At 29.9% G+C, this 57671-nt stretch carries 51 protein-coding genes (1 of these 51 running past the window's edge); 35 read left to right on the top strand and 16 right to left on the bottom strand.

Features of this window, described 5'->3' with window-relative positions:
- Positions 1-192, bottom strand: partial view of a hypothetical protein gene (locus Q0762_RS00255; RefSeq protein ID WP_298762411.1) — the start only. Its footprint begins 783 nt before the window's first position; only the first 192 of its 975 coding nucleotides appear in the window; its start codon is at positions 190-192; its stop codon lies beyond the left edge, outside the window.
- Positions 193-319: 127 nt separating this feature from the next.
- Here Q0762_RS00255 and Q0762_RS00250 point away from each other — a divergent pair, with 127 nt between their 5' ends.
- The gene (locus Q0762_RS00250; RefSeq protein ID WP_298762409.1) at positions 320-3073 is read left to right on the top strand and encodes a PD-(D/E)XK nuclease family protein; all 2754 of its coding nucleotides are present in this window, start codon (positions 320-322) and stop codon (positions 3071-3073) included.
- 8 nt (positions 3074-3081) lie between these two features.
- The gene (locus Q0762_RS00245; RefSeq protein ID WP_298762408.1) at positions 3082-3642 is read left to right on the top strand and encodes a hypothetical protein; all 561 of its coding nucleotides are present in this window, start codon (positions 3082-3084) and stop codon (positions 3640-3642) included.
- 27 nt (positions 3643-3669) lie between these two features.
- On the opposite strand, the gene Q0762_RS00240 is transcribed toward Q0762_RS00245, so the two are convergent.
- A complete protein-coding gene (locus Q0762_RS00240; RefSeq protein ID WP_298762406.1) occupies positions 3670-4461 on the bottom strand; it encodes a universal stress protein in 792 nt (263 codons plus the stop codon).
- A 152-nt stretch (positions 4462-4613) separates the two neighbouring features.
- Here Q0762_RS00240 and Q0762_RS00235 point away from each other — a divergent pair, with 152 nt between their 5' ends.
- From Q0762_RS00235 to Q0762_RS00225, 3 genes are all read left to right on the top strand, one after another.
- Positions 4614-5942: an MATE family efflux transporter gene (locus Q0762_RS00235; protein ID WP_298762405.1), complete on the top strand. Its 1329-nt coding sequence runs from the start codon at positions 4614-4616 to the stop codon at positions 5940-5942.
- A gap of 149 nt (positions 5943-6091) precedes the next feature.
- Positions 6092-6859 carry an enoyl-CoA hydratase/isomerase family protein gene (locus Q0762_RS00230; RefSeq protein ID WP_298762403.1) on the top strand — a complete coding sequence of 256 codons (768 nt, stop codon included), beginning with the start codon at positions 6092-6094 and terminating at the stop codon, positions 6857-6859.
- A 27-nt stretch (positions 6860-6886) separates the two neighbouring features.
- Positions 6887-7444, top strand: a complete 558-nt coding sequence (locus tag Q0762_RS00225) for an MOSC domain-containing protein (RefSeq protein ID WP_298762401.1) — start codon at positions 6887-6889, stop codon at positions 7442-7444.
- Between the two features lie 60 nt (positions 7445-7504).
- Here the strand turns inward: Q0762_RS00225 and Q0762_RS00220 are convergent, their stop codons facing one another.
- A complete protein-coding gene (locus Q0762_RS00220) occupies positions 7505-8563 on the bottom strand; it encodes an endonuclease/exonuclease/phosphatase family protein (protein ID WP_298762399.1) in 1059 nt (352 codons plus the stop codon).
- A 118-nt stretch (positions 8564-8681) separates the two neighbouring features.
- Here Q0762_RS00220 and Q0762_RS00215 point away from each other — a divergent pair, with 118 nt between their 5' ends.
- From Q0762_RS00215 to truB, 7 genes are all read left to right on the top strand, one after another.
- On the top strand, positions 8682-11441 hold the full coding sequence (locus tag Q0762_RS00215) for a TonB-dependent receptor (RefSeq protein ID WP_298762397.1): 2760 nt from the start codon (positions 8682-8684) through the stop codon (positions 11439-11441).
- Between the two features lie 4 nt (positions 11442-11445).
- Positions 11446-12885, top strand: a complete 1440-nt coding sequence (locus Q0762_RS00210) for a DUF5689 domain-containing protein (protein ID WP_298762395.1) — start codon at positions 11446-11448, stop codon at positions 12883-12885.
- Between the two features lie 130 nt (positions 12886-13015).
- A complete protein-coding gene (gene mce / locus Q0762_RS00205; protein ID WP_298762393.1) occupies positions 13016-13423 on the top strand; it encodes a methylmalonyl-CoA epimerase in 408 nt (135 codons plus the stop codon).
- A 189-nt stretch (positions 13424-13612) separates the two neighbouring features.
- Positions 13613-14491, top strand: coding sequence for a permease-like cell division protein FtsX (locus tag Q0762_RS00200; RefSeq protein WP_298762391.1), 879 nt, complete (start codon positions 13613-13615; stop codon positions 14489-14491).
- A 4-nt stretch (positions 14492-14495) separates the two neighbouring features.
- A complete protein-coding gene (locus Q0762_RS00195) occupies positions 14496-14738 on the top strand; it encodes a DUF3098 domain-containing protein (RefSeq protein WP_298762389.1) in 243 nt (80 codons plus the stop codon).
- Between the two features lie 5 nt (positions 14739-14743).
- Positions 14744-15538 (top strand): undecaprenyl-diphosphate phosphatase, encoded by a 795-nt coding sequence (locus Q0762_RS00190; protein WP_298762388.1) that lies wholly within the window; start codon positions 14744-14746, stop codon positions 15536-15538.
- A gap of 21 nt (positions 15539-15559) precedes the next feature.
- Positions 15560-16252, top strand: a complete 693-nt coding sequence (gene truB, locus Q0762_RS00185) for a tRNA pseudouridine(55) synthase TruB (RefSeq protein ID WP_298762386.1) — start codon at positions 15560-15562, stop codon at positions 16250-16252.
- A 2-nt stretch (positions 16253-16254) separates the two neighbouring features.
- Here the strand turns inward: truB and Q0762_RS00180 are convergent, their stop codons facing one another.
- From Q0762_RS00180 to Q0762_RS00165, 4 genes are all read right to left on the bottom strand, one after another.
- Positions 16255-17112, bottom strand: coding sequence for a DMT family transporter (locus tag Q0762_RS00180; RefSeq protein WP_298762385.1), 858 nt, complete (start codon positions 17110-17112; stop codon positions 16255-16257).
- 142 nt (positions 17113-17254) lie between these two features.
- Positions 17255-20626 (bottom strand): transcription-repair coupling factor, encoded by a 3372-nt coding sequence (gene mfd / locus Q0762_RS00175; protein ID WP_298762384.1) that lies wholly within the window; start codon positions 20624-20626, stop codon positions 17255-17257.
- Between the two features lie 113 nt (positions 20627-20739).
- The gene (locus Q0762_RS00170; protein WP_298762382.1) at positions 20740-21228 is read right to left on the bottom strand and encodes a DUF255 domain-containing protein; all 489 of its coding nucleotides are present in this window, start codon (positions 21226-21228) and stop codon (positions 20740-20742) included.
- Between the two features lie 10 nt (positions 21229-21238).
- Positions 21239-23596, bottom strand: coding sequence for a TonB-dependent siderophore receptor (locus tag Q0762_RS00165; protein ID WP_298762380.1), 2358 nt, complete (start codon positions 23594-23596; stop codon positions 21239-21241).
- Positions 23597-23744: 148 nt separating this feature from the next.
- Between Q0762_RS00165 and Q0762_RS00160 the strand changes: the two genes are divergently transcribed.
- The 12 genes from Q0762_RS00160 (at position 23745) to Q0762_RS00105 (ending at position 36817) form a co-directional block, all read left to right on the top strand.
- Entirely contained in the window at positions 23745-24401 is a 657-nt protein-coding gene (locus Q0762_RS00160; RefSeq protein WP_298762378.1) for a metal-dependent transcriptional regulator, read from the top strand.
- The gene (locus Q0762_RS00155) at positions 24398-25234 is read left to right on the top strand and encodes a ZIP family metal transporter (RefSeq protein ID WP_298762376.1); all 837 of its coding nucleotides are present in this window, start codon (positions 24398-24400) and stop codon (positions 25232-25234) included. Before Q0762_RS00160 ends, Q0762_RS00155 begins: the two co-directional genes overlap by 4 nt.
- Before the next feature lie 201 nt (positions 25235-25435).
- Positions 25436-28591: an exodeoxyribonuclease V subunit beta gene (locus Q0762_RS00150; RefSeq protein ID WP_298762374.1), complete on the top strand. Its 3156-nt coding sequence runs from the start codon at positions 25436-25438 to the stop codon at positions 28589-28591.
- Positions 28592-28844: 253 nt separating this feature from the next.
- Positions 28845-30206 (top strand): OmpA family protein, encoded by a 1362-nt coding sequence (locus Q0762_RS00145; protein ID WP_298762372.1) that lies wholly within the window; start codon positions 28845-28847, stop codon positions 30204-30206.
- A gap of 173 nt (positions 30207-30379) precedes the next feature.
- Positions 30380-31888: a F0F1 ATP synthase subunit beta gene (atpD, locus tag Q0762_RS00140; RefSeq protein WP_298762370.1), complete on the top strand. Its 1509-nt coding sequence runs from the start codon at positions 30380-30382 to the stop codon at positions 31886-31888.
- 78 nt (positions 31889-31966) lie between these two features.
- A complete protein-coding gene (locus Q0762_RS00135) occupies positions 31967-32245 on the top strand; it encodes a hypothetical protein (RefSeq protein WP_298762368.1) in 279 nt (92 codons plus the stop codon).
- Positions 32246-32580: 335 nt separating this feature from the next.
- Positions 32581-33192 (top strand): hypothetical protein, encoded by a 612-nt coding sequence (locus Q0762_RS00130; protein ID WP_298762366.1) that lies wholly within the window; start codon positions 32581-32583, stop codon positions 33190-33192.
- 4 nt (positions 33193-33196) lie between these two features.
- Entirely contained in the window at positions 33197-33826 is a 630-nt protein-coding gene (locus tag Q0762_RS00125; protein ID WP_298762364.1) for a hypothetical protein, read from the top strand.
- Complete coding sequence (locus Q0762_RS00120; RefSeq protein WP_298762363.1) at positions 33802-34551, top strand: ATP-binding protein; 750 nt, start codon at positions 33802-33804, stop codon at positions 34549-34551. The genes Q0762_RS00125 and Q0762_RS00120 overlap by 25 nt, the downstream gene beginning before the upstream one ends.
- Complete coding sequence (locus Q0762_RS00115) at positions 34548-35192, top strand: response regulator transcription factor (RefSeq protein ID WP_298762361.1); 645 nt, start codon at positions 34548-34550, stop codon at positions 35190-35192. Before Q0762_RS00120 ends, Q0762_RS00115 begins: the two co-directional genes overlap by 4 nt.
- Before the next feature lie 20 nt (positions 35193-35212).
- Positions 35213-35608, top strand: coding sequence for a 30S ribosome-binding factor RbfA (gene rbfA, locus Q0762_RS00110; protein WP_298762359.1), 396 nt, complete (start codon positions 35213-35215; stop codon positions 35606-35608).
- 6 nt (positions 35609-35614) lie between these two features.
- A complete protein-coding gene (locus Q0762_RS00105; RefSeq protein ID WP_298763157.1) occupies positions 35615-36817 on the top strand; it encodes an ABC transporter permease in 1203 nt (400 codons plus the stop codon).
- Between the two features lie 4 nt (positions 36818-36821).
- Here the strand turns inward: Q0762_RS00105 and dusB are convergent, their stop codons facing one another.
- The 4 genes from dusB to Q0762_RS00085 form a co-directional block, all read right to left on the bottom strand.
- Positions 36822-37823: a tRNA dihydrouridine synthase DusB gene (dusB, locus tag Q0762_RS00100; protein ID WP_298762357.1), complete on the bottom strand. Its 1002-nt coding sequence runs from the start codon at positions 37821-37823 to the stop codon at positions 36822-36824.
- 80 nt (positions 37824-37903) lie between these two features.
- The gene (locus Q0762_RS00095) at positions 37904-38665 is read right to left on the bottom strand and encodes a LytTR family DNA-binding domain-containing protein (protein WP_298762355.1); all 762 of its coding nucleotides are present in this window, start codon (positions 38663-38665) and stop codon (positions 37904-37906) included.
- Position 38666: 1 nt separating this feature from the next.
- The gene (locus Q0762_RS00090) at positions 38667-40559 is read right to left on the bottom strand and encodes a histidine kinase (protein WP_298762354.1); all 1893 of its coding nucleotides are present in this window, start codon (positions 40557-40559) and stop codon (positions 38667-38669) included.
- A 107-nt stretch (positions 40560-40666) separates the two neighbouring features.
- Positions 40667-40858: a DUF4345 family protein gene (locus Q0762_RS00085; protein ID WP_298762352.1), complete on the bottom strand. Its 192-nt coding sequence runs from the start codon at positions 40856-40858 to the stop codon at positions 40667-40669.
- A 171-nt stretch (positions 40859-41029) separates the two neighbouring features.
- On the opposite strand from Q0762_RS00085, the gene Q0762_RS00080 reads away from it, so the two are divergent.
- From Q0762_RS00080 to Q0762_RS00070, 3 genes are all read left to right on the top strand, one after another.
- Positions 41030-41305 carry an EF-hand domain-containing protein gene (locus Q0762_RS00080; RefSeq protein ID WP_298762350.1) on the top strand — a complete coding sequence of 92 codons (276 nt, stop codon included), beginning with the start codon at positions 41030-41032 and terminating at the stop codon, positions 41303-41305.
- A 122-nt stretch (positions 41306-41427) separates the two neighbouring features.
- The gene (gene lepA, locus Q0762_RS00075) at positions 41428-43224 is read left to right on the top strand and encodes a translation elongation factor 4 (RefSeq protein WP_298762348.1); all 1797 of its coding nucleotides are present in this window, start codon (positions 41428-41430) and stop codon (positions 43222-43224) included.
- 498 nt (positions 43225-43722) lie between these two features.
- On the top strand, positions 43723-44877 hold the full coding sequence (locus Q0762_RS00070; RefSeq protein WP_298762346.1) for an iron-containing alcohol dehydrogenase: 1155 nt from the start codon (positions 43723-43725) through the stop codon (positions 44875-44877).
- Between the two features lie 198 nt (positions 44878-45075).
- On the opposite strand, the gene Q0762_RS00065 is transcribed toward Q0762_RS00070, so the two are convergent.
- Together Q0762_RS00065 and Q0762_RS00060 are read right to left on the bottom strand one after the other, a co-directional pair.
- The gene (locus Q0762_RS00065; RefSeq protein ID WP_298762345.1) at positions 45076-45576 is read right to left on the bottom strand and encodes a hypothetical protein; all 501 of its coding nucleotides are present in this window, start codon (positions 45574-45576) and stop codon (positions 45076-45078) included.
- Between the two features lie 251 nt (positions 45577-45827).
- On the bottom strand, positions 45828-46517 hold the full coding sequence (locus Q0762_RS00060) for a zinc metallopeptidase (protein WP_298762343.1): 690 nt from the start codon (positions 46515-46517) through the stop codon (positions 45828-45830).
- A gap of 146 nt (positions 46518-46663) precedes the next feature.
- On the opposite strand from Q0762_RS00060, the gene Q0762_RS00055 reads away from it, so the two are divergent.
- The 6 genes from Q0762_RS00055 (at position 46664) to Q0762_RS00030 (ending at position 51005) form a co-directional block, all read left to right on the top strand.
- Positions 46664-47701 carry an asparaginase gene (locus tag Q0762_RS00055; RefSeq protein WP_298762341.1) on the top strand — a complete coding sequence of 346 codons (1038 nt, stop codon included), beginning with the start codon at positions 46664-46666 and terminating at the stop codon, positions 47699-47701.
- A 179-nt stretch (positions 47702-47880) separates the two neighbouring features.
- Positions 47881-48606 carry a MotA/TolQ/ExbB proton channel family protein gene (locus Q0762_RS00050; protein WP_298762340.1) on the top strand — a complete coding sequence of 242 codons (726 nt, stop codon included), beginning with the start codon at positions 47881-47883 and terminating at the stop codon, positions 48604-48606.
- A gap of 7 nt (positions 48607-48613) precedes the next feature.
- Positions 48614-49084: a hypothetical protein gene (locus tag Q0762_RS00045; protein WP_298762338.1), complete on the top strand. Its 471-nt coding sequence runs from the start codon at positions 48614-48616 to the stop codon at positions 49082-49084.
- Between the two features lie 3 nt (positions 49085-49087).
- Positions 49088-49714, top strand: a complete 627-nt coding sequence (locus tag Q0762_RS00040) for a biopolymer transporter ExbD (RefSeq protein ID WP_298762337.1) — start codon at positions 49088-49090, stop codon at positions 49712-49714.
- A 19-nt stretch (positions 49715-49733) separates the two neighbouring features.
- On the top strand, positions 49734-50192 hold the full coding sequence (locus tag Q0762_RS00035) for a biopolymer transporter ExbD (protein ID WP_298762336.1): 459 nt from the start codon (positions 49734-49736) through the stop codon (positions 50190-50192).
- A 183-nt stretch (positions 50193-50375) separates the two neighbouring features.
- Positions 50376-51005, top strand: a complete 630-nt coding sequence (locus Q0762_RS00030; protein ID WP_298762335.1) for a porin family protein — start codon at positions 50376-50378, stop codon at positions 51003-51005.
- On the opposite strand, the gene Q0762_RS00025 is transcribed toward Q0762_RS00030, so the two are convergent.
- From Q0762_RS00025 to asnS, 3 genes are all read right to left on the bottom strand, one after another.
- The gene (locus Q0762_RS00025) at positions 51000-51353 is read right to left on the bottom strand and encodes a hypothetical protein (protein ID WP_298762333.1); all 354 of its coding nucleotides are present in this window, start codon (positions 51351-51353) and stop codon (positions 51000-51002) included. The two genes, Q0762_RS00030 and Q0762_RS00025, sit on opposite strands and share 6 nt — an antisense overlap.
- A 248-nt stretch (positions 51354-51601) precedes the next feature.
- Positions 51602-53059, bottom strand: a complete 1458-nt coding sequence (rpoN, locus tag Q0762_RS00020; RefSeq protein ID WP_298762331.1) for an RNA polymerase factor sigma-54 — start codon at positions 53057-53059, stop codon at positions 51602-51604.
- Positions 53060-53083: 24 nt separating this feature from the next.
- Positions 53084-54517: an asparagine--tRNA ligase gene (gene asnS, locus Q0762_RS00015; RefSeq protein WP_298762330.1), complete on the bottom strand. Its 1434-nt coding sequence runs from the start codon at positions 54515-54517 to the stop codon at positions 53084-53086.
- A gap of 342 nt (positions 54518-54859) precedes the next feature.
- On the opposite strand from asnS, the gene Q0762_RS00010 reads away from it, so the two are divergent.
- Positions 54860-55123, top strand: coding sequence for a helix-turn-helix transcriptional regulator (locus Q0762_RS00010; protein WP_298762328.1), 264 nt, complete (start codon positions 54860-54862; stop codon positions 55121-55123).
- A gap of 81 nt (positions 55124-55204) precedes the next feature.
- A partial coding sequence (locus tag Q0762_RS00005; protein ID WP_366940978.1) for a leucine-rich repeat domain-containing protein occupies positions 55205-57671 on the top strand: 2467 nt, incomplete at its 3' end.

Raw genomic sequence — 57671 nt, 5'->3', positions numbered from 1 at the left:
TAATCTTTCACTGCCAGCATTTAAAGTGTTTAAATTGTTATAATCATAATTAATACCTAGTTGAAGAGAACCTTTTCCTTCATTAGAAAGCCCTAAGTTATTAGATAAAGGAACACCACCAGAACAACAAGTTTGTGCATAAACCTGTTGCCCAAAAAGTAACACTAACATTATGATACTAGTAAACTTCATGAAAAATTTTACAATTAGTCCAAATAGTTTCTAAAAACTTACAACATGTTTCTATTTTTATTCTGAAAATAAATGACTCCTAAACTTTAGATTTTGTAATTTAGTTTTATAGCAAGCCACTAATTTTATGCAAACATTTATTTCAGAAACATTAGACGATATTTTAAAAACAACAAACTCTTTTGAAGATGTGGTATTTATTTTACCATCGCAAAGAGCTAAGGTGTTTTTAAAGCAAACATTAAAAGACAAAATAGCTGTAGGTTTTTTGCCAGAAACCTTAAATATAGAACAATTTATACAGCAAATTTCTGGAATTCAAAAAGCAGATAATATTCAGCTTTTATTTCATTTTTATACAATTTATAAAAGTTTAGAAAAAGAACCAGATGCCTTTGATGTTTTTGCGTCTTGGGCATTTACCGTGTTGCAAGATTTTAATGAAATAGACCAACATTTAATAGACACCAAAGATATTTTTATTTACCTAAGAGATATACAACGCTTAAAAAAATGGTCTGTAAAAGGTACTTTTAAAGAAACCGAATTAATGAAAGATCATTATTCGTTTTTAGAAAAATTACAGAATTTTTACGCACCTTTTTATCAATTTTTACTAGAAAATAAAATTGGCTACCAAGGTTTAATGTATAGAGAAGCTTGTGAAAAATGCAACACCTTCTTAAAAGAAAACAACAACAAAAAATATATTTTTATAGGATTTAATGCATTAAACAAAGCAGAAGAATTTTTGTTTCAAAAAGTTTTAGCGCAAGAAGGTTCAGAAATTTATTGGGATTTGGATGAAACTTTTTTCAAAGGAAATCATCAAGCAGGAACCTTTATAAGAAAATATAAAAAGGAGTGGAAATATTATGAGAAAAATGAACTAAAAGCGTTAAGCAATCATTTTTCTAAACCAAAAAATATACAAGTAATTGGTGCATCTAAAAATACCACACAAATAAAATATGCAGGAGAAATTTTAGAACAATTTACCGATTTTAAAAATACAGCCTTAGTAATGGCAGACGAAAGTTTATTACCCATTACTTTAAATTCTTTGCCAAAAAACATTAATGCAATAAACATTACTATGGGATATCCTCTAAAAGATATTCCTGTAACCAATTTATTGTTTGCTATTTTTCAATTATTTATTTCTCAAGAAAAATTACAAAAAACAACTGATGCATCTTTTTATCATAAAGACGTTATTCGTTTTTTAAAAACACCTTTAATCTACAAAATTTTATCAGCAGAAACACCACAAGCATTAGATAGTTTTACCGCCAAAATTGCAGCAGATAATCTTACGTTTATAGACACCCAACAAATTGTACAACTGCTTGCAACCATTGCAGCAGATAAAAAAGCTATTTTAACCAATATTTTTAATAGGTTTATCTCAATTGCAGATTTTTTAGATAGAATTTTAACATTAATAGACCTTTTAAAAGAAGGTACTACAGATTTAGAGAAAGAATATTTGTATCGTTATTTTACGGTATTTACACAACTTAAAAACCTACAAGCAACTTACAATTACTTTACAGATTTAAAAACACTATCGTTATTTTTTAGACAAATTATAAGTTCAGAAACACTATCTTTTCAAGGAGAACCTTTGCGTGGTTTGCAATTAATGGGTATGCTAGAAACCCGTGTTTTAGATTTTGAGAATATTATTTTAACCTCTACAAATGAAGGTATTTTACCAGCAAGTTCGCAACAAAATTCCTTTATACCTTTTGATGTAAAATTAGCTTTTGGTTTGCCAACCTATCGAGAAAAAGACGCTATTTTTTCATATCACTTTTTTAGATTATTACAACGTGCAAAGAACGTATTTATAATTTATAACACAGAACATGATGTTTTTGGAAGTGGAGAAAAAAGTAGGTTTGTTACGCAATTAGAAATGATAAAACCTGCCATTATTCAAAAAATAATAACTCCAAATATTGTATCTAATAAAATAGCATTAAAAGAAATTAAAAAAGATAAAAATACAGCTTTAAAATTGCAAGAATTGGCTAAAAAAGGAATTTCACCTTCTGCATTAACCAATTATTTACACAACCCAATTGCGTTTTACAAGCAAAAAATTTTAAAATTAAAAGAGTTTGATAATGTAGAAGAAACCGTAGCTTTTAATACTTTGGGTACTGTTGTGCACGAAACTTTAGACGAATTATATACTCCTTTTGTGGGTAAATTTCTAAATGCAGCAATACTTACAGAAATGGAGAATAAAGCAAACGATTTGGTTGTAAAACACTTTAAAATTCATTTTAAAAATGGAAATTTAACTACAGGTAAAAACCGTTTAATATTTGAAGTAGCTTTAAGATTTGTGGCTAACTTTTTAAAACAAGAAAAACAATTGGTTTCAAATAAAGCAAACCAATTAAAAATAATAGCAACAGAAGAAAATTTAGCAACAGAAATTGCAATAGAAGGTATAGAATTTCCTGTAAAAATTCACGGACAAGTAGATAGGGTAGATGAGTTGAATGGTGTTTTAAGAATTATAGACTATAAAACAGGTATGGTTACCAGTGGTAATTTGCGTGTGCCAGAATTTGAAAATTTAAGAGACGATAATCACTTAAAAGCCATACAAGTTTTGTTGTATGCTTATTTGTATACAAAAAGTAAAAATTATAAATTTAACCAACCTTTAGAAGCAGGCATTTATTCTTTTAAAAACTTAAAAAGCGGTTTTTTACCTGTAAATTTTGCGTTGCCAAGAAGAAAAGCAGAAACCAAGATTACATCAGAAAAATTAGAAGATTTTATTAATGAAATAAAAACCTACATTCTAGAAATTTACAACCCAGAAATTAATTTTAAAGAACCAGCAGATTTAAGTTATTAAAATGTTTTATGATGAAAGAATACAGCGAATTTTTTAATTTGGTATCTAAAAACGATTCAGTAACTAGAACTAAGATTTTAAACTATTTTAAAAACTATAATTTTAAGATAGCCACAGAAGAAAACCAAAAAATTATTTTTGAGAATAAAAGTACTTGGTTAAACAGTTATAAGATGAATTTTTTAAGTCTACCATCAAAAATTACAGTCCATTTTTTAGAACAGCAAAAAGTACAAATACATTACCAAGTTATAGATGCAGGTTTTGGTGCCTTAACACCTATAGCTTTTACCAAGCAATATCAAGATTTTATAAGAAATTTAGACAACTATATTCATAAAAACGAATCTTTTCAGCTAAAAAATGCAACCTTAATAAAATCAGCTAAAATAAAGTGGCTAAAAAACACCAGCTTACTTTTAATTGCTTTGGCTTTAGGCTTTGTGTTGGCAAGTATATTAAAAAAGCAATTGGTAAATAGTTGGGTTATAAGCTTGGTAATTATGGGTACTGTTTTAATTTCAGAAAAAGCGTTAAATGCATATCATGTAAGTAAAAACAAAGTCTAATAAACTAAAAATAATCCCAATAAAAAATTATTTTCCTCTTAAAACTAACAAAGGCACATTGGTATAAAACTCTTCTTTTAAGATGGTGTTTTTCTCCCATAACTTTTTAAAGAAACCTCTTTTTCTTCTTAATACACATAGCATATCTGGGTTATGCGTTTTAAAATGTTCTAAAACACCTTGAAAAGTAGTTGCGTTTTCAGTAACAGTTAAGGTGCTTTTCATAACTTCTAAATCTTGGTGCAATACCAAATCTTCGTCTGTATAATTTGGTGTTTTTACTAGTAAAACATTTAGTTTTGCCTTGTATTTTTTTACCACATATTGCAAAGGTTTTAAAGCTGTTTTACTTCTAATATCACCAGATTTTGTAGCCATTAAAATGGTGGTAACAGGTTTGTAAATATAACCATCAGGAATTGCTAAAACAGTAATATCGCTCTTTTTAACAATGCTTCCAGCCGTATTTCCTAAAAAAAGCTCCTCTTTAATAGCATTACTTTTTGCCCCAACAATAACCAAATCAATACCCAATTCTGCATCAATATTCTGTATACTATCAATAACGCCACCTTTTGCTGCAATTAACTTAATATCAACATTATTAGTATTACAAGCCTTTACCATTGTCTTTAAATACAAATTTGTTTCGCGTGCAATAATGTTGCTAACATTTACCATTGTACCCGCTTTAGATTGTGCATTGTATGCTCTAAAAACAAATATTTTAGCATTGTTATCTGCAGCAAAATCAATTGCATATTGTAAGGTAGATTGTGCACTTTCTGTAGATCCAATAGGTACTAAAATATGTTTCATAACGGTAAAATTTAAGATTGCAAAGTTACATAATTTTTTTGGGCGTTACCACAAGGGTCAGGCTTTTCGTTACAAGTCCTCGTTCGTACCTCACTGTGGGCTTTTCACTGCAATCCTTAACGCAAATGTAGTTACCTTTACAAAATTAAGTTATGGCAATAAAAATTACATTTAAATCTATAAATAAGTTAGCAATACCCGCTTTAATTGCAGGTATTGCAGAGCCTGTTTTGTCTATTACAGATACTGCAATAATTGGTAATATAGAAAGCAATGCAACAGAAAGTTTAGCAGCTGTAGGTATTGTAGGTGCATTTATAAGCATGTTAATCTGGGTTTTTGGTCAAATTAGAAGTGCTATTTCTTCTATAATTTCTCAGTATGTAGGTGCAAATAAATTAAACGAAGTAAAAGAATTACCAGCCCAAGCCATAGCAATTGTAGTACTTTGTAGTGTTTTAATTTTAGCAATTACTTATCCGTTTTCTAAACAAATTTTTCAGTTTTATAACGCATCTGGATTAATTTTAGACTATTGTATGCGTTATTTTAGCATACGTATTTTTGGTTTTCCATTTGCGCTTTTTGTATTTGCCATTTTTGGTACGTTTAGAGGTTTACAAAACACATTTTATCCAATGATAATTGCCATTATTGGTGCTTTTGTAAATATTATTTTCGATTTTATTTTTGTTTATGGTATAGAAGGTTACCTACCTGCAATGCATATAGAAGGTGCTGCCTATGCAAGCGTTTTAGCGCAAATAGTTATGGCAGTTATTGCCGTAATTTTATTGCTAAAAAAAACAGATATTTCTTTAAAATTATCTTTATCCTTTCATCCAGAAATAAAAAGACTTTTAGGAATGATGGGAAATCTTTTTATAAGAACCATAGCCTTAAATGTAGCTTTGTATTTTGCAACTTCTTACGCCACAGGTTATGGGCCAGAATATATTGCAGCATACACCATTTCTTTAAATATTTGGCTTTTGGGTGCTTTTATGATAGATGGTTACTCCAGTGCAGGTAATATTTTGGCAGGTAAATTTTTAGGTGCTAAAGATTATAAATCATTATTAGATTTAAGTAATAAATTATTTAAATATGGCATAACTGTAGGCGCTGTTATGGGGTTAATAGGTTTATTGTTGTATAATTTTATAGGAACTATTTTTACAAAAGAAGCCATTGTTTTAGAACAGTTTTATACCGTTTTTTGGATTGTACTAATTACACAACCTATAAATGCAATCAGTTTTATTTTTGATGGTATGTTTAAAGGCATGGGGGAAATGAAATATTTAAGAAACCTTTTAATTTTATCAACAGGTTTGGTCTTTATTCCCATACTTTTAATCTTTGATTATTTAGAATTTAAACTAGTTGCTATCTGGATAGCCTTTACTTTTTGGATTATTGCAAGAGGTTTGCCATTGGTATTAAAATTTAGACGTAAATTTTTACCGTTGGTTAAATAGGTTATCTATTTGCTATTTTCAAATAAGGCTTTTAATAATTTTAATTTCAATCAAAAGAAGTTAATGAAAATTAGCCTTTTAATACGCTTCATAAATTTTCAAAAGGAATTATTAAGAATAAACCCTATTTTTACAAAAACAATCATTTTATGACCACCACAAGACAAAACGGAAGTTTATATACACATATAGAAAACAGAATAGCTACAATAGAATTTGGGCATCCTGCAAGCAATTCTTTTCCTAGTGAATTGCTAGAAAGGTTAAGCAAAGAATTAATTGCTGTTGGTGCTAAAGAAGAAGTTGGTGTAATTATTTTAAAATCTGAAGGTGAAAAAGCTTTTTGTGCAGGCGCTTCTTTTGATGAATTGGTAGCCATTTCTAACCTAAAAGATGGCAAACAGTTTTTCTCTGGTTTTGCAAACGTAATTAATGCTATTAGAACTTGTGGAAAATTGGTTATTGGCAGAGTGCAAGGAAAAACAGTTGGCGGTGGCGTTGGTTTGGCATGCGCTTGTGATTATGTTTTGGCAACGGAACAAGCCGCTATTAAATTATCTGAATTTACCATTGGTATTGGTCCTTTTGTAATTGAACCTGCCGTTTCTAGAAAAATGGGAATTGCTGCCACAGCAGAACTTACGCTAGATGCTACCAATTGGAAAAACGCATATTGGGCAAAAGAAAAAGGTTTGTATGCAAAGGTTTTTGAAAACACAAAAGAGTTAGATGAAGAAGTAGCAATTTTATCAGAAAAATTAGCGTCTTACAATCCTGCGGCTTTATTAGAAATGAAAAAAGCATTATGGAGAAATACAGAAAATTGGGATACGCTTTTGGCAGAAAGAGCAGCCGTTTCTGGCGCGTTAGTTTTATCTGATTTTACCAAAACTGCATTAGCAAAGTTTAAAAAATAATAACGTTAGCAGTTTTATAAGAATAGCATGAAAATTATTTCGACAAATATTGGCGCGCGTAAAGAAGTAACTTTTAAAAATAAAACGTTTTTTACGGGCATTTACAAATCTCCTGTAGAAGGTTCAATATTTTTAAATAGTAAAGCGGTTAAAGGTGATGAAATTTCTGACAAAAAATATCATGGAGGAATTTTACAGGCAGTTTATGCTTATTCTTTAGAACACTATGCATTTTGGAAAGAAAAGTACCCAAATGTAAATTTTAATTTTGGCATGTTTGGAGAAAACCTAACTGTTAAAGATTTAGATGAAAGAAATATACATACTGGAGATACCTTTAAAGTTGGCGAAACCATTTTAGAAGCTACCATTCAAAGAGATCCTTGTTATAAATTAGGCGCACGTTTTAATGATATGAAAATTGTAAAACAATTTTGGAACACTACTTTTTGCGGTGTTTATTTTAAAGTTTTACAAACCGGAAATGTAAAAGTTGGCGATGAATTTATTCAAATAAAATCTTGCACAGAAAACCCAACTATTGCAGATTTGTATTTGACCAAGAAAATTAAAAAAGGATTTTAAATTTTTTATAAGGTTTTAAATTTCAATCAATTTTTTTGTAAAAGATTAAAGTTGATTTATTTAAAATTGTGCTTTAATTAGGTATAAATACACAGGGAAGTGATCTGAATAACCACCTGTAAAACCACCATTAGAAAAACTTCTAAACGGGTAACCTTTAAATTTTCCTTTTTTCTGACTTAAAAAGCGCTTGTTAAAAATATGAGCTTGGTACATTTTGTAAGTAGAAAAATCTTTTTTTTCTTGATTTAATAACGGCGCAGAAATTAAAATCATATCAAAAAGATTTAAATTATCTCTGTAAGCTAAGGTGTTAAATCCTCTTCTGTATAAATCTTCGTAAGGATTGTAAATATCATTTTCACCAACATTTCTTTTTCTTTTTTTTGTTTTTAAAACTTTTTTAAAACTTGTGTTTATGGGGTCATCATTAAAATCGCCCATGCTTAAAATTTTAGCATTTGCTTCATTTTCCCTTATTCTTTCTATGATTTTTAAATTTTGATAAGCAGCTTTTTCACGTAAAGGTCTGCTTTTGGCTTCACCACCTCTTCTAGAAGGCCAATGGTTTACTATAATATGAATGAATTCATCATCTAAATAACCAGAAACTAGCAGTTGATCTCGCGTATAAATTTTTGTATTGTTTCTATAAATATTAGGGTTAAATGTTTGATGATATGTAGGCTTAAAATACTTTTTTTGATAAAGCAGTGCTACATCAATTCCTCTTTTGTCAGGAGAATCGTAATGCACAATACCGTAATTTTTACTGGCCAAATGTTCAGATTTTATCAAATCTTCTAAAACATTTATATTTTCAACTTCAGCAACGCCAATAATTGCAGGACTAGTTTTTGCTTTTTCTAAGCCAATTTGAGAAATGGTGTAAGCCATATTTTCAATTTTACGCCAATATACGTTAGATCTATTGGTTTTTAATTCCATCATTGGGCTTGCTTCATCGTTTATAGAAACATCATTTATGGTATCAAATAAGTTTTCTAAATTGTAAAAAGCAATAGTTCTAATGGTGTATTTTTTACTGTTTTTTTGAGAAAATAACGTGTTGTTTATCCCAAAGAGCAATACAAATAATATAATTGTTTTTCTTATCATATTTTATTTTTTTTATTGTAAAAATATCAAACAAAAATAATAATCTCTAATAAAATAGGTTTTTTGTTAAAAAATGTATAAATTTAAGTGCTAAATTGAATGAAAAATAAAGAGAATTATGATAAAAGTTATTTTATCTACAATTTTTGTGTTGCTGTTTTTTGCCACTACAAACGCACAAAAAATTGTAAAAGGTGTGGTTTTAGACAATACTACAGAAAAACCATTACGCAATGTAACTGTAAACATTAAAAACTCAAAAAATACAACCCAAACTTTAGCGGATGGTAGTTTTGCTGTAAATTATTTTAACAGTAAAAATTTGTTGATTGAAATTAAAAAAGAAGGGTATGAAACCCAAACTTTCCCAATTTTAACTTCCGGAAAATTAATCGATTTAGGTATTGTTTTATTGTCTAAAATCACAACAGAAGAACAAGATTTAAGTTTAATAACATTAACAGATGATGAGTTAAATGATGATGCAAATGCGGCAGATAATATTGCAGGACTTTTACAAGCAACTAAAGATATTTTTTTAAGAACAGCCGCTTTTGAATTTAGTTCTTCGTTTTTTAGAGTAAGAGGTTTAGATTCTGGTAATGGTAAAGTGTTAATTAATGGTGTAGAAATGAATAAACTCTTTGATGGAAGAGCGCAATGGAGCAATTGGGGTGGTTTAAATGATGTGTTAAGAAATCAGGAATTTAGCAATGGTTTGGCGCCTTCTAATTATACTTTTGGCGGCATTTTAGGTGCAACAAATATAAATACAAGAGCATCAGAACAAAGAGCGGGCACAAGAATATCGTATGCATCTTCTAACAGAAGTTATGTGCATAGAGTTATGGCTACTCATGCTACAGGAATTTTAAAAGGTGGTTGGGCATTTAGTTTTTCTGGAAGTAGAAGAGCTGGTTTAGAAGGTTTTAATGAAGGTACTTCCTATAACGCCTATTCCCTTTTTACAGCCATAGATAAAAAAGTTAACAACAAACATAGCATAACTTTTACAGGTATTTTTGCACCAAATAGAAGAGGAAAATCATCACCAAATACGCAAGAGGTTTTTGATATTAAAGGAATTGCTTACAATGATTATTGGGGCTTTTTAAACGGAAAAAAAGTAAATTCTAGAATTAAAGAAGTTGCAGAACCTATTGTAATGTTTAATCATTTTTGGGATTTTTCTAACAAAACAAGTTTACAAACCAATGTATCTTATCAAATGGGTAAAATTGGCAATAGCCGTATCGATTTTAATGAGGGTGCAAATCCTAGTCCTACTTATTATCAATATTTACCAAGTTTTAATTTAAGAAACAACAATTTTGAAGGTGCTTATAGAGCGCTGCAAGATTTTCAAAATGATGGGCAATTAAACTGGAATGCTATCTTTGACGCAAACATTACCAAAGCATCAGAAGGTAAAAATGCTGCTTATGTTTTGTATGAAGATAGAAATGACGACCAACAATTTACTGCAAATTCAATTTTTACTTCAGAAATTAATAATAATATTACCGTAAACGGCAAATTATCATACAGAAAACTAAACTCTCATAATTTTGCAGAAGTTATAGATTTGTTGGGTGGTATAGGTTATTTAGATATCAATCCTTTTGCAGACAATACTGCTATTATAGATAAAAGACAAAATAACTTACAAAATCCCAATAGAACAGTTGGTGTTGGCAATACTTTTAAATACAATTTTAAATTAACTTCTAAGGTGCTTAATAGTTTTGCACAGGCACAGTTTAAGTACCATAAAGTAGACTTCTATACAGCAGTTAGTTTTACCCAAACTCTTAGTCAAAGAGAAGGTTTATACCAAAATGGAAGATTTGTAGATACTTCTTTAGGAAAATCTGAAGAAGTAAATTTCACTAATTATGGTGTAAAAGGAGGTGTAACCTATAAAGTGAATGGGCGTAATTTAATAGATGTTAATGCAGGCTATATTACGCAAGCACCAACCATTAGAAATACGTTTTCTAATTCTAGAGAAAACAATACGGTTGTAGATAATTTGCAAAGCGAAAAGATTAAAACTGCAGATTTAAGCTATATTTTTAGAAGCCCTATGGTTACCTCTAGATTAACAGCATATTACACCAATACTACAGATGCTACAGAAATTTCTTTTTATTTTGCAGATGGCGTTGGTGGAGATAATACAGCTTTTGTGCAAGAAGTTTTATCAGGAATAGAAAAAAATAATTTGGGAATAGAATTAGGGGTAGAGGCGCAAATTACATCCACTATAAAACTAAAAGGAGCAGCTTCAATTGGGCAATTTACTTATGGCAACAATCCAAATTTGTACTTAACTTCTGATGTTGCCAATAATGGTGGTTTTGATAGTAATTTTAGGTCTAAAGATTATGTAGCACAATTAGAAAATTACAAATTAGCTGCTGGCCCGCAAAATGCTTATTCTTTTGGTTTTGAATATAGAGACCCTAATTATTGGTGGGTAGGTGCTACAACAAATTTCTTTGCGAATACTTATGTAGATGTTGCGCCTCTTACCAGATCTTCTAATTTCTATGAAGATGCGGACGGTTTACCATTTAATGATTATGATGCTACTTTAGCCAGAGAATTATTACAACAAGAACGTTTTAATAATTATATGGTGGTAAATATAGTTGGTGGTAAATCTTGGCGAATTAAAGGAAAGTACATTAGTGTATTTGCAACTGTAAATAATTTATTAGGAACAGCATATATATCTGGTGGTTTTGAACAAGGTAGAAACGCAAATTTTAGACAATTAAGAGACGATAAAGCATTAGAAAAACCAGTTTTTGGAAACAGGTATTGGTATGGTAGAGGTGCAACCTACTTTTTAAATGTAAATTTAAGTTTATAAAAAAATGAAAAGATTAAAGAAAAAAACAAGAATAACATTGAGCTTAAGATTAGTATTTATTGCGCTAATTTCTTTCACAGCTTGTGTAGAAGATGGAGATTTTACAGTTCCTGAGAATTTAGGTGAAGCAGAAAATCAAAAATTAACGGTTTTATTAGACAGTATAGATAAAGGTTTCATAGAATTAAAATCAATTAAAGATTTAAAGAAATTATACATTTCTGGAAGTAACCCAAGGCAAATAGTATCTAATATTGTAATAAAAGGGTATGTTGTTTCAGATGATGAAAGTGGTAATTATTTTAGAGAATTTTACATGCAAGACACCCCAGAAAACCCAACATCTGGTATTAAAATTGTTTTAAATTTAAATAATATTCATGCAAAATACAATTTTGGTAGAGCAATTTATATTCGTTTAAAGGGTTTGTATCTTGGCGAAACTAATGCTGGAGATGGTGTTACAACAATAGGCGGTAAACCTAAATTTTTTGATGCCAGAGAAATAGATAATATTACTAGAAATCAGTTAGAAAATCATTTTTTTAGAGCTAAAACAACAGCAGTTATTGTGCCTAAGTTAGTCACCTTAGGTGGGGTTACAAATCCAGAAAATTTAGGTACCTATGTAACTGTTGCAAATGCCTTTTTTGCGGGAGATGTTACAGGTAAAGCGTTTATAGATCCTAAAGAAGATTTTGATACCAAACGAATTATAAAAACTTGTGAAGGTTTAGGTCTCGTGCAGGCTTTTGTAGAAACAAGTTCTTTTTCAGATTTTGCTAATTTAGCATTGCCCAAAGGTGGTGGCACTATAAATGCAGTGGTTACCAAAGATTTTGGTGGCGATTTTACGGTTTTGGTTTTAAATAATGCAACTGAAGTAAACATGACAGCTTCTAGATGTACGCCAAAATCTATAGAAGATTATCAAACCATTTTGTTAGAAGAAAATTTTGAAAATACGGCTGGAAATATAAATATTGAAGGTTGGACAAACTATAATGAAAAAGGTACAAAATTTTGGCGTTCTTATTTTGATGATGATTCTCAAAGTAACGCTGCAAATATTGGTTCTTTTCGTTCTGGCAACGATGAGACTATTTCTTGGTTAATTACAAAAGCGATAAATTTAGATACAACTGCAGAAGAATATCTTTCTTTTGAAACCTCTACATCTTTTGCAGATGGTAGCACTTTGGAAGTTTTAATTTCTGAAGATTGGGATGGCAGAACAACTACCATTACAACTGCAAATTGGCAAGTATTACCTGCAAGAATAGCTGCTAATAATGATGATTTTGCAACGTTTATAAACTCAACTTTTATAGATTTATCACAATATAATGGCAGCGTTTATATTGCCTTTAAATACACAGGGAATGGTAATGAAGATTTTGATGGAACGTATGAACTAGATAATTTATTGATAAACGCTAGGTAATTATTTATAAATATCTTGTTGCAAATTAAATTTATTAGCGCAAAGCGATGTTTTTAATAGCTTACCCATTTTAAAAATTCAAACAATTTTAATTATAAAATGATTCTATAAGAATTACTACTTTTACTACATGAATAAAATAGAACACATTGGTATTGCAGTAAAAAATTTAGAAGATTCTAATAAATTATTTGCATCACTTTTTGGAGAAGCACATTACAAAACAGAAGAGGTTGCCTCAGAAGGTGTTAAAACTTCATTTTTTAAAACAGGTGCTAACAAAATAGAGCTGTTGCAGGCAACAAACTCAGAAAGTCCAATTGCGAAATTCATCAACAAAAAAGGGGAAGGCATACACCATATTGCGTTTGTTGTAGATGATATTTTATCAGAAATAAAAAGATTACAAAACGAAGGTTTTACCGTTTTAAATGAAGTACCTAAAAAAGGTGCAGATAACAAATTAGTTGCGTTTTTACACCCCAAAACCACCAACGGAGTTTTAATAGAGTTGTGTCAGGAAATTAAAGAGAATTAAATTTAAAACACATTAAAACAGTGTTTTAAAGAGTAAGATAGACCTAATCCTGCTTTTTAGCGCTGTTTTTATTATCAATTGCAAACCAAGATTGTCTAAAAAATACAATGTTCGTTAAAATACTGCTAAGAGTTACTGCCAACTGCTTACTAATTATTATCTTGCCAGCGTTTAAAAATCAAACCAAAAATGGCTTCTAAATTTGAAAAATATCAAAAAAGACGCTTAGCATCTTCTTACATATCTGTTGTAGTTAGTATTGCTTTGGTACTTTTTATGGTGGGTATTTTAGGTTTAATTTTGTTAAAATCTACTTTAGTTTCAAACCGAATTAAAGAAAAAGTAGCCATTACTTTATTTTTAAAAGACAACGTAAGTAAGAAACAGATAAATAGTTTTAAGGCTGCATTAGAAAAAGAACCTTTTGCAAAAAGAATTATTTATACTTCTAAAACTCAAGCTGCAAAGCAATACAGTAAAGAAATTGGCGAAGATTTTATGAAGTTTTTAGGTGAAAATCCGCTAAAAAACGGAATAGATATTTATGTAAAAGCAGATTTTGTGACACCAGAAAAAATGGAAGTTTTAGAAACTAAATTTTTAAAAAACGCATTTGTTGCAGACGTTACTTATGACAAAGTTTTAATTGGTTTAATTACTAAAAATATAAAAAGAATAAGCTTTTGGTTGTTGGTAATTAGTGGTTTTTTTGCCTTACTTGCCATTATATTAATTAACAGCTCTATAAGATTATCTATTTACGCAAAACGTTTTAATATAAAAACCATGCAAATGGTTGGCGCAACAAAAAGTTTTATTAGAAAACCATTTATTTGGCAAAGTATAAAACTAGGTTTTATTGGCGCATTAGTAGCTTTAATTGGTTTAGTAGCTGTAATTTTTTATTTAGATAAATTAGCACCAAGCTTGGGGCTTTTAAAAGATTATATTACTTTAGGTTATTTAGCTGTTGGCGTTATAATTGCTGCAATTGTAATTACTTATGCTAGTACTTTTTTAGCTACCCAACGTTTTTTAAATTTACAAACAGACGAACTTCATTATTAAAAATATGAAAGAAGAAAACACACAGAAACCCCAATTTTTATTTGGTAAAAAGAATTATATAATTATGCTAATTGGTTTAGTTGTAATTGCTTTAGGCTTTATTTTTATGGCAGGTGGCGGTAGTGATGACCCAAATGTTTTTAATGAAGAAATTTACAATTGGCAAAGAATTAGGTTGGCACCAACTTTGGTTATTTTAGGTTTAGGAATAGAAATTTATGCCATTTTAGCAAATCCAAATAAATAGAAATAATGGATATTTTAGAAGCTATAATTCTTGGTATTATACAAGGATTAACCGAATTTTTACCTGTTTCTTCTAGTGGCCATTTAGAACTAGCAAAAGCTATTTTAGGTGACACTTCTGTACCGGAAGAAAGTTTAACGTTTACTGTGGTTTTGCACTTTGCAACCGCTTTAAGCACCATTGTGATTTTTAGGAAAGAAATTTTAGAAATTTTCAAAGGATTATTTCAATTCAAATGGAATGAAGAATTGCAATTCTCTTTAAAAATAATTGTTTCTATGATTCCTGCGGTTTTTGTAGGACTACTTTTTGAAGAACAATTAGAATCTTTTTTTGGTGGTAAAATATTATTGGTAGGTATAATGCTTTTAGTAACTGCAGTGCTTTTATTATTAGCAGATAAAGCCAAAAACACAAACAAAGAAGTTTCTTTTGGAAATTCTGTGATCATTGGTATTTCACAAGCAATTGCCATGTTGCCAGGTATTTCTAGATCTGGTGCAACCATTTCAACATCGGTTTTATTGGGTATTGATAGAACAAGAGCTGCAAAATTTTCTTTTTTAATGGTAGTGCCCTTAATTTTTGGTAAAATAGGTAAAGATGTTTTAAGTGGCGATTTAAATTTTCAATCATCAGAAATGTTGCCGATTTCCATAGGTTTTATAGCGGCTTTTTTATCAGGTTTACTAGCTTGTAAATGGATGATTGCACTAGTTAAAAAGAGTAAATTATCTTATTTTTCTATTTATTGCGCAGTTGTGGGTGCCATTGCAATTGGATATGCTTTGTTAAATTAATTTTCAACTAATTTTATTTTAATGACGGAAGAAGACTACAAAAACGGACAAGTTTTACTGATTGATAAACCCTTAACTTGGACGTCTTTTCAGGTAGTAAATAAATTACGTTGGGAAATAAAGCAACGCTTCAATATTAAAAAAATAAAAGTTGGGCATGCTGGTACTTTAGATCCTTTAGCTACAGGTTTGCTAATTCTTTGCACAGGCAAACAAACCAAACAAATAGATACGTATCAAGGACAAATTAAAGAATACACAGGTACATTTACAATTGGTGCAACTACACCAAGTTATGATTTGGAAACGGAGGTTGATAAAACTTTTTCCACAGAACATATTACAGAAGCATTGTTACAAGAAACTACGCAACAATTTATAGGCGAAATTCAACAAAAACCACCCATTTTTTCGGCAATTAAAAAAGATGGAAAACGTTTATACGAATTAGCCAGAAAAGGAGAGACTACAGAAATTAAAGCAAGAACTGTAACTGTTAACGAGTTTGAAATTACAAATATAGATTTACCAAAAGTAGATTTTAGAATAGTTTGCAGCAAAGGAACTTATATCCGTTCTTTAGCCTTTGATTATGGAAAAGCACTAAATTCTGGCGCACATTTATCAGTTTTAAGAAGAACTAAAATTGGAGATTTTTCTGTAGATAATGCACTTTCTGTTGATGAATTTATAGCGAAAATAAAAGCGGAATAATTTTACTTTTTACTTCTAATACTCTCAATAACAACCGTTAAAAGTATTAATCCACCACCAATGTAGGTGTTAAAAGAAGGTATTTCTCTTACAAAAATAAAGGCAATAATAATACCAAATATAGGTTGTACACTGCTAATTATGCTTGCTGTAGCTACAGAAAAATGTTGTAACGAATTTACAATCATAGTGTGCCCAATTGCTGTAGTTAAAAGTGCAATTAATACCAATAAAGGCAACTGACTTTGTACATTAGAAACATCACTTAAAAACAACACTGGTAGTAACAATGTAGCAACAATAATTAGTTGGTATAACATAATCATACTGCCGTTGTAATTTTTCACATGCTTTTTTGTAGTTAAATTTCTTAATGCATAACATAAAGCAGAAAATACGCCCAATAAAATTCCTTTAGCTTCGTCATTTTCTAAAGAAAAATTTGGCACTAAAATATACACTCCAATGAGTACTAAAATACCTAGCAAAACATGAATCGCGTTTAATTTCTGTTTAGAGAAAAAAGGCTCTAAAAAAGCGGTCATTACAGGAAAAGTATACATAGAAAGCATGCCTAAAGCAACATTAGAAAGCTTAAGCGCATAAAAATAAGAAACCCAATGGGCTGCCATAAATGCGCCACTTACTAAAAAAGAATATCCATCTTTTTTAGAATTTATCTTAAGATTAACCTTTTTGTATTTACAGAATAGAAATATAAAAAAGGCACCAAAACCACCTCTAAACCAAATAATTACTTCTGCAGGTAATGCTATGTATTTACCTAAAACGCCAGAAGTGCTAATAAAAAGTGTTGCTAAAAGTAGTAGTGATAAATTTTTTATGTGTGAATTTTCCATTTTTTTTAATAGTTGTCATTTAGACTTTATGGAGAAATCTCACATAAATTACTTGGTTAATTTTAGGTTTTTAATTTCAATTTTTTATTGAAATTCTTCATTTAAATTTCGATAATCTCATTATAAAGAAAACGTGTTTTGGTTATATTTTCTGCAAAACAGACAAAGCCGTTTTTACACTATCTATTCTTATAAATGTAATTAGCAAACGTAGTCCGTTTTTGGTCTGTTTTTCTTTCATTACGCAACTTTTACTATTGTTTTGCAAATATTTTAGCATACTAGAAAATGCTGCTGTTTGGTAAAAATCACTTTGTTGGTCAGAAACAAAATACCCTAACATTCTTTTTTGCTTTAATATAACCTTTTCTAAACCTAACTTTTTAGCCAACCATTTTATACGCACAGAATCTAATAAATCTGCTACTTGTGTTGGAATCTCTCCAAAACGATCTATAATTTCAGTTTCAAAAACTTGCAGTTCTTCCTCGGTTTCTAAAGTACCTAGTTTGTTGTATAGTGCTAATCTTTCTGTAATAGAATTAATGTAATCATCAGGAAAAAGAATCTCAAAATCAGTATCAATGGTTACTTCTTTTACATATTCTTTTGGTTTGCTATTATCTGTTGGATATAAATCTGAAAATTCATTTTCCTTTAATTCTTCAATAGCCTCTTGTAGTATTTTTTGATAGGTATCAAAACCAATATCGTTTATAAAACCACTCTGTTCTCCGCCCAATAAATCTCCAGCTCCACGAATTTCTAAATCTTTCATGGCAATGTTTATTCCAGATCCTAAATCAGAAAACAGCACCAAAGCTTCAATTCGTTTTCTGGCATCATCTGTCATCATATGATAAGGTGGTGTAATAAAATAACAGAATGCTTTTTTGTTAGAACGCCCAACTCTACCGCGCATTTGGTGTAAATCAGACAATCCAAAATTATTGGCATTATTAATAAAAATAGTGTTGGCATTGGGTACGTCTAAACCACTTTCTATAATGGTTGTAGATACTAAAACATCAAAATCTCCAGCCATAAAACCAAGCATTAATGCTTCTAGCTTTTTGCCTTCCATTTGTCCATGTCCAATTCCAATTTTTGCAGAAGGCACTAATCTTTGTAACAAACCAGCAACTTCTTTAATGTTTTCTATTCTATTATGAATAAAAAATACTTGTCCGCCTCTAGAAACTTCGTAAGAAATAGCATCTCTTATGGTTTCTTCGCTAAAGCGGATGACGTTACTTTCTATAGGATGTCTGTTTGGTGGCGCAGTTTTAATAACCGATAAATCTCTTGCAGCCATTAAGCTAAACTGCAAAGTTCTAGGAATTGGAGTTGCAGTTAAGGTTAAAGTATCTACATTTTCTTTTAAGGTTTTTAATTTGTCTTTTACAGCAACACCAAATTTTTGCTCTTCATCAATTATTAAAAGTCCTAAATCTTTAAATTGCAAACGTTTATTGGTTAATTGATGTGTACCAATTATAATATCTACAGCACCATCATTTACACCATCTATTGCCGCAGTTTTTTGTTTGGCAGTTCTAAAACGGTTTAAATAATCTATTTTAACAGGAAAATCTTTTAAACGCTCAGAAAATGTTTTGTAATGTTGAAAAGCCAAAATAGTAGTAGGTACTAAAATGGCTACTTGCTTGCCATTATCTACAGCTTTAAAAGCGGCTCTAACGGCAACTTCTGTTTTACCAAAACCAACATCTCCACAAACTAACCTGTCCATTGGTTGTTCTTTTTCCATATCATTTTTTACAGCTTGTGTAGCCGTAAATTGATCTGGAGTATCTTCATACATAAAACTACCTTCTAGCTCATGTTGTATGTGAGTATCTGGACCAAAAGCAAAGCCTTTTTGTAATTTTCTTTTTGCGTATAGTTGAATTAAATTAAACGCAATATGTTTTACTCTTGCTTTGGTTTTTTGTTTTATTTTTTTCCAAGCGCCAGAACCTAATTTGTAAATTTTAGGTGTTTTACCATCTTTACCGTTAAACTTAGAAATTTTATGAAGCGAGTGAATGCTTACATATAAAATATCTCTTTCTCCGTAAACTAATTTTATAGCTTCCTGCTTTTTACCTTGAACATCTATTTTTTGCAAACCACCAAATTTCCCTATTCCATGGTCCATGTGCGTTACATAATCACCAATTTCTAGTTTGTTAAGTTCTTGCAAGGTTATGGCTTGCTTTTTTGCATAACCATTTTTTAGTCTGAACTTATGGTAACGTTCAAAAATTTGATGATCTGTATAACAAACCAATTTTTGATCTACATCTACAAAACCTTGGTATAAAGGAAAAACTACGGTTTCATAATGTACTTTTTTTTCTGAATCTTCAAAAATATCTTGAAAACGTTTGGCTTGTTGCTCATTAGCACAAAAAATATAGTTGGTAAAACCACCTTTGTGGTATTCTTCTAAATTATCTATTAGTAAGTTGAATTGCTTGTTAAAAGAAGGTTGGGGTATGGTATTGAATTTAATGGTGTCTTCAACTTGATTTAACACTAGTTCTTTAGCGTCTGAAATAAGTTCAGAATGATGTTTTGCATCAAAATTAACTAACGTAAATGCTTTTAATTGGTTGATGATAAAAGCGCCATCACAAAACAATTCAGATGGTTTTGCATGTTTTATTTCTTTTGATAAATCGTTAAAAGCAGTTTCTGCTTTGGTAAAAAACTTATCTAAATTACCTTTTAAAACATCTAAGTTTTTGGCAAAAACGATGGTTTTAGGTGCAATGTATTTTAAAAAACTTTCTCTATTTTCTTGTAAGGTTTTATTTTCTACATTGGGCATTATAGAAACTTTTTTCAGTTTCTCTGTAGATAGTTGTGTAGCAACATCAAAAGTTCTAATACTGTCAATTTCATCGCCAAAAAATTCTATTCTGTAAGGTTCATCATTAGAAAAAGAAAATACATCTATAATACCACCTCTAACCGAAAAATCTCCAGGTTCTGTAACAAAATCTGTACGTTTAAACTTGTATTCAAAAAGTATTTCATTTACAAAATCTAGAGATAAATTTTCGCCAACGGTAACTTTTAATGTGTTTTTATCGAGTTCTTTTTTGGTAACTACTTTTTCAAATAAAGCCGTAGGATAAGTAACAATTACAGCAGGTTTTTTACGAGAATTAATTCTGTTTAAAACCTCTGAACGTAATAAAACATTAGCATTATCTGTTTCATCAATTTGGTAAGGTCTTCTGTAAGAGCCTGGGTAAAAAAGCACATTATTATCACCTAATAATTGCTCTAAATCGTTTAAATGGTAAGCAGCTTCTTCTTTATCATTAAAAATTAAAAGAAAGGGTTTTTCTGTTTTTTTAAAGGTTTCAGAAATTACAAAAGACAACGACGAGCCTACCAAATTCTGTATTTCAATAGGGTTGTTTTCTTGTTGTAGCTGTTGTATTAACTGCGAAACATTCGCAGACGTTTGGTATTGGTTTACAATATGCTGCTTGCTCAATTGGGTAAATTTTAGACAAAGGTAATACCAAAATCAATAAAAACCCATAAAAACCTATTTGGTATTTTGTTTAGAGGTAATTCTTTTATTTTGTGTAGTTAAAAATTAGGTGTTTAGATTTTAGATTTTGTTAAAATAGCAATCATATTTTTTGGAGAAATGTATTCAAAATCTCTTTGAATCACAGTAAAATCTGGATTTAAAATAATAGTAAACGGCAAAGAAAAATTAGCGTTTGGTCTTTGCCCTAAAAGTAGTGGTATTTCGTGCATAGGTCTTCTACTTTTACTAAGTTGCTTGTTTTTAAATAGTTTACCACCAAAGGTGATGTTTTTTTTGTACTCTGCATCCATTTTTACAGCGTAAAAATTAGTATTTAGAAGTGTAATTACCGTTTGATTTTTAAATGCAGTAGCATCCATTTTTTTACAATAGGCGCACCAATCTGCATAAAAGTTAATAAAAACTTTTTTGGGTTTAATGGCTAAAGAATCTTCTAACTGCTCAAAAGTTAACCAATTAACTTTTTGGTTTTGTGCTTTTATTTCATCCGAAGAAAAAATAAGACAACATATAAAGAGCAAGCTAAATGTAATTCTCATGAATTTATATTTAATGTAATTTACCAAATTTTATACCAATAAATACCGTTCTTGGCGCTGCAGGGCCATAAACGTAATCTGAATCTCTGGTTGGACCCGTATCAAAATCGTCTTGAAAACTATTAAAAATATTTTTTAAACCACCAGAAAAGGTTATCATAAAATCATCAGAAAAATCTATGTGAGATTCTAATTTTATATTCAAATCGAAAAAAGATTGCGTTTCATTTAACTGTAAAAAACCACTATCGCTAACTACAATAGGTACTACCATGCTACCTGTATAAGTACCTGTAATATCTACATTAAATTTTTCTAACGGAATGTAAGTTGCGTTTAAATAACCGTATAAATTAGGTGTTCTTGTAAATTCGTTTATAATAATATCTGTTTCTCCTGCAGTTCCATCAGTTTCAAAAATAACTTGTGGTTCGTGATAAATGGCTTTTTGTAAAGTACCGCCCAATTGAAATTGCCATTTAGGATTTGGAGAGTAACCTGCTTCAAAATTAGAACCATAAACTTTTGCTCCAGATCCGTTTCTAACTTCTTCTAAAATAGAACCATTTGGCAAAACATTACCAGTACTTACTAAGGTAAATGGGTTTTCTAAAACAGTGTAAAAACCTTCAACTAAAAAATCCATTTGTGCCAAACCTTTGGTTTCAGAATAATTAAAAGAACCTGTATAGGCGTTAGAATATTCTGTATTTAAATCTTCTGAAAGAATTACAAATTGTGGCTCGCCACCAACGCTAGAAATGTGTAAATCTTCATTAAAAGCTTGTGGTGCTCTAAACCCACGAGAATAACCACCTCTAAATTTTAAAGCATCTGTAAACAAGTAAGAAAAGGTAAGTCTTGGCGAAAGTGCCGTTTGGTTTAAAGAAATTTCTCTTGCTACATTTCCAACACGATAGGCGCCGTCTACATTTACATTGTCTACTCTTGTGCCAAGTAAAGCTGTAAATTTTGTAGTTGGTTTCCACTCATATTGTGCATACGTACCAAAAGCATTAACAGTTTGGTCTATTAATCTATTGTAACCTGCAATAATGTCTTCTGTTGCAGTGTGGTTTGCTTCTAAACCAACTGTTAAAACATCTCTGTTGTAATTTTTTGTAAACTGCAAACCGTTTACCCAAGCCAAATCTTTGGTGGTACCAAAAGCATTGTTTGCAGTTATGCTGTCTTGCCTTGTTCTGCCGCCACCTAAACCACCATAATAACTGTCTCTATTGGTGTTAGATACAGAAGTGTACAATTGTATTTTTTTAGAATAATCTTTACTATTTAGTTCGTATTCTGCGCCACCAATAAAAGTATCGTGATTTAATTCTTCTGTAATGTCTGTAAATTGAGGTGCTAAGTCTAATTGGTTTCCACCACGTCTATACTCGTTAATTGCATTTAAATTTACAGATATTTTACTTCTATTATTAGATTTAAGAAAAGCCTTTGCGCCAACAGTATTGTTTCTAAGTGCTACTAATTCTGTAAAACCATCGCCATCAAAATCTAAACTTTCTCTGTTTCTGTAATTGCCAAATAAGGTGAAACCACTATTAAGATCATCTGCAACAATAGAACTATTAAAAGTAAGTACTTTATCAGCAGCTTTACCATTAATTAATGCCAGATTTGAGCCAACTTCCCAAGTATTTAAAATAGGATCTTTGGTAATAATATTTACAGTTCCTGCAATGGCATTTGAGCCAAAAAGTGCAGAGCCACCACTTCTAACCACTTCTATTCTGTCTATAATATTTGTGGGAATTTGTTCTAAACCATAAACGCCAATTAAAGAAGAAAATACTGGTCTGCTATTTAATAAAACTTGCGTATAAGCGCCTTCTAAACCATTTAACCTTACTTGGGTAAATCCGCAATTTTGGCAGTTATTTTCTACCCGTACACCAGGTGCAAAATTTAAACCTTCTGCTACAGAGATAGATTGTGTTGCATTTAATAATCTTGGTTTTATAGAAGAAACAATAACAGGTGCGTTGCGTTTTTCTACCCTGTTTCTAGTGGCACTAACTACAACTTCGTCTAAGCCTAAACGATCTTCAATAAGTACAAAATCTATTTTTTGTTGCTCATATTTTTTGATTGATATTTTTTTTGATATTTTTCTAAATCCTTGAGAACTTACTTCTATTAAGATGTCTTTGCCAGGTTTTAAATTTAAAGTATACAGCCCATTAATGTCTGTATTGGTGCCTTCTGTGCCGCCTTTAACATAAACAAAGGTAAAAGGTATGGGTTCTCCTTTTGCAGTTACAACACCAGAAATAGTAGTATTTTGTGCAGCTAATTTTGCAAAAATTAATAGTGTAAATAGGGTTAAGAGTGTTTTAATCTTCATTTTTTAATTCAATTTTAAAATAACGTATTGTATTAATTTAGAATTAATAAAATTTATTTTATGCAAATATAATATATTTTTTAGGTTAGTCTAAAAATTTATTTTAATAAAAATAAAAAGTTTATCTTTGTGATCTAAATAAAGTTTGATGTTTACACATTCAGAAGAAAATTATTTAAAAACCATTTATCATTTAGAGTTAGATTCTGAAAAAGGAATTAGTACCAATGCCATAGCCAAACAATTAGAAACAAAAGCATCTTCTGTTACAGATATGGTTAAAAAGCTTTCTGAGAAAGAAGTGGTTATTTATAAAAAGTACAAAGGAGTTACGTTAACAGCATTTGGAAAAAAAACAGCAGCAAATATTGTTAGAAAGCACCGTTTATGGGAAGTTTTTTTGGTTGAAAAATTAAATTTCTCTTGGGATGAAGTGCATGAGGTTGCAGAACAATTAGAACATATAAAATCGCCAAAATTAATTAATCAGTTAGACGCTTTTTTAAGTTTTCCAACTCACGATCCACACGGAGATCCAATTCCAGATAAGAATGGGAATTTAAAAACTATAGAAAAGAGTTTATTATCTACCTTGCAAAAAAATGAATGTGGTATTTGTGTTGGAGTAGATGATTCTTCGTCTGAATTTTTACAGTTTTTAGACAAAAAAGGTATTATTTTAGGCGAAAAAATAACCGTTTTAGAAAAAGAAGAGTTTGATGATTCTTTGCAGATATCTATTCAAGATAAAAAATTATCAATCTCAAATAAAATAGCAAATAACTTATACATTAAAAAGGCATGATTACATTTGATCAAATAGTAGATTTTTGTAAAGAAAATCCTATACAAGGCGCCTTGTACGCCTCTTTATTTACATGGGGTTTAACAGCAGCTGGTGCAGGTTTGGTTTTCTTTTTTAAAAAATTAAACAGGGCTGTTTTAGATGGTATGTTGGGTTTTACAGGTGGTGTAATGGTTGCTGCAAGTTTTTGGAGTTTACTATCGCCAGCAATAGAAAATAGTCCTGGAGAAGGTTTTGTAAAAGTTATTCCTGCAGCAATTGGTTTTGCATTGGGAGCTTTATCTTTATTTGGTATGGATAAAATTTTACCACATTTACATATTAATTTTAAAGAAAACGAAGCAGAAGGCGTAAAAACAGAATTACACAGATCTACATTATTGGTTTTAGCAATTACGTTGCACAACATTCCAGAAGGTTTGGCAGTAGGTGTGCTGTTTGGTGCAGCCTCAACTTTAGTTGGTGTAGAGCAAACAGAAATGATTATAGCTGCAATTTCTTTAGCAATTGGTATAGGAATACAAAATTTTCCAGAAGGTTTTGCTGTTGCAATGCCCTTAAGAAGGCAAGGTGTTAGTAGATTAAAAAGTTTTTGGTATGGGCAGCTTTCTGCAGTTGTAGAACCAGTTGCAGCTGTTTTAGGAGCTTTAGCAGTATCTTTTTTTACACCAATTTTACCTTATGCATTAGCTTTTGCAGCAGGTGCTATGATTTTTGTGGTTATTGAAGAAGTTGTGCCAGAAACACAAAGAGATAAATATACAGATATTGCCACGCTTGGTTTTATTGGTGGCTTTATTGTAATGATGTCTTTAGATGTTGGGCTTGGATAAATGTAACTTTATCCTTATTCAAAAAAAATAGTGCACAAACAGTTTTTAAATACACTTTACATACTTAATCAATTTGAAATATTACGCATAATTATTTTTTAGGCTTTTGAAATTAGATTTTTTTTAATTTTATAGCGAACTACCTGTAATTCTATGTTTTTTATTCATTAAATTCGTACAAATTGTTTTTAAAAATAAATTGTGCAACAACCTTCAAATTTTCAAGTCTATAATGCCTCTGCAGGAAGTGGCAAAACTTTTACTTTAGTAAAAAAATACCTTAAAGTATTATTAATTTCTGATGATATTTTTATGTTTCAGAAAGTGTTGGCAATTACCTTTACCAACAAAGCTGCAGGCGAAATGAAAGAGCGTGTTTTAGCGAACTTAGAAACTTTTTCTGAAGGCAAAAGCAACGATTTGTTGTCTCATATTATTAAGGAAACAAATTTAGATTTTAACACCATTCAAGAACGTAGTAAAAAGATTTTAGATGCTATTCTTCAAAATTATTCTGCTTTTTCTATTACTACTATAGATAGTTTTACGCATAAAATTATTAAAAGTTTTGCCTATGATTTGGGTTTGTCTTTAAATTTTGAAGTAGAAATGGACGCCATTTCTTTACTAAATGAAGCAGTAGATATTTTATTATCTAAAATTGGTACAGATCAAAAGCTTACAAAATTACTTATAACGTATACCCTAGACAAAACCGATGATGATAAATCTTGGGATATTTCTAGAGATTTAAATGAATTTGCTAAAATTCTTTTAAATGAAGATGACACCAAGCATTTTAGAAATTTGGCAGATAAGCAGTTAGATGATTTTTTTGGTTTAAAGACTAAACTACAAAAAATCAATAGTCAGATAGAAAAAGAATTTAAAGATATTAGTGATAAGGTTTTAAAATTTATTGATAATAATGGACTTTCTTCAACAGATTTTAGTTACGGAGATTACCCAAAACATTTCGAAAAATTTCAAAAATTACCATTTTTAAAGAATGGAGATATCAAATTTGAAGGTCGTTTAAATAAAAATATCGAAGAGGATAAAAATTTATACGGAGCTAAAACTACACCATTAGCTAAAGATATTATTGATGATATAAAGGAGCAATTGCATCAATATTATTATCAATCTAAAACATTGTTTGAAGAGAAATATGCATTGTATCTTTTAAACAAATTGGCACTAAAAAGTATTACACCATTAGCAGTTTTAAATAATATTAATAATGAGCTAAATGCAATAAAAGAAGACAATAATATTCGTTTAAATGCAGAGTTTAATCAGTTAATTTCAGACAATATAAAAGGCCAACCTGCACCCTTTATATATGAAAGAATTGGCCAGCGATTTATGCACTATTTTATAGATGAAATGCAAGACACTTCTGAGTTACAATGGCAAAATTTAATTCCACTTATAGATAATGCCTTGGCGCAAGAAAGTAGTAATTTATTGTTGGTTGGTGATGGTAAACAAGCCATTTATAGATGGCGTGGTGGTAAAGCAGAACAATTTATTGGTTTAGGAATAAAAGGGAATTTAGGTAATAACCCTTTTCAAATTGATAAAAAAGTAGAAGAATTAGATACAAATTATAGAAGTTATTCAGAAATTATCAATTTTAACAACCAATTTTTTCAGCATGCCGCTAATTTTCTTCAAAATGAAGTCTATAAAAATATTTATACAGAAGGCAATCAACAAAAAGAAAATGCTAAGAAAGGTGGCTACGTTTCTTTAGAGTTTTTGGAAAAATTAGCAAATAAAGAAGACGATAAATTAAAATACCCTACAAAGGTTTTTGAACGAATTCTTAATTTAAAAGATAGGTTTAAGCTTGGTGAAATTTGTGTATTAACTAGAACAAAAAAAGATGGAATTGCAATAGCAGATTTTTTAACGGAAAAAGGAATAAAAATTGTTTCCTCAGAAACATTGCTTTTAAAGAATGATGTAAAAATTAAGTTCATTATTAATTTATTACAAACAATACAAAACAATATAGATGAAGAAAGTAGATTTGAAATATTGTACTTTTTGCATGAGCATTTAGAGATTGCTCAAGAGAAACATCAATTTATAGAAACCTATATAAAAGCTGATAATTTTACTCTTTTTAAATCTTTAGAAAAATATACTATTAATTTTGAGCTATCTAGTTTTTTACAATTGCCATTTTACGAAAAAATAGAAACTATTGTTAGAAGTTTTAAATTGGTAAACGCATCAGACGCTTACATTCAGTTTTTTTTAGATGTGGTTTTAGAACAACAGCGCAAAGAAACTAGTATTCAAGATTTTTTAGATTTTTGGACTTTAAAAAGCAATACATTAAGTATTGTTGCTCCAGAAAGTACAGAAGCTGTGCAAATTATGACCATTCATAAATCTAAAGGGTTAGAATTTCCAGTAGTTATTTTTCCTTTTGATGTAGCTATTTATAATGAAATTACCCCCAAAGTTTGGCTAGATGATTTACCAGCATCTTTTGGACAATTTAAGGAGCTTTTAGTAGATGGTTATAGTAATCTGCAACATGTAAGTGATAGAGGACTAGAAATTTTTAACCAAAAAAGCCAAGCCTTAGAGTTAGATAGTTTTAATTTACTATATGTAACGCTAACAAGAGCAGTAGAGCAATTACACATTATAACAGATTATAAAGTTTCAAAAAATGGAGACGAAAATCTCAAACATTATTCTGGTGTATTTATTAACTTTTTAAAGCAAATTAATCTTTGGAATGATCAACAAAAAAGTTACACTTTTGGAAATGAAGAAAGAAGAAGTGTTGTAAAGGAATTGGTGAGTAAAACTGAAATTCATCAAAAATTTACCACCACACCTTGGCAAGAGCATAATATTGTATTATTAGCAAGTTCTGCTAAATTATGGAATGCAGAGCAAAGTAAAGCAATAGATTTTGGTAATTTATTGCACGAAATTTTTTCAAAAATTAAAGTAAAACAAGATGCAGAAACTGTTATTCAAAACTATTACAATCAAGGTTTAATAGAAGAAAGTTTGCTAACCTATATACAAACTAGCGTTTTTACAGTGGTAAACCATCCACAATTAGAAGAGTATTTTACTAAAGATGTAATTACATATAATGAGCGAGAAATTGTAGATATAGACAATCAAGTAATTATACCAGACCGTTTGGTTTTTAATGCTAAGAATCAAATTATAATTATAGATTATAAAACAGGCGCTCCTTATAAAGAGCATCATCAGCAATTGTTAAAATATCAAAAAGTGTTAGAAACAATGAATTTTACAGTCATAAAAAAGATATTACTATATATTAATAAGAAGATTGAAATTGTTGAAGTATAATTGGAAATACTATTGTTACAATTAAATATCTAGTTTCTAATTATCAAAAAAAGTAAATTTTTGTTTGTAATACGTCATAAAAGTTATAAAAAGGTAAACCCTTTATAAACCTATTAAAAAAAACCATAACTTATTTAGAATTGATTAAAAGTTACCAGTTTTTTGAATTTTTTGTAGATTTATCTTTGTAGATAAGTTTTAACAACTTACTTTTGTTCTTAAAATAACGAACTTTTAATTTAAAAATTTGATAATGAAACATTTAAAATTAGCTATGATAGCTTTGTTTATGTTTGCCGCAATTGGTAACATAAATGCACAAGATGAAAACAATCCATGGGCTATTGGCTTTGGTGGGAATATTGTAGATTTCTACGGTTCTGATGACTTTGGTACTCAAGTAGAAGATGCACTAGGGAATACAGATTGGAATGTAATTCCATCTATCTCTAGAATATCCGCAGATAAATATTTAAATAAAGGCTTTTCTTTACAATTAGCAGGTTCTTTAAATAAAATTGAAACAATTCTTGCAGAAAATGATGCTAATGACCTTTATTGGGCTGTTGATGCAATTGTAAAGTATGACTTAAATCACCTGGTTGGAGAAACTGGATGGTTTGATCCTTATGTATATTTAGGTGGTGGTTATGTTGATCTTGATTCTGTAGGAGAAGGAATGTTAAATGCGGGTGTTGGTTTTAATACTTGGTTTAACGATAACTTAGGTTTAAACTTTCAAACAGGAACTAAATTAGGTTTTTCAGATAATATTAGAACGCATTACCAAACTACTTTAGGTTTAGTAATCAGATTTGGTGGTAAAGATACTGATAAAGACGGTGTATATGACAAAGATGATGCTTGTCCAGAAGTTGCTGGTTTAAAAGAATTCAATGGTTGTCCTGATGCAGATGGTGATGGAATCAAAGATTCTGATGACGCTTGTCCTAATGTAGCTGGTTTAGCAGCTATGAATGGTTGTCCAGATGCTGATGGAGATGGAGTTGCTGATAAAGATGATATGTGTCCAAATGAAAAAGGAACTAAAGCAAACAAAGGTTGTCCAGATTCTGATGGAGATGGAGTTATCAATAAAAAGGATAAGTGTCCTAATCAAGCTGGTCCAATGGCTAACAGTGGATGTCCTTGGCCAGATTCTGATAAAGATGGCGTATTAGATAAAGATGATAAGTGTCCTAATGTTGCAGGTGTTGCTTCTAATAAAGGTTGTCCAGCAGCTGTAATTACAAAAGAAGCAGAAAGTTCTTTAGGAGAGTTTGCTAAAGCAATCTTATTTAACTCTGGTAAATCTTCTTTCAAGCCAGGTGTAACTTCTAAGTTAAATGCAATAGTTAAAGTAATGAAGAATTATCCTAATGCTAATTTCTTAATCGAAGGTCATACAGATAGTCAAGGTTCTGCAGCATTAAACTTAAGAATTTCTGAAAAAAGAGCGACAGCTGTTAGAGATTACTTAGTGAAAAATGGTATTCCAACAACTAGATTACAATCTATTGGTTATGGAGAAGGAGAGCCTATCGCAACAAACAAAACTAGAGCAGGAAGAGCTCAAAATAGAAGAGTTGTAGTTAAAGTAACTAACAAAAAATAATTCTATTAAATTATTAATTAAGAAACCTCATCTTTTTAGATGAGGTTTTTTTATGGAATCTAGTTTCTTTTTACTTAAAAAAACTTTTTTAATTACAATCAAAAGAATTACCTTTGCCACCTGAAAATGAGATGATAAATCTCAAAACAATTAACAAATTTAATTAGATACAAATGTCTACAGCAACAGGAAAAGTTTCTCAAATTATTGGGCCAGTAATTGATGTTGAATTCAATACAGAGAATGAATTGCCGAAAATTTACGATTCATTAGAAATTAAAAAAGCCGATGGTTCTATTTTAGTTTTAGAAGTACAACAACATATTGGTGAAGATACCGTAAGAACCATTTCTATGGATGCTACCGACGGTTTAAGTAGAGGTGCTGAGGTAGTTGCTACTGGTAATCCAATTCAAATGCCAATTGGTAATGATATTTACGGTCGTTTATTTAACGTAACTGGAGATGCTATTGATGGTTTAGGAAACTTAGCAAAAGAAGGTAAAGATGGTTTACCAATTCATAGAAATGCTCCTAAATTTGAAGATTTATCTGTATCTACAGAAGTTTTATTTACAGGAATTAAAGTAATCGATTTAATAGAACCTTATGCAAAAGGTGGTAAAATTGGTTTATTTGGTGGAGCAGGTGTAGGTAAAACTGTTTTAATTCAAGAGTTAATTAATAACATTGCAAAAGGACACGGAGGTTTATCTGTATTTGCGGGTGTTGGAGAAAGAACTCGTGAAGGAAACGATTTATTGCGTGAAATGTTAGAGTCTGGAATTATAAAATACGGAGACGATTTTATGCATTCTATGGAAGAAGGAGGATGGGATTTATCTAAAGTAGATAAACCAGGTATGAAAGATTCTAAAGCTACTTTCGTTTTCGGACAAATGAATGAGCCACCAGGAGCAAGAGCACGTGTAGCTTTATCTGGCTTAACAATAGCAGAATATTTTAGAGACGGAGCAGGAGATGGTCAAGGAAAAGATGTACTTTTCTTTGTAGATAATATTTTCCGTTTTACACAAGCCGGTTCAGAAGTTTCTGCCTTATTAGGTCGTATGCCTTCTGCAGTGGGATATCAACCAACATTAGCAACAGAAATGGGTGCAATGCAAGAACGTATTACATCTACTAAAAAAGGTTCTATTACATCTGTACAGGCAGTTTATGTACCTGCAGATGATTTAACAGATCCAGCGCCAGCAACAACGTTTGCGCATTTAGATGCAACAACTGTATTGTCTCGTAAAATTGCAGAGTTAGGTATTTATCCAGCAGTAGATCCGTTAGATTCTACTTCTAGAATTTTAACAGCAGATATTTTAGGAGACGAGCATTATGATTGTGCACAGAAAGTAAAGGAAATTTTACAACGCTATAAAGAATTGCAAGATATTATTGCCATTTTAGGTATGGAAGAATTATCTGAAGAAGATAAATTAGTAGTACATAGAGCAAGACGTGTACAACGTTTCTTATCTCAACCTTTTCACGTAGCTGAGCAATTTACAGGTATACCTGGTGTTTTAGTAGATATTAAAGATACTATTAAAGGGTTTAACATGATAATGGATGGTGAGTTAGATAAATATCCAGAAGCTGCCTTTAACCTTAGAGGTTCTATACAAGATGCAATAGATGCAGGTGAAAAAATGTTAGCAGAGGCGTAAACAAGTTTTAAGTTATAAGTTTTGAGTTATACGTATTTAACCAAAAACTAAAACTAAGAACTAAAAACCAATAAAACTATGTTTTTAGAAATTGTAACACCAGAAGCCATACTGTTTTCAGCAGAAGTAGATTCTTTTTCTGCTCCAGGTACAGATGGTGAGTTTCAAGTATTAAATAATCACGCGCCTATAGTTGCTAATTTAACTGAAGGCAGTATTGCTATAAAAGCAGCTAACGTTGTTTTAGATGATAAGTTTAAAGAAAAGTTTGAAACTATTAGTGATAAATTAGTTTTAAAAATTAACTCAGGTACTTTAGAGTTAAATGATAATAAAGCAATTATTTTAGCAGATTAAATAAGCTAAATTTTAGTATACAAAAAGCCTCAAAACAAATGTGTTTTGAGGCTTTTTTAGTCAAACTATTTTAAAGATAGTTTGTTTGCAATTTCCCCTAAAAAATTACTTTTTCTTAATTAATTCATACGTCAAAAATCACTATTTTATTTGTTATAACAACAAGTGTAAAGCTCCTAATTTTTAGGGGAAAAACACCCTGTTTATTTTATGAAATAATTTTGTGTTTATAATTAAATGCATAATAATCAATTGTTTATAGTACTATGTTAAGATTACATACTCAAGTTCTAATTTATATTGTATTTTTAAGGAATTAACTAAAACCTTATTTTATGAAACCTATTTTAAAATTATCCTTTTTTTTATCCATACTAGTTTTAGCAATTGGTTGTACTTCTGAGTGTGATCATAAACAACAAGTAGTGAATGATGCTAGACCAAAAAATACAATTACCTATAAAGAGATGGCAGGTATGTTTCATCAATATGATATTGGTCAGAGAAAAGTATTAAATAAATATAGAAAAGAATTTACAGGAAGTAAACAAGATACCATTGAAACTATTTCTCATTTTTACCAAATAGATCAGATAAAGCAATATATAGCTTATTTAGAAAAGCTATCTAAAGAGAAAGAGATTAAGTTAACAGGTCTAAGAATTTTTTCTGCAGCATACCCTAAAAACCATTCAGATAAAAAATTAAGAGGTAGGCATTCTTTAATATTTATGCCAGCAACCAATATTGGTAAGTTTACAGATGTTGCTTTTGAACCTTTGTATTCAGGTAAAGGCAAGCCTATTAAATTTACGAAGTTCTTAAATCAATTTAGTAGTAAAGAAACAAAACAAGTACAAAGAGCTTCTTTTTTACCAACATTAACTACTACACAAGATTTGCTAAGTTCTGGTTTAAATAGAGGTAAAACAGCACCACCTTATTAATACAATGGAATTATTATCTGATATTGCTTATTTAGCTGTTATAATTACAGGCATTTTTACACTTATTTATAGAAGAAAGTACAATACCGTCTTTTATAAATATTTTTTGGCCTACATTATAATGGCTATAGTTGTAGAATCACTTGGTGTAATTTTAACTTCATACAGAATATCAAATATAGTAGTATATAATGTTTACACGTTTTTTGAATTTAATTTTGTTGCTCTTATTTATTATACTTTAACAAAAGAAGAAGTTTCTCATCTTTGGATTAAGTATTTAATGATTTTTTTTAATGGCATTTATTTCTTGAGTTTTATTTTTAAGATTTTAGAAAAGAGTACAGTGCTTTTAGGGGCAATGGTTGTGTGCGTTTTTATGGTTTTTTATCTAAAAGAATTATTAAAATCAGACAAAATTATTAGGTTTCAAAAAGATTTATCTTTTTGGATTACTGTTGGTTTTTTAATTTATTATTTAACAACAATGCCTTTTTACACAGTATTTTATATTTTTGGTTATGATGCAAAATCAGAGGGACCAAATTTATTTATATTGCAAAGTGTTATTATTATATTTACACATATTTGTTTTATTAGTGGTATCATATGGAGCTCCAAAGAGAAGAATTAGCTATTTTAATATCAACCTTTATAATTACTTTAGTTATAGTTGTGCTTATTATACTCTTTATCGTATTTCAGAATAAAAAAAAGATTTTACTTATAGATAAAGCAGAAACCAAAAAAAGATTTGAACGTGAAATTGCAGAAACTCAAATAGAAATTAGAGAAGAAACGTTAAGAAATATTAGTTGGGAGTTGCATGATAATATTGGTCAGTTACTAACCTTAGCTAAAATTCAACTGCAAAATACTTCTCCAGAAAATATAAATGAGGTTTCTGAAACCATAACCAAAGGTTTAACAGAAGTTAGAGCATTATCTAAATTAATTAACCCAGAAGCTATAAAAAATATTCGTTTAATAGAAGCAATTCAGTTAGAAATAGATCGTTTTAATAGATTGAATTTTATAAAATCTGTATTAAGAATTAAAGGAAAAGAGTTTCCAATAGACAAAAAAGCAAACATTATTATTTTTAGAATTTTACAAGAATTTTTTTCGAACACCATAAAACATTCAAAAGGTAAAAATTTAAATGTAGACTTAGATTTTAGACAAAATGAGTTGGTAATTATTGCAAAAGATGATGGTATTGGTTTTTCTTCAGAAAGTATTGCTACAGGTATTGGATTAGAAAATATAAGAAATAGAGCAAAATTAATTGGGGCAACCGCTGTTTTTACTTCCGAAGAAAATAAAGGAACAACTTTAAAAATGATTTATAAATTATGATAAATTATACTGTAGTAGTGGTGGATGATCATAACCTGTTATCGCAAGCAATTGCAGGTATGGTAAACGGTTTTAGTAAGTTTAAAGTATTGTATACTTGTGCAAATGGCCAGGAATTGGTAAATAAGTTTACTACATCACCAGAGTTTATACCAGATGTGGTTTTAATGGATATAAATATGCCCATTTTAAATGGTATTGAAACCACAGAGTGGATTACCAAAAACCACCAAACAGTAAATGTAATGGCACTTTCTGTAGAAGATGAAGATTTAACTATTTTAAAAATGTTAAAAGCAGGTGCAGTTGGTTATTTACTAAAAGATACTAAAAAGGAAATACTAGAACAGGCCTTAGTAGAAATTGTAGAAAGTGGTTTTTACCACACACAAAATGTTACTAATTTGTTAATGAAGTCTGTATCTGGTAACGAGACTAAAGAAATTGTTTTTAAAGAAAGAGAACGTATTTTTATGCAATATGCTTGTTCTGAACTTACTTATAAAGAAATTGCAGATAAAATGTGTTTAAGTCCAAAGACAATAGATGGTTATAGAGATGTTTTGTTTACTAAGCTAAATGTAAAAAACAGAGTTGGCTTGGTAATGTATGCTATTAAAAATAAGATTTATACTCCGTAAATTTATCGTAAATTTGCACTATGGAAGAAACAAACAGACAGCGCAAAATTGCGGGAGTTTTACAGAAAGATTTGGTAGATGTGTTACAAAAAGCGGCACAAGATGGTATGAAGGGCGTTATAATTTCTGTTTCTAAAGTACATGTAACTTCAGATTTAGGAGTTGCAAAGGTTTATTTAAGTATTTTTCCTTCAGAAAAAAGAGATGAAATTGTTACAGGAATACAATCCAATACACCTTTGATTCGTCATGAAATGGCAAAAAGAACAAAAAATCAATTGCGTAGAATGCCAGAATTGTTGTTTTTTGGAGACGATACTTTAGATTATATAGAAGAAATAGACAAATCTTTAAAAGGGAATGATGCAGACCCAATTAAAAACCCTGAAGTTTTACCAAGACGTCAAAAAAAATAAAACCTTATTAATTTTTCGTACTACATCGCAAAGCGATATTTATTTTCTAAAACCAGTAATAATGCTATAAACATTATTACCATAATTGCCTCTTTTGGAGTAATTGTAGGGGCTTTAGCTTTGTTTATTATACTTTCGGGCTTTTCTGGTTTAAGAACTTTTAGTGATAGTTTATTAGATAAATCAGATCCTGATATTAAAATTACTACAACAAAAGGCAAATCTTTTTTTGTTACAGATAATTTAAAAACGGTTTTAAAACAGCATAAAAATATAAATGTAATTGCTGAGGTTGTAGAAGAACGTGTTTTTTTAGAATACAATCAAAAAACAGAAATAGCTTTTATAAAAGGTGTAGATAGCAATTTTACAAAGATTTCTAATTTAGATGTTGCCTTATACGCAGGCAGTTGGTTGCAAAGTGATTTTAAAAATACGGCTGTTGTGGGCAGAGGAATTTCTAACAAATTATCTTTAGGAACCTACAATTATGGAAACCCATTAAAAATAATGATTCCAAAACCAGGAACTGGTTTTATAAACCCTAGAAACCCTTTTTATACTTTAGAAACGCAAATAGTTGGTGTGTATTCTGGTACAGAAGATTTTGAAAATAAATTTGTTTTTGTAGCGATAAACGAAGCTAGAAATTTATTAAAATTTAAAGAAAATCAAGTTACGAGTATAGAATTAAAGTTAAATGATAGAAAAAGAGCTGCTGCTTTTGCCAAATCTTTAAAACAAAAAATAGGTAAAGATTTTAAGGTACAAACAAAAGAACAGTTAAATGAAGTTTTTTATAAAGTAATAAATACAGAAAATTTTATATCGTATTTAATATTTACACTAATTGTAATTATTGCTTTATTTAACGTTATTGGTGCAATAATTATGCTGATTATTGATAAAAAAGCAAACTTAAAAACGCTGTATAATTTAGGTGCTACACTTAAAGAAATTAAATCAATTTTTATGTTTCAAGGTTTTTTGCTTACTTTTTTTGGAATGTGTATTGGTTTGTTTTTAGGAGTTTTATTGGTTTTTATTCAACAAAAATTTGCACTTTTTATGATTGTACCAAACGTGCCTTATCCTGTAGAATTTCAAATAACCAATTTGTTAATTGTGTTTTTTACAATATCTATTTTGGGATATATTGCTGCCAAAATTGCAAGTAGCAGAATTTCTAAAACTTTTTTAGCGCAATAAAACGTTAGCTAATTTCTGGAATAATACTGTTTCCAAACTTAGCTTCAACTTCATCAAAAGCATTAAAAACATCTTTAGGATCATCAGAAGTTACCATTTTCATTCTATAATCTTTAAAATGCGGAATTCCTTTAAAGTAATTTGTGTAGTGTCTTCTAGTTTCTACAACTCCTAAACGTTCGCCTTTCCAATCAATAGCCATTTGCAAATGTCTTCTAGCAACTTGCGTTCTTTCTGCAATTGTGGGTTTTGCTAAATGTTCTCCAGTTTTAAAAAAGTGTTTTACTTCGTTAAAAAACCAAGGATACCCAATAGAAGCTCTCCCAATCATTGCACCATCTAAACCATATTTATCGCGCATTTCCATGGCTCTTTCTGGTGTGGTAACATCTCCATTACCAAAAACAGGAATGTGCATTCTTGGGTTGTTTTTTACAGCAGCAATAGGTTTCCAATCTGCATCGCCTTTATACATTTGTGCACGCGTTCTACCATGAATAGAAATGGCTTTGCAACCTACATCTTGTAAACGTTCTGCAACTTCTACAATTCTTATAGAATCATGATCCCAACCCAAACGCGTTTTTACGGTAATTGGCAAATTGGTATGTTTTACCATAGCTTCTGTAAGAGAAACCATTAAATCTATATCTTTTAAAATTCCTGCGCCAGCACCTTTAGAAACTACCTTTTTTACAGGACAACCAAAGTTAATGTCAATAATATCTGGTTTAGATTTCTCAACAATTTCTATGGTTTTTAACATCGATTCTAAGTTGGCACCAAAAATCTGAATTCCAACTGGTCTTTCTTTTTCGTAAATGTCTAATTTTATTACACTTTTTGCAGCATCTCTAATTAAACCTTCGCTAGAAATAAATTCTGTATACACAACATCTGCACCATTTTCTTTGCACAAAGCTCTAAATGGTGGGTCAGAAACGTCTTCCATTGGTGCTAGTAATAATGGAAATTCCGGAAGTTGAATGTTGCCTATTTTTGCCAAAACGTATTTATTTTTTTACAAAATTAGTGTTTTTATTAATGTCAAACCAAAATCGGAAATAAAATATAGTAAAATGCAATTTAACCAGCAATCCAACTTTTAATGACTTCATTATAACTTCTGCCAGAAGTAACTGTACTTTGTTTGCTGTTTTTTAGGGTGATGATAAATCTGCTGTTAAAATACTTCTGAATATCGTTTACAAAATCTTTATTGATGATGATGCCTCTGTGAATGCGTAAAAAATTATCGGGTAATTTGTTTTCTAAATTCGTAATTGTTTCGTTACTTAAATATACGCCAGAATCACTATGAATTTTAGTGTAAATATTATCTGCTTCAAAAAAAGCAACTTCATCTAATTTTATAAAAATTAAACGTTCATTTTTTTTAACGGTAATGGAAGTCATTTTTTTGACTTCTTTTTTATTGGCAATGTCTTTTAAGACTTTTAACATCTCATCTTGAGAAATATTTTTTTGAAACGATGTTAATTTTTGAACCGTTTTTGCAATTCGTTCTTTTTTTACAGGTTTTACAATATAATCTATGCTATTGGTCTCAAAAGCTTCTAATGCATATTGGTTGTAAGCCGTACAAAAAACCACAATGGGAATTTGGGCTAATTTTGCCAACAATTCAAATCCCGAACATTCTGGCATTTCAATATCTAAAAAAATAAGATCTGGCTGCAGATTTTCAATCTTTTCTTTGGCTTCTATACCGTTTTTAGCAATAGCTATAATTGTAAACGTTTCTGGAAATTGAGAAAGTAAATTTTGTAAACCTTTTCTTGCAGGCGCTTCGTCGTCTATAATTATGGTTTTATAGGTGTTATTCATTTTATGCAGTTTTTGGGATGGTTATGGTAATTATTTTTTGTGGCGAATTTGTCCAATTTAAAACTGCTTTGTCTCCATAACTCAATCTTAATAAATCGTAAACGGTTTGTAAACCATGCCCACTAACCAAACCTTCAGGAAAATCAGGGCCATTATCTGTAACTGTAATTAGTATTGCGTTTCTTTCTTTTTCTATGTTCAAAACAACTTCGCCTTTGTCTTTATTTTTTGAAACGCCGTGTTTTATAGCATTTTCTACCAAAGGTTGTATTAAAAACAACGGAATTTTGTGATTCAAAAGTGTTTCATCTACTTTAATTGTAAAATTTAAACGCTCTTCAAACCGTATTTTCTCTATTTCTAAATAGGCTTGTACCATTTCTATTTCGTCTTTAATGGTGCTCATTTTTTGCCCTTTTCTGTTGATAGAATATTTAAACAAATCTGATAACGAATGTGCCATTTTTTGAGTTTTCTCGGCATTAATTGGAGCTAAACTTGCAATAGAATTTAAAGAATTGTATAAGAAATGCGGATTGATTTGAGATTGTAAAGATTTTAATTCTGCCTTCGTTTTCAACTCTCTTAAATGAGATAGTTTGTTTTCGTTTTCTACAATTAAACTTCGTTCTTTAAAAATGAAATAGCTTATTAATGCTCTTATTGAAGCGATAATCATAGCCACTAAAAACACATATGATAAAGTGGTATAGGCTCCTTGATGATTTTGACCTTCTTTAATAGTCGAAATAACTATCACCAAAATTATTACAAATGGTAACATTCCTGTTGACAAGAAAATTAAACTTGTCTTAGTAACAATATTAGCATATGTCTTTTCAATTTTTTTCTCTAAAAATCGAAATAAAAATAAAAAAGGAAAGCAAAATAAAGAAACTACGAAAGTTGTAATAACAGTATCATATTTTATTATTGAAAAACCAAAATTCCTTGGAGTTCTTAAATAATCGTAAAACGAAACAGAAAATATAATTAAAATATCTAAAAAACAGATAGCAATTAAACTTACAAGTAAAAATTGCAAAAAGTTATTTTTAAATTTTCTATCAATGTAATTTTTAATCTTTAAGATGAAAAATAGAAATAATAAAAACAATACTAATGCTGGTATAAAAACAACAGATAAAGGGTTTTTAACCCACCATAACTGTTTATTTCTGCTTTTAATTTTATAATTTTCTATTTTTTTTAAAACATCTTCTTTAAATTGAGATGCAGCAAGTTGTAATTTTTCATCAAAATCACTTTTATAAATTTTAGCAATAATTTTTAAATCACTATCTGTGAGATGGTAATTTTTTCTATCAAATGGTTCGAGTCTTCTTGCATAAAGATTGAATCCACTGTTTTTATGAGGCGTTTTGAAGTATCCTTCAAAAAGTACTTTTGCAAGTGAAACTTCTATCTCATTAATAGTTTTGTTGTAATCTTTTCCTTTGTAATGTGTAATTTCCCCATAAACAATTTTTTTAGGTTTATTTTCACGTTTACTAGCTCTTGTATTAAAATATGGGAGATTATTTATCCAATATGGTGTTTTGTAAGTTATATCATTATCATATAAAAATTTAATTTCAAGATTTGCTTTTTCGTTTTGAGAAAAAGTAATTGAAATGGTTTCAGTTACACTATCTAGTTTTTTTATAGTTTTTGAAATTTCAAGGGAATCTTTAGAAGTGTAATTTCCTTTGAGTTTTACTTTAATGCTATCTCTCCATCTTACTAAATCTTTTTCAAATAAAAAATCTTGTTTGGTGGTATGCTTTATTTCTAAAAGATCTTTCCATGGTTGTGCAGGCAACTTTGTTTCCTCTTGAGCAAAAACAAAAAAGGGAATTAATAAAAACAGTAAAGTGTAATGTAATTTCTTCATCAGTGGTAAATTTAAAATTTTATACCACAAAACAACAATCATTTAAAAGTTTACAAAACAAGTTTCTTGTAAACTGCAAATAGTGGTGGTTAATTACAAAAACTAGCTTATTTTAGGTTTTTGAATACCCAAACACCATAAAAACCTAAAAAGATTTCTGCAAAAGTGCCAAATTGATAACCAAAAGTTGGGTTTCCATCCATAAAAAAACTTAAAACTCTACCAAAACCTAAACCTAACATAAAAACAATGTTGGTAATAAGTGCAATTTTAAAATATTGATGTTTGAAAACTCCCAAAATTCAAAGTGCAGAAAAACCCAAATACAAACCCATAATGGCTTTAAAAAAATAACTTAGTTAACAAAGTTAATTAATTAAATAATAACATAATAATTGTTTACGTAAAGGTGTTTAAGCGAAAAGTCTATTTTTTTTATTAACTTTAGGCATCAATTAACACAAAAAAATATGATAGCAAAAACAGATATTTTAAGAAAAATAAGAATTTTAATTACCAATCAGTTCGATTCGCCAGAAGAAGCTTTTCAGTTTTTTGATTCTAACGAAGACGCCAGATTAAACAAGTCTGAAATAAAAAAAATGTTACGATCTGCAGAAATAAACGGATTTATATCTGGTTTTGTAGCCAATGAACTTTTAAAAGGATACGATAAAAATAGAGATGAAACCATTAATTGGGAAGAATTTAAAGTAGCTATTGCAGAATTAGAAAGGGATGCATAAATAGTTTTTACAAAATTGTAAAAGAAGTTGTTTTAAAAAGAAATTTTGGCAACTTCTTTTTTTGTTTGAATGGGTTTGTAAATAGCGTATCTTTGCAATAATTCAGAAATTAAATTTAACGCATGAAGAATATTAGAAACTTTTGCATTATCGCACACATAGATCATGGTAAAAGTACATTAGCAGATAGATTGTTAGATTATACAGGTTCTGTAACTGAGCGCGAAAAGCAAAATCAGTTATTAGATAATATGGATTTGGAGCGAGAACGTGGTATTACCATAAAATCTCACGCTATACAAATGGATTATGAGTTTGAAGGCGAACAATACATTTTAAACTTAATAGACACACCAGGTCACGTAGATTTTTCTTACGAAGTTTCTAGATCTATTGCTGCTTGTGAAGGCGCATTGTTAATTGTAGATGCTGCACAAAGCATACAAGCACAAACCATTTCTAACCTGTATTTAGCGTTAGAGAACGATTTAGAAATTATTCCCGTATTAAATAAAGTAGATTTACCAAGTGCAAATCCAGAAGAAGTAACAGATGATATTGTAGATTTGTTAGGTTGCGATCCTGAAGAAGTAATTCACGCTAGTGGAAAAACAGGTTTTGGAGTAGATAATATTTTAAAAGCAATTATAGACAGAGTTCCTGCACCAAAAGGAAATCCAGACGCGCCTTTAAAAGCCCTAATTTTCGATTCGGTTTTTAACTCTTACAGAGGTATTGAAACGTATTTTAGAGTAATTGATGGCTCTATAAAAAAGAATCAGCAAATACAATTTATGGCAACTGGTAAGCAATATGGCGCAGATGAAGTAGGTACTTTAAAGCTAGAGCAAGTTGTTAAAAAAGAAATTAAAACAGGAGATGTTGGGTATTTAATTACAGGTATAAAAACAGCAAAAGAAGTAAAAGTAGGAGATACTATTACAGACTTTGCAAACCCTACAACAGATTTAATTGAAGGTTTTGAAGACGTAAAACCCATGGTTTTTGCAGGAATTTATCCTGTAGATACAGAAGATTATGAAGAACTGCGTAACTCTATGGAAAAGTTACAGTTAAATGATGCTTCTTTGGTGTTTCAGCCAGAAAGTTCTGCCGCTTTAGGTTTTGGTTTTCGTTGTGGATTCTTAGGAATGTTACACATGGAAATTATTCAAGAACGTTTAGAGCGTGAGTTTAATATGACTGTGATTACAACGGTTCCCAATGTGTCTTACCATGCATTTACAAATAAAAATCCACAAGAGGTTTTAATTGTAAACAATCCGTCTGACTTACCAGAACCAAGTAAATTAAATAGAGTAGAAGAGCCGTTTATTAAAGCATCTATTGTAACAAAGGCAGATTTTGTTGGCCAAGTAATGAGCTTGTGTATCGAAAAACGTGGGCAAATTGTAAACCAAACGTATTTAACAACCCAAAGAGTAGAATTAATTTTTGAAATGCCTTTGGCAGAAATTGTTTTTGATTTTTACGATCGTTTAAAAACTGTTTCTAAAGGTTATGCTTCTTTTGATTATCATCCAATAGGTATGAAAGAATCGAAATTGGTAAGAGTAGATGTATTGCTAAATGGAGATCCTGTAGATGCACTTTCTGCTTTATTACACGCAGATAATGCGTATAATATAGGTAAAAAAATTGTAGAAAAACTAAAAACATTAATTCCAAGACAACAGTTTGATATTCCTATACAAGCTGCAATTGGCGCTAAAATTATTGCCAGAGAAACTACAAAAGCGTTGCGTAAAGATGTTACTGCAAAATGTTATGGTGGAGATATTTCACGTAAACGTAAACTATTAGAAAAGCAGAAAAAAGGTAAAAAACGTATGCGACAAGTTGGTAATGTAGAAATACCACAAGAAGCATTTATGGCGGTTTTAAAATTGAATGATTAATCTTTTTTAGAGGAAATATAACGCACAAAATAAAGAGAAGAGCCTTTTTGAGAAATCAAGAAGGTTTTTTATTTGAAGCTATTTCTTCTAATCTATTGATTTTTCTTATCAGTATACATTTTATGGGCAGTGTAAGAAGTAGTTTTTTTTTATACATTGCTCTACTGTTATCATACTCGCATTTTCTTATTGTAAGGTGCCATTTTTATACCAACCTCATTATTAAATAGAAATCCTTATTTATGATTATAAAATCGAAATTTTTACTTAGAAGTTCATTCTGATATTTGAGCCACGATAAAATCTGTTAAGCTATAAAAGTAACAAGATATTTATTGAACTAAATTAAAAATTATTGAATAGTAAATTTCCTAGTACTTATTTTGGTGTGATTATTAAAATATTTTAGAACTGATAAAAATCATGTTATAACAAGAGATTCTTTAAGAAATTTGTAACAAGAAAGAACAAAGCTTTCGTTAATTAAAAAATATAAAAATGTTACAAAATAGAAGAATTTATTTACCGCCATTAAGTCTTATTGGTCCAGGAGCATTAAATGATTTAGCAGAAGAATTAAAAACACTTCATTATAAAAAAGCACTATTTGTTACTGATAAAATTTTAGTAGAAATTGGCGTAGCTCAAAAAGTGTTGGATGTTATAAAATCATCAAATATAGATGTTGTGGTTTTTGATGATGTGTATCCAAATCCAACAGTAAAAAACGTAAACGATGGTTTAGCAGTTTTAAAAGAAAATGCGTGTGATTTTATTTTAACTTTAGGAGGAGGTTCTCCCCAAGATTGTGGAAAAGCAATTGGTATTTTAGCAGCAAATGGTGGTAATATAGAGGCTTATGAAGGCATTCATATGTCTAAAAACCCATCTTTACCAATAATTGCAATTAATACAACTGCAGGTACAGCAAGTGAAGTAACTATAAATTATGTAATTACAGATGAAAAACGCCATATAAAAATGGTAATGGTAGATAAAAACTGTTTGGTTGCTATTGCTGTAAACGACCCAGAATTAATGCTAGGAAAACCAGCTGCATTAACAGCTGCAACAGGAATGGATGCTTTAACGCATGCAATAGAAACGTATGTAACTAAAGGCGCTTTTGGTTGGTCTGATGCTTTGGCTTTAGAAGCAATTAAATTAATTTCACAAAGTTTAGAAACTGCTGTTTTAGACGGACAAAATTTAGAAGCTAGAAGCAAAATGGCTTGGGGCCAATTTATTGCAGGACAAGCATTTTCTAATGCAGGTTTGGGTTACGTACATTCAATGGCACATCAATTAGGAGGTATGTATGATATGCCTCATGGAGTTGCCAATGCAATTTTATTGCCACATGTAGAAAAATTTAATATTCCTGCTTGTGCTCATAAACTAAAAAAAGTGGCAAGTGCTATGGGCGTTGTAGTTTCTGATATGAGTGATACTGAAGGAGCAAATGCTGCTATAGCAGCAATTAAAGTTTTGTCTAAAGCCGTAGGAATTCCATCTGGATTGAAAGAATTTGGTGTTAAAGAAGAAGATTTTAAAGAAATGGCTAAAAATGCCTTAGCAGATGTTTGTACTGGAGGAAACCCAAGAGATGTAACTTTAGAGGAAACCATTGCTATTTATAAAGAAGCTATGTAAAATAAACGATTTGTACAATTTGTACTTATAGCATGTTTTGTAAAGGTGACCACTTTGTGAAAGCAAAGTGTTTTTTTGTTTTTCTAATCACTTTTTATAAGCTGAGATTGTAGCTGTGCTTGTGATTACTTTTTTTGGTTTACAAAGTTTTACTTTAGCTTGGCGCTATTTATGTTTGATATATTTGGTTTTAAAAGCTTAAATACGTTTTAATAACTGCTGTTTCTTTTTAGGTTTTTCCTTTTTAGTGAGGTTACCAGGAAAAACCAAAGATGTGCTAGAAAAAGTGGTACCAAAATTAATATTGGCATAATATACTTGACTAACCGCATTTAAAACTTGTTTTTCTGTGAGTTCTTTTAAAGGATGCACAAAGATAGACCACAAAATATCATCTGAAATGGCATATTTTACGTCTAATGCTGTATGGAAGTTAGCCATTAAAGTAGCTGTTTTTAATTCTTCTGTTACCCGATTACTTTCTAAAATTGGCGAAATAATTCGCATTCTATTGTGCAGGGAATCTGCAATGCAAATAAAAGGCACTTGTTTAATTTTAAATTGCCACTGACTTTTATTACTCACAATACTATCGCTAATTTCGGTTAGCATTTTATCTAGTTTATGTAAACTCATTTCTTGCGCGGTTAAATGGTTTAGCGATAAAATAAGTATGCAAATAAAAAGTAACTTTTTCATAATAAAGGAGTTTATGAAAAAGTAGTCGTGTTATTGTATAGATGCTTTCAAAAATTGATTTTTAAATTGCTATCTATTTTTTAGAAGTACTAATTTGTGATTTATATTTTTTTGTTCAATTTATTGCTAGAAGTATTGTTGCGAGTATCTGGCTCAACTTCCGCAGAAAAACAGTTTAAAATATAAATTTTACCAAGTAGCATTTCAAAAAAGAAAAAGCTTCTAAAAAAATTACAGCAAATTATAAAATTTTAATCTCTATTACCTAAAATTTGTAAACCCCAATAAATTAGCATTGCTAAAGAACCTAAAGCTGCAACTAAATAAGTTCTTGCAGCCCATTTAAGTGCGTCTTCTGAGCCCGAGTATTCTTCTCTAGAAACTATATTTTTATTTTTTAACCAAGCTAAAGCTCTATTGCTAGCATCATACTCTACAGGTAATGTAATAAAGCTAAAAAGGGTTGCCATTGCCATAAGTACTAAACCTGCTACAGCAACATAAAATCCTAAGCCAGAGGCTACGCCTAAGATTAAGCCACCAAATACCAGCCATTGTGAGAATTTAGAAGAAACGCTAACAACGGGTACCAATTGAGATCTCATTTTTAAGTAGCTGTAAGCAGTTGCATGTTGCACAGCATGCCCAACTTCGTGCGCTGCCACTGCAGCTGCAGCTGCATTTCTTTGGTTATAAACGCCTTCACTTAAATTTACGGTTTTGTTTTGTGGGTTGTAATGGTCTGTTAACATACCTGGCGTAGAAATTACTTTAACATCAAAAATACCATTGTCTGCCAACATTTTTTCTGCAATTTCTGCTCCAGACATACCGTTTCTAAGTTGTATTTTAGAGTATTTTTTAAATTTACTTTTTAGCTGATTACTTACCACCATGCTAATTAAAGAGATAAGGCCTACAAGAATATAAAATCCCATCATAATCTATATGTTTTAAATATTTATTTCATTTTTGTTGTATAAATTTACAACATAAAGTATTCCAATTTATTTTTTATTGCGAAAAATTATGGTTTAAAGACGATAATTCTAAAAAATTACTTGGATATTTAGTAAAAAATGACAAAATGGCAAGCAAACCAAACATACTTATTATTTATACAGGTGGCACAATTGGTATGATTAAAGATTATAAAACCAAAGCTTTAAAGGCTTTTGATTTTAGTAGAATTGTAGAAAAAATTCCTGAATTAGCGCAATTAGATTGTGCTATAGAAAGCGTTTCTTTAGAGAAACCAATAGATTCTTCTAACATGAACCCTAATTATTACGCTACAATTGTAACCATTTTAGAAGAAAATTATAAGAAATTTGATGGTTTTGTGGTGCTTACAGGTTCAGATACCATGTCTTATATTGCTTCTGCCATAAGTTTTATGTTAGAGAATTTACAAAAGCCTGTAATTTTTACGGGCTCTCAATTGCCTATTGGAGATTTAAGAACAGATGCAAAAGAAAATTTGATAACTTCTATAGAAATTGCGGCTTCAAGAAAAAATAATGTACCTGTAATTAAAGAAGTTGGTTTGTATTTTGAGTACAAATTATATCGTGCAAATAGAACTACAAAAATAAGTGCAGAACATTTTGAGGCTTTTGCTTCTAAAAATTATCCGGAATTGGCAGAAAGTGGTGTGCATTTAAAATTTAATGAGCCCATGCTTTATCAACCAAATAAAAAGGGTGCTACTTTAATTGCAAGAAAAAATATGGTTACAGATGTTTGTATTTTAAAACTGTACCCGGGTATAAAACCAATTGTTGTGCAAACTATTTTAGAAATTAAAAATTTAAAAGGTGTTATTTTAGAAACATATGGTTCTGGTAATGCACCTAATGAGGCTTGGTTTTTAGAATTGTTACAGCAAGCAATAGTAAAAGGCATTAAAATAATTAATGTAACCCAATGTGTTGGCGGTGCTGTAATACAAGGCCATTATGATACCAGCTTAGGTTTAAAAAGTATTGGTGTAATTAGCGGTTTGGATATTACTACAGAATCTGCCTTAGCGAAATTAATGTATTTATTAAATGAGGGTTTAAGCGCAGAAAGTTTTGTAAAGTATTTTCAGAAATCTTTACGTGGAGAGATTTCTGAAAAATAGTTTTCAAAAAAAATGAGTTGCAACTAAAAAAAAATGTATTTTTACGTTAAATTAGATTACAATTTTTTTGAGAGACAAATATTTTTTTGTTTCTTGCCAATCCATTTAAAATAATAAAGATTTTAAAATAAAATTTATATCTTTAAACACTTAAACTTTAAAAATTAATTATAACAAAGATGAAAAAAGTAGTAAATGTCCTATCTGTAGCAGGATTCATGTTTTTTGGAGCTATTCAATCAACTTTCGCTCAAGAAGCAGTAACTGAAGAATCAAGATCTTTTCACCAAGAATTAAAACTACGTTTTATAGAAGGTGGACCTGTATTTATGGGAATTGTATTGGTAGCCTTAATTTTAGGTTTGGCAATTGCAATTGAAAGAATTATTTATTTAAATATGGCTTCTACAAATACTAAGAAATTAGTTGCAAGTGTAGATGATGCTTTAAGTTCTGGTGGTATTGAGGCTGCAAAAGAAGTTTGTAGAAATTCTAAAGGACCAGTTGCTTCTATTTTTTATCAAGGTTTAGATAGAGTAGATGAAGGAATTGAGAGTGCTGAAAAAGCAGTAGTTTCTTATGGAGGAGTTCAAATGGGACTTTTAGAGAAAAACGTATCTTGGTTGTCTTTATTTATTGCATTAGCACCAATGCTTGGTTTTATGGGTACTGTAATTGGTATGATTGGAGCCTTTGATGCAATTGCGCAAGCAAATGATATTTCTCCAGGTGTAGTTGCTGTGGGTATTAAAGTAGCCTTATTAACAACTGTATTTGGTTTAGTTGTGGCAATTATATTACAAGTATTTTACAATTACATCGTTTCTAAAATAGATAGTATTGTAAACAATATGGAAGATTCGTCAATTCAATTGATTGATTTATTAGTGAAATTTAAAAAATAATTTTATTATGACAAATAATAAAGTATCAAAAATTATCACATTTGTTGTGACAGCCATTGCTTTAGTAGGTATTTTCTTATTAGTAAGAGTACTTTTAGCAGGTGAAGATGCTGTAACAGACGATTTAGATTTGCAAAATAAAGTAGTTACTCCTTTAATCTCTTTTTCTACCTATTTATTAATAGGTGTAATAGCAGTAACTATTGTATTGTCTTTATTGGGATTATTTAAAAATCCAGAAAATTTAAAAAAGACATTTTTAGGTTTAGCTTTTTTAGGAGTTTTATTTGTAGTGGCTTACTTTTTAGCAGATAGCAACGTTATTGTAGATAATGCAGGTGAAGTATTAGAAGGAGGAGAAGCAGGTTCTACCATAAATAAAATGACTGGAGCTGGTATTTGGTTTAGTATCATTTTAGGTGCAATAGGTTTGTTCTTTTTCGTATTAGATTTAGGTAAAGGTTTAATTAAATCATAAATTATGGCAAGAAGAGAGAATCCAGAAATTAATGCAGGTTCTATGGCTGATATAGCCTTCTTGTTATTAATTTTCTTTTTAGTAACTACCACTATGAATGTAGATTCTGGAGTTTCTAAAAAGCTAGCAGAAAAACCACCAATAGATTATGTACCGCCAATTGTTAAAGAAAAAAACATTTTCGAGGTAAATTTAAACTTCCGTAATGAACTGCAAGTTGAAGGTGAAAGAATGGAAATTAAAGACCTTAAAGATGCAGCAAAAGCATTTATAGATAATGGTGGAGGAGTAGGTAAAGTTGAAGAAGGAGTTGCTTCTGGACCTTGTAATTATTGCAAAGGAGAAAGATTAGATTCATCATCAGATCATCCTAACAAAGCAATTATTTCTGTTTTAAGTGATAGAGGTACAGAGTATGGAGTGTATTTAAAAGTACAAAACGAATTACTAAGAGCCTATACAGAACTTAGAAATAGGTTATCTAAAGAACGTTATGGAATTACATACACGGAGTTAGAAGAAGCTTATAAAGAGAATAGAGATGATGAAGGTTTAAAGGCAAGAGTAGAGGCTATTAAAAAAGCTTATCCTCAAATTATTTCTGATGCAGAACCAACTTCAGCAAATTAAAATTTAAAAATAGAATCATATGTCTAAATTTAGAAAGAAGAAAAAAGGAATGCCAGCTGTAAATACTGCATCTTTACCAGACATCGTTTTTATGTTGTTATTTTTCTTTATGGTAACTACTACCATGAGAGAAACAGAATTACAAATAGAGAATCCTAGGTTACCTACAGCTACAGAAGTTAAAAAACTAGAACATAAGAGTTTAGTAAGCACTATTTATGTAGGTAAAGCTGTTGATCCTAAATTTGGGACAGGTTTTAATAGAATACAGTTAAATGATAAAATTTCTACATCAGAAGAGGTTCCTGCATTTATTATTAATGCGAGAAGTAAAGTTTCTGAAGCAGAAGTTCCATTTATGACTACTTCTATAAAAGCGGATAAAGAATCTAATGTAGGTATAATTACAGATATAAGACTAAAGTTGAGAGATGTAAATGCACTTAAAATTAGTTATTCTGCATCTAAAGGAGAATAATTAATTCTATAAATAGTATTGTAAAAGGATAATTCGAAAGAGTTATCCTTTTATTTTTGTCGATAATTTATCAAATATCCAAGAAAAGTTTAGAAAATTTTAAATAGTGTATCTTTATAGCGTTTTATAAGTACTATGGTTGAAAAGTTAATTTTATCGTGTTTTATTTTCTATGCGAGTGTTTTGTGTGCACAACGAGATGCTTTAGAAATAGGAGATCGCTATGCAGAAGATCAATTGTATGTTAGTATTTCTTATGCGCAATTAAATAAGCAACCTGGCATTATAGGTAAAAGTAATTTTTCATACAGTTTTTCAACTGGTTTTATGAAAGATATTATCCTAAACAGACAAGGAACTTTTGCTATTGCTGGAGGTGCAGGTTTGGGTTATAGCTTATTTAGTCATCAATTAAAAGTAGATGAAGTAAACGGAGCAACTGTTTTTGAAAACGGTGATTTAATATCTGATAACGTTTTTAGTACTTTTAATTTAGAAGTACCAATAGAACTAAGGTGGAGAACATCTACAGCTAATAAATATAGTTTTTGGAGGGTGTATACTGGTATAAAATTTTTGTATAACCTAAACAATTCTTTTCGTTATCTAGACGCTAACAAAGTTGAAGTTGCTTACAAAAATGTTAGCGCTTTTGAGAATTTGCAATATGGTTTAACGCTCTCTGCAGGTTATGACGAGTTTAATATTAACTTTTTTTATGGCTTAAATCCTATATTTAAAAATGCTAATATTAATGGAGAAGTCTTAGGAACTAGAATTTTGCAATTTGGTCTTATTTTTTACCTTTTATAAATATAAATACACTGCAAAAGGAGCGATAAATCCTACAAAATAACCAATATATATTTCTTTGGTTGTATGTGCTTTTAAATGCAATCTTGCATTGGCTACTAAACCAGACAAAAGCAGGGTTATGATAATTAAAACAGCAAATTGTTTTTCATAGATATAACCTAAAATGATATAAAAGCTGGTAAAAATTCCGAATGAAAGTAGGTGAATACTTGTTTTTAAATCAAAGGCAAAGAGAAAATACACAAAGGCTAATGCACAACTAGTAGCATAAAATAATAAGCCAATATCTTCTACTTGAGCAATTCTAATTAGTGTATTACCTAGAAGGTAAAATAATACAATCATTAAAGCTACCGGTATTTTACGTTCCTTTATACTTCTTGTATTAAATGTTTGAATAAGTTTTAAACGTTTAAAAAGGATTAATATAAGTACTGGAATTAAATACGTAGTAACAAATATTAAACTGAGTATGGTAAGTCTTTCTTTACTATTATAGGAATTAGGAATTAAAAGAAAATAAAAAATCGTTCCTATTGTTGGTAGCACTATAGGGTGAAAAATTACGGATATCGTTTTGTAAAACTTAATCATTAAATTTCCTTTCTAAGTCTTGCTACAGGTAAATCTAATTGTTCTCTATATTTGGCTACAGTTCTTCTGGCAATAGGGTAACCTTTTTCCTTTAATATAGCTGCCAATTTTTCATCTGTTAGTGGTTTCTTTTTATTTTCTTCTGCAATTACGTTTTCTAATATCTTTTTTATTTCTCTAGTTGATACTTCTTCACCTTGATCATTGGTCATAGATTCAGAGAAGAATTCTTTAATTAATTTGGTTCCATAAGGTGTAGACACAAATTTGCTATTTGCAACTCTAGACACTGTAGAGATATCCATATTAATTTTATCTGCAATATCTTTTAAAATCATAGGTTTTAACTTGCGCTCATCACCCGTTAAAAAATATTCATATTGATAATGCATAATGGTATTCATGGTTACCAATAGCGTTTGTTGACGTTGTTTAATAGCGTCTATAAACCATTTTGCGGCATCTAATTTTTGTTTGATAAAAAATACGGCGTCTTTTTGAGACTTGGTTTTTACATTAGCTTCTTGGTAGCCTTTCAACATATTGTTGTATTCTCTAGAAACGTGTAGTTCTGGTGCATTTCTTGAGTTTAAAGATAAATCTAGTTCGCCATCTATAATTTTTATAGAAAAATCTGGTACAATTTGTTCTGCAATTTTATTGTTACCAGCATAAGAACTACCAGGTTTAGGATTTAATTTAGAAATTTCTGTATTTACCTCTTTTAATTCATTTTCAGAAATATGAAATTTTTCTTGTAGTTTCTTGTAATGTTTTTTTACAAAATGATCAAAAGCATTTTCTAAAATATTTATAGATAAACTTCTAATTTTGGTTTTATCTTTAGATTTTAATTGAATAATTAAACATTCTTTTAAATCTCTTGCCCCAACACCTAGAGGATCTAAAGTATGTACTACTCTTTTAAGAATTTCAATTACTTTTTGTTCTGTTGTAAAAACATTGGCAGTAAAAGCTAAATCATCTACCAAATCTAAAATTTCTCTTCTAATGTAACCACTATCATCAATACTACCTACTAAAAACTCTGCAATTGCGCGCTCTTCTTCATCTAAACGAAATGTGTTCAATTGGTTTTTTAAAGATTGATGAAAACTTGTTCCAGCTGCGTATGGCACATTTTTTTCTTCATCATCAGACGAGTAATTGTTAGCTTGGGTTTTATAGGATGGTATTTCGTCATCACTTAAATACTCATCTATATTAATGTCTTCTGCTTCTATTTTTTCTGTACCAGCATCATCATATTCATCTGCCAAACTATCTTCAAAAGATTCTGGTTCTTCTTTACCTGTATCTAAAGCTGGGTTTTCTTCTATTTCTTGCTTTAAACGTTCTTCAAAAGCTTGTGTTGGTAGTTGAATTAGCTTCATCAACTGTATTTGTTGTGGAGATAATTTTTGAAGTAATTTGTATTGTAGACTTTGTTTTAGCATGTAATTAAAGGTACGAAATTTAGATTAAAATTCTGCATTTTGTGGTGTTCTAGGAAAAGGAATTACATCTCTAATATTTCCCATTCCAGTTGTAAATTGAACCAACCTTTCAAAACCTAAGCCAAAACCAGAGTGAACTGCTGTACCAAATTTACGTAAATCTAAATACCACCACAATTCTTTTTCATCAATATCCATAGCTTTCATTTTCTCAACTAATACATCATAACGCTCTTCACGTTGTGCTCCACCAACCATTTCACCAATTCCTGGGAATAAAACATCCATGGCTCTAACCGTTTTTCCATCATCATTTAAACGCATATAAAACGCTTTAATATTTGCTGGATAATCAAACAAAATAACCGGACATTTAAAATGTTTTTCCACTAAATAACGCTCGTGTTCAGATTGTAAATCTACACCCCATTCGTTTACAGGAAATTGAAATTTTTTCTTTTTATTGGGTTTAGAATTTCTTAAAATATCAAAAGCCTCTGTGTATGAAACACGTTTAAAATTGTTATCTGCAACAAATTTTAGTTTTTCTAACAAGCTCATTTCACTTCTTTTCGCTTGTGGTTTGCTTTTTTCTTCTTGAGCAAAACGCTGGTCTAAAAAAGCTAAATCGTCTTTACAGTTTTCTAAAACGTAGTTTAAAACTTGTTTAATAAAATCTTCTGCCAAATCCATATTGCCATCTAAATCCATAAAGGCAACTTCTGGTTCAATCATCCAAAATTCTGCTAAATGGCGCGTTGTATTCGAGTTTTCTGCTCTAAAAGTTGGGCCAAAAGTATATACTTTACCTAAAGCCATAGCATACGTTTCTGCTTCTAACTGTCCAGAAACTGTTAAGTTGGTTTCTCTACCAAAAAAATCTTTAGAGTAATCTATTTTACCATCTTCTGTAACAGGTGCTTTGTTATCTTCAAAAGAAGTTACACGAAACATTTCTCCTGCGCCTTCTGCATCTGAACCGGTAACAATAGGCGTATTTACATAATTAAAACCATTGTCTTGAAAGTATTTATGAACGGCAAAAGAGAGTTTAGAACGCACGCGCATTACTGCACTAAATGTGTTTGTTCTAACACGTAAGTGTGCATTTTCTCTTAAAAACTCAAAACTATGTTTTTTAGGTTGAATTGGGTACTCATCTGGATTAGAATCTCCTAAAATTTCTATTTCAGATACTTGTATTTCTACAGTTTGTCCTTTTCCCTGGCTTTCTGCTAAAGTACCTTTTATAGCAATTGCAGCACCTGTGGTAATTCTTTTTAAAGTTTCTTCTGGTGTGTTTTCAAAATCGATAACACATTGTATATTTTTTATGGTAGAACCATCATTTAAAGCAATAAATCTGTTACTTCTAAAAGTTCTTACCCAACCTTTTAATGCTACTTCTTGTAATATTTTACCTGTTTCTAAAATTGCTGCAACGCTGTTATTCATCATCATTTAAAAAATAAAAATTTATAAAAAATAATTGGTTTTAGTTCAACACAAATATACTTTATTTTAAGGTTAATTTCTTACCAAAAACAGAATTAACACCTTTTAAATATTGCAGAAAACCAAGAGCATATAAAAGAAAAGTAAAATTTTTAAGGTGTAAAGATTACGAGAATAGTTAAATGCTCCCTTTAAATATTACTATTCTTCCTTACTTTCATTCGGAGGAAAAATTGGTATTTTGGGTTCCTTAAATACTTTTTTTAGATAAAACATGGTTATTCTAAAAATATTCAGTTACTAAAAACCATTTGTAAAGATTTAATTTTTTTTTAAAATGTTACTATGCAGGAAGTGTCTAAAATTATAGAATTTGCTTTAAAAATTAAAAACAAAACTACATTTAAAAGCTTAGAAAATAAGAATATAGATTGTTTAACAAATAAAGAACAACAAGTTTTTAATTTGGTTGCCATAGGTTTAACAACTAAACAAATAGCTAGTAAATTAAACATACAAGCATCTACAGGTTCTACACATAGAAAACGCATTAAACAAAAATTAAACGTACATACAAATTACGACTGGTTTCAATTAGCAAGCCAATAAAAAAGTTGAAAAATCCCTACAAGTAGGTATTGACAATTGTTATTATACATCTTAATTTTCAACTTTGAAAAATCTATACTCATGAGAACAAAACTATTTTTACTATTTACCCTTTTTTCTTTAGCAATTTCTGCACAAATTTCCCAAGTAGAAAGGCAAGCATTAATTGATTTTTATAACGCTACAGACGGCGATAATTGGACCAATAATACCAATTGGGACACAGATATAAATGGAACTTCTGATGTTTTTAGTTGGTATGGAATAACTAAAATTTCACATAATGATGGTGTTACTGAATTTAATTATATTGGAATTGATTTATCAAATAATAATTTAACAGGTGATATTTCTTCAATAGATTTCTCCGCTTTTGATTATAAATTATCAGATTTAAATGTATCTAATAACAATCTTACAGGTGGTTTGTTAGGTGTAATATTCCCTGATAATCAAGATTATTATGGGTTTTATGATTATTCAAAAAACAAATATCAATTTGGAGCCTTAGAACTTATATATCCTTTAGATGAAAACAGTAATTTAAGTATCTATATAGGTAATCAACAAAATGTTTCAGCAGATGTTACAATAAATGTCCCATTAGAGGCAGAGTTAATTATAGAAGCCGTTGTTACGGGTACATCAAACTCATATCAATGGTTTAAAAATGATGTTGCTATTGCTGGTGCAACAAATAAAAACTATTCAATTAGTTCTGTTGAAAACAATGATTTTGCAAGCTATTACTGTAAAGTCTCTAACACAATAGTTACTGACTTCATATTACAAACAGGTAATTTTAAAGTAGAAGAAGGTATTGTAGGTTTAGCAGCTTTAAAAGCACTTTATAATGCTACAGATGGAGTAAATTGGACAAATAATACCAATTGGTTAGATGATGAAATACCTGTTTCTGATTGGTATGGAATAACTGTAGAAACCATAGCAGGTAGAGAAGTAATTACTAAAATTGAATTACCTAATAATAATCTTAACGGTACTATACCAGATTTTTCTTCACTACTAGAATTAAAAGAAGTAGATTTTTCAGAAAACACTTTAATAACTGGAGCTATTCGTTTTGAAAATAGTCCAAGCACTATAGCAAAGGTTGATTTTAGTAATACAGGTATAAATGCTTTAAAATTAAATCGTTTTGTAGATTTAAACATTAAAAATACTCCTAATTTATTTTGTGTAGAAGTACCGGAGGCAAACTTAGACCAATATTATAATTTATCTATGGATAACTTTGATTTTGGAGATGTTATTACTACAGATTGTAGCAGTGTTTTACCTTTAGATGCTGTTGAAATTTCAGCTTTAGAAGATTTATATGCCAATACTTTAGGAAATAGTTGGAGTCAAAGAACTTACAATAGTACTATAATTAAGTCTACAGCTAATACAATAGATTACAAAGGTTTTGAAACTATAGAGGTTAATGGATTTAGAAAAATTGTAAGATTAAGATTAAGAGGTATGAACTTAAATGGGGCAATACCTGCCTCAATTAAAGATTTTACAGAATTAATAGAGTTAGATTTAACTTCTAATCAAATAAATAATTTACCAACAGAAATAGGGGCTTTAAGTAAATTACAACAATTTTACATGAATAGTAATAGTTCACTTACAAGTTTACCTAATAGTATAGGAGATTTATTAGAACTATTAGATTTTCAATTTAGCAATACACAAATAGATTTAATACCAACATCTTTAGGCAACTTAAAAAAATTGCAAACCTTAGAATTTGCGAGTACAAGAATAACGCTATTACCACCCCAAATAGGTGGTTTAATAGAATTAACAAGGTTGGTTGCTGCACCAAATAATATTGCTAGCATACCAAGTGAGTTTGGGCAATTAACCAAATTACAATTTTTAGATTTTGCCAATTGTGAGTTATCAAATACCCCTGCAGCTTTTGCCAATTTAACAGAATTAAAAACACTATATCTTAATGACAACGAATTACAAGTAGTTTCTGGTTTAGGTGGTTTTACTAAATTGAAGTTTTTACGACTACATAATAACAGATTAGGAGAAGACAATCCTAATTTTAATACAGATTTACCTGAAGATTTAGGAGATTTGGTTGATTTGGAAGAGTTGACTTTAAATAATAATCAGTTAACTGAATTACCAAATTCTATTGGTAATTTAACGTTTATAAAAGTATTGCCTTTGCAAGGAAATAATTTAACTAAGTTACCAGCGACAATTGGCGGTTTAACAAGTTTAGAGGAGTTGTATTTAGGAAATAGGTCAGGACAAGGAAATGATTTAACTGCTTTACCAGCAGAAATTGGGAGTTTACTAAATTTAAAACTTTTGTATGCACAATACAATAGACTAGCAACTTTACCAACCGAGATTGGGAACTTATCTAAGTTAGAAAATCTAGATGTTTCTAATCAGATTAGCTATAATCCAACTACCTATTATATGACTAGTTTGCCAGCAAGTATCAATAATTTAACAAGTTTAAAAGACTTTAGAGCAACAGGTAATAGAATAGCTGGTGATATTAATATCAGTA

This window comes from uncultured Polaribacter sp., from assembly GCF_947495205.1.
Classification (GTDB): domain Bacteria; phylum Bacteroidota; class Bacteroidia; order Flavobacteriales; family Flavobacteriaceae; genus Polaribacter.
This window is presented reverse-complemented; position numbering and strand designations above follow the sequence as displayed.

Bases quoted from the DNA above. Each gene is read 5' to 3' on its own strand.
- Q0762_RS00165 (WP_298762380.1), bottom strand. From the start codon at position 23,596: ATGAAGATTAAAACACTCTTAACCCTATTTACACTATTAATTTTTGCA.
- asnS (WP_298762330.1), bottom strand. From the start codon at position 54,517: ATGATGAATAACAGCGTTGCAGCAATTTTAGAAACAGGTAAAATATTA.
- Q0762_RS00160 (WP_298762378.1), top strand. From the start codon at position 23,745: ATGTTTACACATTCAGAAGAAAATTATTTAAAAACCATTTATCATTTA.
- Q0762_RS00245 (WP_298762408.1), top strand. From the start codon at position 3,082: ATGATGAAAGAATACAGCGAATTTTTTAATTTGGTATCTAAAAACGAT.
- Q0762_RS00200 (WP_298762391.1), top strand. From the start codon at position 13,613: ATGGCTTCTAAATTTGAAAAATATCAAAAAAGACGCTTAGCATCTTCT.
- Q0762_RS00180 (WP_298762385.1), bottom strand. From the start codon at position 17,112: ATGGAAAATTCACACATAAAAAATTTATCACTACTACTTTTAGCAACA.
- Q0762_RS00115 (WP_298762361.1), top strand. From the start codon at position 34,548: ATGATAAATTATACTGTAGTAGTGGTGGATGATCATAACCTGTTATCG.
- Q0762_RS00065 (WP_298762345.1), bottom strand. From the start codon at position 45,576: ATGAAAAAGTTACTTTTTATTTGCATACTTATTTTATCGCTAAACCAT.
- Q0762_RS00060 (WP_298762343.1), bottom strand. From the start codon at position 46,517: ATGATGGGATTTTATATTCTTGTAGGCCTTATCTCTTTAATTAGCATG.
- Q0762_RS00045 (WP_298762338.1), top strand. From the start codon at position 48,614: ATGACAAATAATAAAGTATCAAAAATTATCACATTTGTTGTGACAGCC.
- Q0762_RS00235 (WP_298762405.1), top strand. From the start codon at position 4,614: ATGGCAATAAAAATTACATTTAAATCTATAAATAAGTTAGCAATACCC.
- Q0762_RS00090 (WP_298762354.1), bottom strand. From the start codon at position 40,559: ATGAAGAAATTACATTACACTTTACTGTTTTTATTAATTCCCTTTTTT.
- Q0762_RS00010 (WP_298762328.1), top strand. From the start codon at position 54,860: ATGCAGGAAGTGTCTAAAATTATAGAATTTGCTTTAAAAATTAAAAAC.
- Q0762_RS00215 (WP_298762397.1), top strand. From the start codon at position 8,682: ATGATAAAAGTTATTTTATCTACAATTTTTGTGTTGCTGTTTTTTGCC.
- rpoN (WP_298762331.1), bottom strand. From the start codon at position 53,059: ATGCTAAAACAAAGTCTACAATACAAATTACTTCAAAAATTATCTCCA.
- Q0762_RS00240 (WP_298762406.1), bottom strand. From the start codon at position 4,461: ATGAAACATATTTTAGTACCTATTGGATCTACAGAAAGTGCACAATCT.
- Q0762_RS00145 (WP_298762372.1), top strand. From the start codon at position 28,845: ATGAAACATTTAAAATTAGCTATGATAGCTTTGTTTATGTTTGCCGCA.
- Q0762_RS00070 (WP_298762346.1), top strand. From the start codon at position 43,723: ATGTTACAAAATAGAAGAATTTATTTACCGCCATTAAGTCTTATTGGT.
- Q0762_RS00195 (WP_298762389.1), top strand. From the start codon at position 14,496: ATGAAAGAAGAAAACACACAGAAACCCCAATTTTTATTTGGTAAAAAG.
- mce (WP_298762393.1), top strand. From the start codon at position 13,016: ATGAATAAAATAGAACACATTGGTATTGCAGTAAAAAATTTAGAAGAT.
- Q0762_RS00055 (WP_298762341.1), top strand. From the start codon at position 46,664: ATGGCAAGCAAACCAAACATACTTATTATTTATACAGGTGGCACAATT.
- Q0762_RS00190 (WP_298762388.1), top strand. From the start codon at position 14,744: ATGGATATTTTAGAAGCTATAATTCTTGGTATTATACAAGGATTAACC.
- Q0762_RS00230 (WP_298762403.1), top strand. From the start codon at position 6,092: ATGACCACCACAAGACAAAACGGAAGTTTATATACACATATAGAAAAC.
- Q0762_RS00040 (WP_298762337.1), top strand. From the start codon at position 49,088: ATGGCAAGAAGAGAGAATCCAGAAATTAATGCAGGTTCTATGGCTGAT.
- Q0762_RS00035 (WP_298762336.1), top strand. From the start codon at position 49,734: ATGTCTAAATTTAGAAAGAAGAAAAAAGGAATGCCAGCTGTAAATACT.
- Q0762_RS00080 (WP_298762350.1), top strand. From the start codon at position 41,030: ATGATAGCAAAAACAGATATTTTAAGAAAAATAAGAATTTTAATTACC.
- Q0762_RS00155 (WP_298762376.1), top strand. From the start codon at position 24,398: ATGATTACATTTGATCAAATAGTAGATTTTTGTAAAGAAAATCCTATA.
- Q0762_RS00050 (WP_298762340.1), top strand. From the start codon at position 47,881: ATGAAAAAAGTAGTAAATGTCCTATCTGTAGCAGGATTCATGTTTTTT.
- Q0762_RS00210 (WP_298762395.1), top strand. From the start codon at position 11,446: ATGAAAAGATTAAAGAAAAAAACAAGAATAACATTGAGCTTAAGATTA.
- truB (WP_298762386.1), top strand. From the start codon at position 15,560: ATGACGGAAGAAGACTACAAAAACGGACAAGTTTTACTGATTGATAAA.
- rbfA (WP_298762359.1), top strand. From the start codon at position 35,213: ATGGAAGAAACAAACAGACAGCGCAAAATTGCGGGAGTTTTACAGAAA.
- Q0762_RS00250 (WP_298762409.1), top strand. From the start codon at position 320: ATGCAAACATTTATTTCAGAAACATTAGACGATATTTTAAAAACAACA.
- Q0762_RS00225 (WP_298762401.1), top strand. From the start codon at position 6,887: ATGAAAATTATTTCGACAAATATTGGCGCGCGTAAAGAAGTAACTTTT.
- Q0762_RS00220 (WP_298762399.1), bottom strand. From the start codon at position 8,563: ATGATAAGAAAAACAATTATATTATTTGTATTGCTCTTTGGGATAAAC.
- Q0762_RS00130 (WP_298762366.1), top strand. From the start codon at position 32,581: ATGAAACCTATTTTAAAATTATCCTTTTTTTTATCCATACTAGTTTTA.
- Q0762_RS00095 (WP_298762355.1), bottom strand. From the start codon at position 38,665: ATGAATAACACCTATAAAACCATAATTATAGACGACGAAGCGCCTGCA.
- lepA (WP_298762348.1), top strand. From the start codon at position 41,428: ATGAAGAATATTAGAAACTTTTGCATTATCGCACACATAGATCATGGT.
- atpD (WP_298762370.1), top strand. From the start codon at position 30,380: ATGTCTACAGCAACAGGAAAAGTTTCTCAAATTATTGGGCCAGTAATT.
- Q0762_RS00135 (WP_298762368.1), top strand. From the start codon at position 31,967: ATGTTTTTAGAAATTGTAACACCAGAAGCCATACTGTTTTCAGCAGAA.
- Q0762_RS00120 (WP_298762363.1), top strand. From the start codon at position 33,802: ATGGAGCTCCAAAGAGAAGAATTAGCTATTTTAATATCAACCTTTATA.
- Q0762_RS00025 (WP_298762333.1), bottom strand. From the start codon at position 51,353: ATGATTGTATTATTTTACCTTCTAGGTAATACACTAATTAGAATTGCT.
- Q0762_RS00170 (WP_298762382.1), bottom strand. From the start codon at position 21,228: ATGAGAATTACATTTAGCTTGCTCTTTATATGTTGTCTTATTTTTTCT.
- Q0762_RS00125 (WP_298762364.1), top strand. From the start codon at position 33,197: ATGGAATTATTATCTGATATTGCTTATTTAGCTGTTATAATTACAGGC.